This window comes from Flavobacterium ginsengiterrae, assembly GCF_039539785.1.
GTDB classification, from domain to species: Bacteria; Bacteroidota; Bacteroidia; order Flavobacteriales; family Flavobacteriaceae; genus Flavobacterium; species Flavobacterium ginsengiterrae.
This window is the reverse complement of the sequence record NZ_BAABDU010000002.1, coordinates 287193-344863: the sequence shown is the minus strand read 5'-3', so window position 1 is coordinate 344863 and position 57671 is coordinate 287193. Positions and strand designations below refer to the sequence as shown.

The 57671-nt window shown below is 34.6% G+C and carries 52 protein-coding genes and 1 pseudogene (2 of these 53 cut by a window edge); 25 read left to right on the top strand and 28 right to left on the bottom strand.

What is annotated here, in order from left to right; genetic code table 11:
* The 9 genes from ABD859_RS02320 to msrA form a co-directional block, all read left to right on the top strand.
* Nucleotides 1–424, top strand: the final stretch of a protein-coding gene (locus ABD859_RS02320) for an amidohydrolase (RefSeq protein ID WP_345139695.1). The gene continues 1346 nt to the left of window position 1, outside the view; only the last 424 of its 1770 coding nucleotides appear in the window; its start codon lies off the left edge, out of view; it ends in the stop codon at nucleotides 422–424.
* Nucleotides 425–458: 34 nt separating this feature from the next.
* Nucleotides 459–1475 carry an MBL fold metallo-hydrolase gene (locus ABD859_RS02315; protein WP_345139692.1) on the top strand — a complete coding sequence of 339 codons (1017 nt, stop codon included), beginning with the start codon at nucleotides 459–461 and terminating at the stop codon, nucleotides 1473–1475.
* A 231-nt stretch (nucleotides 1476–1706) separates the two neighbouring features.
* Nucleotides 1707–3080, top strand: a complete 1374-nt coding sequence (locus ABD859_RS02310; protein WP_345139689.1) for an alginate export family protein — start codon at nucleotides 1707–1709, stop codon at nucleotides 3078–3080.
* A 22-nt stretch (nucleotides 3081–3102) separates the two neighbouring features.
* Nucleotides 3103–3603 carry a nuclear transport factor 2 family protein gene (locus ABD859_RS02305; protein WP_345139686.1) on the top strand — a complete coding sequence of 167 codons (501 nt, stop codon included), beginning with the start codon at nucleotides 3103–3105 and terminating at the stop codon, nucleotides 3601–3603.
* A gap of 12 nt (nucleotides 3604–3615) precedes the next feature.
* A complete protein-coding gene (locus ABD859_RS02300) occupies nucleotides 3616–4572 on the top strand; it encodes a polysaccharide deacetylase family protein (RefSeq protein WP_345139683.1) in 957 nt (318 codons plus the stop codon).
* Nucleotides 4573–4616: 44 nt separating this feature from the next.
* Nucleotides 4617–5726, top strand: a complete 1110-nt coding sequence (locus ABD859_RS02295; RefSeq protein WP_345139680.1) for an alkene reductase — start codon at nucleotides 4617–4619, stop codon at nucleotides 5724–5726.
* A gap of 104 nt (nucleotides 5727–5830) precedes the next feature.
* The gene (locus ABD859_RS02290; protein WP_345139677.1) at nucleotides 5831–6529 is read left to right on the top strand and encodes a DUF1826 domain-containing protein; all 699 of its coding nucleotides are present in this window, start codon (nucleotides 5831–5833) and stop codon (nucleotides 6527–6529) included.
* Between the two features lie 178 nt (nucleotides 6530–6707).
* Nucleotides 6708–7403 carry a ribose-5-phosphate isomerase RpiA gene (gene rpiA, locus ABD859_RS02285; protein WP_345139675.1) on the top strand — a complete coding sequence of 232 codons (696 nt, stop codon included), beginning with the start codon at nucleotides 6708–6710 and terminating at the stop codon, nucleotides 7401–7403.
* Nucleotides 7404–7547: 144 nt separating this feature from the next.
* Nucleotides 7548–8039, top strand: a complete 492-nt coding sequence (gene msrA / locus ABD859_RS02280; protein WP_345139673.1) for a peptide-methionine (S)-S-oxide reductase MsrA — start codon at nucleotides 7548–7550, stop codon at nucleotides 8037–8039.
* A 110-nt stretch (nucleotides 8040–8149) separates the two neighbouring features.
* On the opposite strand, the gene ABD859_RS02275 is transcribed toward msrA, so the two are convergent.
* Together ABD859_RS02275 and ABD859_RS02270 are read right to left on the bottom strand one after the other, a co-directional pair.
* Entirely contained in the window at nucleotides 8150–8413 is a 264-nt protein-coding gene (locus tag ABD859_RS02275; protein ID WP_345139671.1) for a hypothetical protein, read from the bottom strand.
* Between the two features lie 69 nt (nucleotides 8414–8482).
* On the bottom strand, nucleotides 8483–8752 hold the full coding sequence (locus ABD859_RS02270; RefSeq protein WP_345139669.1) for a hypothetical protein: 270 nt from the start codon (nucleotides 8750–8752) through the stop codon (nucleotides 8483–8485).
* A gap of 126 nt (nucleotides 8753–8878) precedes the next feature.
* Here ABD859_RS02270 and ABD859_RS02265 point away from each other — a divergent pair, with 126 nt between their 5' ends.
* The 4 genes from ABD859_RS02265 (at nucleotide 8879) to ABD859_RS02250 (ending at nucleotide 12858) form a co-directional block, all read left to right on the top strand.
* Entirely contained in the window at nucleotides 8879–9037 is a 159-nt protein-coding gene (locus tag ABD859_RS02265) for a hypothetical protein (RefSeq protein ID WP_345139666.1), read from the top strand.
* A 90-nt stretch (nucleotides 9038–9127) separates the two neighbouring features.
* A complete protein-coding gene (gene egtD / locus ABD859_RS02260) occupies nucleotides 9128–10201 on the top strand; it encodes an L-histidine N(alpha)-methyltransferase (protein WP_345139663.1) in 1074 nt (357 codons plus the stop codon).
* Nucleotides 10202–10211: 10 nt separating this feature from the next.
* Nucleotides 10212–11396, top strand: a complete 1185-nt coding sequence (gene egtB / locus ABD859_RS02255; RefSeq protein ID WP_425554218.1) for an ergothioneine biosynthesis protein EgtB — start codon at nucleotides 10212–10214, stop codon at nucleotides 11394–11396.
* A 103-nt stretch (nucleotides 11397–11499) separates the two neighbouring features.
* Complete coding sequence (locus ABD859_RS02250; RefSeq protein ID WP_345139657.1) at nucleotides 11500–12858, top strand: NAD-dependent succinate-semialdehyde dehydrogenase; 1359 nt, start codon at nucleotides 11500–11502, stop codon at nucleotides 12856–12858.
* Nucleotides 12859–12948: 90 nt separating this feature from the next.
* On the opposite strand, the gene ABD859_RS02245 is transcribed toward ABD859_RS02250, so the two are convergent.
* Nucleotides 12949–13932 carry a zinc-dependent alcohol dehydrogenase family protein gene (locus tag ABD859_RS02245; RefSeq protein WP_345139655.1) on the bottom strand — a complete coding sequence of 328 codons (984 nt, stop codon included), beginning with the start codon at nucleotides 13930–13932 and terminating at the stop codon, nucleotides 12949–12951.
* A gap of 97 nt (nucleotides 13933–14029) precedes the next feature.
* On the opposite strand from ABD859_RS02245, the gene ABD859_RS02240 reads away from it, so the two are divergent.
* Both ABD859_RS02240 and ABD859_RS02235 read left to right on the top strand, forming a co-directional pair.
* On the top strand, nucleotides 14030–14866 hold the full coding sequence (locus ABD859_RS02240) for an AraC family transcriptional regulator (RefSeq protein WP_345139652.1): 837 nt from the start codon (nucleotides 14030–14032) through the stop codon (nucleotides 14864–14866).
* Nucleotides 14867–15056: 190 nt separating this feature from the next.
* Nucleotides 15057–18311 (top strand): AsmA family protein, encoded by a 3255-nt coding sequence (locus tag ABD859_RS02235; protein WP_345139649.1) that lies wholly within the window; start codon nucleotides 15057–15059, stop codon nucleotides 18309–18311.
* An 83-nt stretch (nucleotides 18312–18394) separates the two neighbouring features.
* On the opposite strand, the gene ABD859_RS02230 is transcribed toward ABD859_RS02235, so the two are convergent.
* From ABD859_RS02230 to ABD859_RS02125, 22 genes are all read right to left on the bottom strand, one after another.
* A complete protein-coding gene (locus ABD859_RS02230; RefSeq protein ID WP_345139646.1) occupies nucleotides 18395–18916 on the bottom strand; it encodes a hypothetical protein in 522 nt (173 codons plus the stop codon).
* 163 nt (nucleotides 18917–19079) lie between these two features.
* Nucleotides 19080–20384: an ATP-binding protein gene (locus ABD859_RS02225; protein ID WP_345139643.1), complete on the bottom strand. Its 1305-nt coding sequence runs from the start codon at nucleotides 20382–20384 to the stop codon at nucleotides 19080–19082.
* A 3-nt stretch (nucleotides 20385–20387) separates the two neighbouring features.
* Nucleotides 20388–21206 carry a peptidoglycan-binding protein gene (locus ABD859_RS02220; RefSeq protein ID WP_345139640.1) on the bottom strand — a complete coding sequence of 273 codons (819 nt, stop codon included), beginning with the start codon at nucleotides 21204–21206 and terminating at the stop codon, nucleotides 20388–20390.
* Between the two features lie 31 nt (nucleotides 21207–21237).
* Nucleotides 21238–25371: a phage tail protein gene (locus tag ABD859_RS02215; protein ID WP_345139637.1), complete on the bottom strand. Its 4134-nt coding sequence runs from the start codon at nucleotides 25369–25371 to the stop codon at nucleotides 21238–21240.
* Nucleotides 25372–25406: 35 nt separating this feature from the next.
* Nucleotides 25407–26606 (bottom strand): eCIS core domain-containing protein, encoded by a 1200-nt coding sequence (locus tag ABD859_RS02210; RefSeq protein WP_345139634.1) that lies wholly within the window; start codon nucleotides 26604–26606, stop codon nucleotides 25407–25409.
* A 35-nt stretch (nucleotides 26607–26641) separates the two neighbouring features.
* The gene (locus ABD859_RS02205; RefSeq protein WP_345139631.1) at nucleotides 26642–27502 is read right to left on the bottom strand and encodes a DUF6734 family protein; all 861 of its coding nucleotides are present in this window, start codon (nucleotides 27500–27502) and stop codon (nucleotides 26642–26644) included.
* 18 nt (nucleotides 27503–27520) lie between these two features.
* Nucleotides 27521–28348 (bottom strand): DUF6734 family protein, encoded by an 828-nt coding sequence (locus ABD859_RS02200; protein ID WP_345139628.1) that lies wholly within the window; start codon nucleotides 28346–28348, stop codon nucleotides 27521–27523.
* Nucleotides 28345–28923, bottom strand: coding sequence for a hypothetical protein (locus ABD859_RS02195; RefSeq protein WP_345139626.1), 579 nt, complete (start codon nucleotides 28921–28923; stop codon nucleotides 28345–28347). The genes ABD859_RS02200 and ABD859_RS02195 overlap by 4 nt, the downstream gene beginning before the upstream one ends.
* An 11-nt stretch (nucleotides 28924–28934) precedes the next feature.
* Nucleotides 28935–30653, bottom strand: a complete 1719-nt coding sequence (locus tag ABD859_RS02190) for a contractile injection system tape measure protein (RefSeq protein WP_345139623.1) — start codon at nucleotides 30651–30653, stop codon at nucleotides 28935–28937.
* Nucleotides 30640–34062 carry a hypothetical protein gene (locus tag ABD859_RS02185; RefSeq protein WP_345139621.1) on the bottom strand — a complete coding sequence of 1141 codons (3423 nt, stop codon included), beginning with the start codon at nucleotides 34060–34062 and terminating at the stop codon, nucleotides 30640–30642. The genes ABD859_RS02190 and ABD859_RS02185 overlap by 14 nt, the downstream gene beginning before the upstream one ends.
* Before the next feature lie 11 nt (nucleotides 34063–34073).
* Complete coding sequence (locus tag ABD859_RS02180; protein ID WP_345139618.1) at nucleotides 34074–36782, bottom strand: hypothetical protein; 2709 nt, start codon at nucleotides 36780–36782, stop codon at nucleotides 34074–34076.
* The gene (locus ABD859_RS02175; RefSeq protein WP_345139617.1) at nucleotides 36770–40156 is read right to left on the bottom strand and encodes a baseplate J/gp47 family protein; all 3387 of its coding nucleotides are present in this window, start codon (nucleotides 40154–40156) and stop codon (nucleotides 36770–36772) included. Before ABD859_RS02175 ends, ABD859_RS02180 begins: the two co-directional genes overlap by 13 nt.
* A gap of 13 nt (nucleotides 40157–40169) precedes the next feature.
* Complete coding sequence (locus tag ABD859_RS02170; protein WP_345139614.1) at nucleotides 40170–40580, bottom strand: GPW/gp25 family protein; 411 nt, start codon at nucleotides 40578–40580, stop codon at nucleotides 40170–40172.
* A gap of 2 nt (nucleotides 40581–40582) precedes the next feature.
* On the bottom strand, nucleotides 40583–40873 hold the full coding sequence (locus ABD859_RS02165; protein WP_345139612.1) for a PAAR domain-containing protein: 291 nt from the start codon (nucleotides 40871–40873) through the stop codon (nucleotides 40583–40585).
* 26 nt (nucleotides 40874–40899) lie between these two features.
* On the bottom strand, nucleotides 40900–42645 hold the full coding sequence (gene vgrG, locus ABD859_RS02160) for a type VI secretion system tip protein VgrG (RefSeq protein WP_345139610.1): 1746 nt from the start codon (nucleotides 42643–42645) through the stop codon (nucleotides 40900–40902).
* Complete coding sequence (locus ABD859_RS02155; RefSeq protein ID WP_345139608.1) at nucleotides 42646–43338, bottom strand: CIS tube protein; 693 nt, start codon at nucleotides 43336–43338, stop codon at nucleotides 42646–42648.
* 1 nt (nucleotide 43339) lies between these two features.
* Nucleotides 43340–43504, bottom strand: coding sequence for a DUF5908 family protein (locus tag ABD859_RS02150; RefSeq protein ID WP_345139605.1), 165 nt, complete (start codon nucleotides 43502–43504; stop codon nucleotides 43340–43342).
* A gap of 6 nt (nucleotides 43505–43510) precedes the next feature.
* Nucleotides 43511–43957 (bottom strand): phage tail protein, encoded by a 447-nt coding sequence (locus tag ABD859_RS02145; RefSeq protein ID WP_345139603.1) that lies wholly within the window; start codon nucleotides 43955–43957, stop codon nucleotides 43511–43513.
* A 2-nt stretch (nucleotides 43958–43959) separates the two neighbouring features.
* Nucleotides 43960–44388, bottom strand: a complete 429-nt coding sequence (locus ABD859_RS02140; RefSeq protein WP_294924179.1) for a phage tail protein — start codon at nucleotides 44386–44388, stop codon at nucleotides 43960–43962.
* 27 nt (nucleotides 44389–44415) lie between these two features.
* Complete coding sequence (locus ABD859_RS02135; protein ID WP_345139595.1) at nucleotides 44416–46518, bottom strand: phage tail sheath C-terminal domain-containing protein; 2103 nt, start codon at nucleotides 46516–46518, stop codon at nucleotides 44416–44418.
* A gap of 21 nt (nucleotides 46519–46539) precedes the next feature.
* Complete coding sequence (locus tag ABD859_RS02130) at nucleotides 46540–47376, bottom strand: hypothetical protein (protein ID WP_345139592.1); 837 nt, start codon at nucleotides 47374–47376, stop codon at nucleotides 46540–46542.
* On the bottom strand, nucleotides 47373–47975 hold the full coding sequence (locus ABD859_RS02125) for a Pvc16 family protein (RefSeq protein ID WP_345139590.1): 603 nt from the start codon (nucleotides 47973–47975) through the stop codon (nucleotides 47373–47375). The genes ABD859_RS02130 and ABD859_RS02125 overlap by 4 nt, the downstream gene beginning before the upstream one ends.
* A 289-nt stretch (nucleotides 47976–48264) precedes the next feature.
* Between ABD859_RS02125 and ABD859_RS02120 the strand changes: the two genes are divergently transcribed.
* The 8 genes and pseudogenes from ABD859_RS02120 to ABD859_RS02085 all read left to right on the top strand — a co-directional run bounded on the left by ABD859_RS02120 (nucleotide 48265) and on the right by ABD859_RS02085 (nucleotide 55157).
* Entirely contained in the window at nucleotides 48265–49692 is a 1428-nt protein-coding gene (locus ABD859_RS02120) for an amino acid permease (protein WP_345139587.1), read from the top strand.
* A gap of 50 nt (nucleotides 49693–49742) precedes the next feature.
* Entirely contained in the window at nucleotides 49743–50420 is a 678-nt protein-coding gene (locus tag ABD859_RS02115) for a hypothetical protein (protein ID WP_345139585.1), read from the top strand.
* Between the two features lie 141 nt (nucleotides 50421–50561).
* Nucleotides 50562–51998 carry a gluconokinase gene (locus ABD859_RS02110; RefSeq protein WP_345139582.1) on the top strand — a complete coding sequence of 479 codons (1437 nt, stop codon included), beginning with the start codon at nucleotides 50562–50564 and terminating at the stop codon, nucleotides 51996–51998.
* Between the two features lie 134 nt (nucleotides 51999–52132).
* A complete protein-coding gene (locus tag ABD859_RS02105) occupies nucleotides 52133–52771 on the top strand; it encodes an MEDS domain-containing protein (protein ID WP_345139581.1) in 639 nt (212 codons plus the stop codon).
* A gap of 295 nt (nucleotides 52772–53066) precedes the next feature.
* Nucleotides 53067–53354 (top strand): hypothetical protein, encoded by a 288-nt coding sequence (locus tag ABD859_RS02100; RefSeq protein ID WP_345139580.1) that lies wholly within the window; start codon nucleotides 53067–53069, stop codon nucleotides 53352–53354.
* A 159-nt stretch (nucleotides 53355–53513) separates the two neighbouring features.
* The gene (locus tag ABD859_RS02095) at nucleotides 53514–54062 is read left to right on the top strand and encodes an REP-associated tyrosine transposase (RefSeq protein ID WP_345139578.1); all 549 of its coding nucleotides are present in this window, start codon (nucleotides 53514–53516) and stop codon (nucleotides 54060–54062) included.
* A 41-nt stretch (nucleotides 54063–54103) separates the two neighbouring features.
* Nucleotides 54104–54565 (top strand): annotated as a pseudogene (locus tag ABD859_RS02090) (transposase); the annotation flags it as partial.
* 166 nt (nucleotides 54566–54731) lie between these two features.
* Nucleotides 54732–55157: a hypothetical protein gene (locus ABD859_RS02085; RefSeq protein ID WP_345139576.1), complete on the top strand. Its 426-nt coding sequence runs from the start codon at nucleotides 54732–54734 to the stop codon at nucleotides 55155–55157.
* A 282-nt stretch (nucleotides 55158–55439) separates the two neighbouring features.
* Here ABD859_RS02085 and ABD859_RS02080 read toward each other — a convergent pair whose 3' ends face one another.
* Nucleotides 55440–55847, bottom strand: coding sequence for an XRE family transcriptional regulator (locus ABD859_RS02080; RefSeq protein WP_345139573.1), 408 nt, complete (start codon nucleotides 55845–55847; stop codon nucleotides 55440–55442).
* A gap of 183 nt (nucleotides 55848–56030) precedes the next feature.
* Between ABD859_RS02080 and ABD859_RS02075 the strand changes: the two genes are divergently transcribed.
* Nucleotides 56031–56591: a hypothetical protein gene (locus ABD859_RS02075; protein ID WP_345139570.1), complete on the top strand. Its 561-nt coding sequence runs from the start codon at nucleotides 56031–56033 to the stop codon at nucleotides 56589–56591.
* 91 nt (nucleotides 56592–56682) lie between these two features.
* Here ABD859_RS02075 and ABD859_RS02070 read toward each other — a convergent pair whose 3' ends face one another.
* Complete coding sequence (locus ABD859_RS02070; protein WP_345139568.1) at nucleotides 56683–56877, bottom strand: hypothetical protein; 195 nt, start codon at nucleotides 56875–56877, stop codon at nucleotides 56683–56685.
* 23 nt (nucleotides 56878–56900) lie between these two features.
* A complete protein-coding gene (locus ABD859_RS02065; protein WP_345139565.1) occupies nucleotides 56901–57059 on the bottom strand; it encodes a hypothetical protein in 159 nt (52 codons plus the stop codon).
* A gap of 275 nt (nucleotides 57060–57334) precedes the next feature.
* Between ABD859_RS02065 and ABD859_RS02060 the strand changes: the two genes are divergently transcribed.
* Nucleotides 57335–57671: the 5' portion of a hypothetical protein gene (locus tag ABD859_RS02060; RefSeq protein WP_345139562.1), read on the top strand. It continues 113 nt past the right edge of the window; 337 of the gene's 450 nt are visible here — the first part of the coding sequence; it begins with the start codon at nucleotides 57335–57337; the stop codon falls past the right edge of the window.

Genomic DNA, 57671 nt, shown 5'->3' with positions numbered 1-57671 from the left:
GGGAATTCCCGTAGGAATGGGAACTGATGCTACCAGAATTTCAACATATAATCCTTGGATGGCACTGCATTGGCTTATTACAGGAAAAACGTTGGGTGGAATGCAGTTCTGGCCAAAAGATCAGGTTTTGGATAAATTCACTGCATTGCAATTATATACTTCAGGAAGTGCGTGGTTTTCCGGAGAAGAAAAAGACAAAGGAAAATTGATAAAAGGAATGTATGCTGATTTTACCATTTTATCAGAAGATTATTTTACAGTTTCGGCAGATAAAGTGCGAAATATAGAATCAGACCTTACAATTGTAAATGGTAAAGTAGTCTATGGCGCACGCGAATTTAAATCTATTGATCCTGCAATAGCGCCGGTAGTTCCGGATTGGTCGCCGGTTAAATACTTTGGCGGTTATGCAAAAAAACTTTAAAAACGAATGGAAGACCATTCAAAAAAAATAAATCATGAAAATTAAAAGAATAATTACGGGTTTAGCCTTCTTATTATGTTTACTTGCAACTACAGAAGGTTATGCGCAATTTGCAATGCCCGATCACGTGCCCATTTGGGATGCTAATAAAGTCACTTTAGAACTGCATAAAATTGCAGATAATGTGTATGCCGTTTCACCAACTACAACCGGAACCGAAACTACAAAGGGAATTCCACAGGCAACTTCTGCGGGATTTATTGTGGGAGAAAAAGGTGTTTTGCTAATAGAAACGATGTTGAGCAAAGGTCTTTACGATCAATTATATAAATTGATTCGTTCTGTTACTCCAAAACCTATTGTATATGCGATAAATACCAGCGATCATGGCGATCATTGTTTCGGCAATTATCTGCTTCCAAAAGAAACTATTGTCATTCAGAACGAATTCTGCAAAGAAAACCTTTCTAAGAATTACGAAAATATCAAACAGTTTATGATTATGCTTTTTGGTAAAGGACGCGGAATTGAAGAAAGTGTTTACCGTCCAGCTGACATTACAATTGCAATTAACCAAACCATGAAAATTGATATGGGAAAAGGCAATAGTGTAGAAGTAATCAATGTTGGAACGGCACAGTCTCCTGCCGATCTTTTTGTGTATTTGAAATCGGCTTCAGGAAATGTACTTTGGGCAGGAAACCCTTTTATTGCAGAAAGTCCAACAATTCCGTGGCTGTTTGACGGCTATTTTTTAGAGCCAGTAAATAACCTGAACAAAATCTATAATATGATTTCAGACAAAGATGTAGTAGTTCCCGGTCACGGCCGAATTACCAACAAAGCGGGAATAAAATATACAATCGATTATGTAACAGCTTTAAAAGCAAATGTGGAAGACGCCGTACAAAAAGGACTCACTTTAGAACAGACCAAAACGGCTGTAACCATGAAAGAGTTTAATAAAGGATATGAACTTTTTAATTGGCTTCATTTCAATTTTAATGTTCCAAATGCGTATAAGGATATTAAACAGAATGCTGGGAAATAAGCTGCCACAAATAAAATTAAATTGTTGGGTATAATTCAAAAAGAATGTATTTAAACACATAGAAACATAGTTTTTCTTATCTACAAAAAAGATAATTGAAAGAAACTAGTTTCTCACACATAGCTATGTGTGTTGAAGTAAGTGAAACGCCTTTTGTTAAGGTGAAAAGATCTATGTTTCTATGTGTTAAATGATTATACTCAACATGTTAGAATTATTAAAAATTCAATTATGAAAAATAAACTGTTAGTACTGATTTTATTGATTTCGCTATCAGGATTCTCACAGGAATATCCAGCCTTTAAACCGCTTCGATTTGATGAAAATTATAGTTTTCTGAAAAATGATACTATACATGATAATTGGTATAAAACAATGAAGTTTATGCCAATTTCAACTTCAAAAGACACCTATATCAGTTTTGGAGGCGATGTAAGGTTTCAGTATTTCTATGCCAAAAATGAAAATTGGGGCGATGGACCGCAGGACAGTGACGGTTACATCTTATCGCGTTATTTATTTCATGCCGATTTTCATGTGGGAAAGTTTTTTAGGCTATTTGCTCAGACACAAAGCAGCCTTGCCGACGGAAGAATTGATCCGAGTCCGGTAGATCAGAATCCGTTGGAAGTGCATCAGGCTTTCGCCGATTTTAATTTTATAAATGAAAAAGGGAAAAAGCTGATTCTAAGAGCAGGAAGACAAGAACTTTCGTATGGATCACAGCGTTTAGTAGCTGTTAGAGACGGCCCAAATAACAGGCAGTCTTTTGACGGAATAAAAATGATGGCCGGAAAAAACAATATGACTGCCGATTTATTTTACAGTCATTTTGTAGTCGCACACGACGGAATTTTCGATGACGAATCCAATCAGGATCGCCAATTATGGGGCAGTTATTTGGTATTCAATAAAGTACCCTTTATAAATAATATCGATGTTTATTATTTAGGTTATAAAAGAGCAAAAGCAAACTTTAATGATGCAGCGGGAAGAGAAGAACGTCATTCAGTAGGAACCCGGATTTGGGGAAAATCGGAGAATTGGCGTTACGATGGAGAAGCCGTTTTTCAGTTTGGAGATGTTGGCGATAAAAGCATCAATGCCTGGACTGCTTCAATCAACGCAGGATATCGTTTTAATACGGTAAAATTTCATCCCGAAATTGGCTTTAAAACCGAAGTCATCAGCGGAGATAAAAAAGAAGGCGATACAAGTCTGCAGACATTTAATCCGCTTTTTCCAAGAGGCGCTTATTTTGGTTTGGCTTCTGTAATTGGCCCTTCAAACCTTATTGATTTTCATCCTTCCTTAAGTTTTGAAATCACCAAAAATATCGAATGGGTGATTGATTATGATATGTTTTGGCGCTACAGCGGTTACGATGGAATTTATGCGCCCAATACGATTCTGATTTATCCCGGCGATACGACAACGGAAAAGAAAATTGGTAATCAATTAGAAAGCGAAATCATTTGGCAGCCCAATTCTTATCTCTATTTCAGACTGGAAGCCACTTGGTTTAATGCCGGAGAATATATAAAAGCTTCAGGAACTGGAAAGGATATTTTCTTTACAGGAATTACCATGCAGCTGAAATTTTAAGTTTAAACTAAAAAAGATAATTATGATACAAACCATTTTTAAATCGAATTTAAAAACTTTGAAAATAGCGGTAATGCTGCTATTGATAAGTTTTTCAATGCAGGCACAAGTCTACACCGACGAAGAAATAAAAACAAAAGAAACGGTAGAAAAATTCTTTGAATATTTTGGAACCAAAAATCCGGACAAAATCGCTTCAATGGTTTCAGAAAATGTGGATTGGTACATTTTTGAATCTAAATATATGCCTTGGACAGGACACCGTTCGAAACGGGAAGAAATCGTTCCGTTATTTAAAACCCTTTTCAGTTATTTTGTTGACGGCTCAGAAAAAGTAGAGACAAATTCCTTTTTAATACGAGGAAATCAAGCCGCAATTTTTGGAACTGTTGAAAGAACGGTAAAGAAAACAGGAAAGCATTTTAAAATGCCTTTAGCAATACATATTACAGTTGAAAACAATTTAATCAGCAAATTTTCAATCTATGAAGAAACGCTGATTATTGAAAAAGCATTTCAATAAAATCAATTGATTATGAAAGACAGAAGAACATTTTTGAAACAAGCAGGTTTGGTTGGACTTGCGGGAATGTTGCCGGTAAATTCTTTACTGGCAGATGATTTAAAAGAAAATACTTTTATCAATACTGAAAAATCAGATAGTAAATGGGCTGACGGATCTCGTTTGGTTGTTTCCGTTTCCATGCAGTTTGAAGCGGGCGGTCAGCCGGTAAATGCAGAAAGTCCGTTTCCGCAAAACATGCAAAAAGGTTTTGTGGATCTTCCGGGTGAAACCTGGTATCAATACGGTTATAAAGAAGGGATTCCGCGAATGCTCGATAATTGGGACAAACTCGGTATCAAAGTTACTTCACACATGGTGGGATCGGCTGTTTTAAAAAATCCGGAACTTGCCAAAGAAATTGTAGCAAGAGGACACGAAGCCGCCGCGCACGGAATGAACTGGGCAACAGAATATTCTATGCCGTATGAAACGGAGAAAAAATTCATTAAAGACGGAGTAGACGCCATTAAAAAAATAACGGGTTTTCAAGCTGTGGGTTACAACGCAAACTGGCTCAGACGCGGTCCAAATACGCTGGATATTTTACAGGAACTTGGGTTTAAATATCATATTGATGACTTAAGCCGCGACGAACCGTTTTTAATCAAAGTAAAAGGAAAAGATTTTGCTGTGGTTCCTTATACGATTCGCTGTAATGATATTGTTTTGATAGAAGGAAAAAACTTTAGTGCCGATCAGTTTGTAAGTCAGGTCAAATTAGAATTTGATCAGCTTTATAAAGAGTCTGAAACAAAGAGAAGACAAATGTCTATAAGTTTTCATGATCGTATTGGAGGAACGCCGCAAATGGTTGCTGCAACTAATGAAATAATTACTTATATTCAACAGCACAAAGGAGTTAGCTTTAAACGAAAAGATGAAATTGCTCAAATGGCTTATGAAGATAAGAGTGTTATTCGAGAATGATTCGGCACAAAAACTGAAAAATTTAATTTTAAAAAAGAATTAAAATGAAGTATGAAAAGTTATTTCAACCGTACAATTTAAACGGAATTCCATTAGAAAACCGCTTTTTAATGGCTCCAATGACGCGATCAAGAGCTTCACAGCCCGGAGATATTCCGAATGCTTTAATGGCGGAATATTATGCACAGCGCAGTACAGCCGGACTCATCATTACAGAAGCGACTCAGGTTTCTTTGCAAGGAATGGGTTATGCTAAAACACCCGGAATTTACAGCAAGGATCAAATAGAAGGCTGGAAATTAATAACAGATGCGGTACATAGAAAAGGAAGCAAAATATTTTTGCAGTTGTGGCATGTGGGCAGAGTAAGCAGTGCAAAAGTTAACGGATTACAGCCTCTCGCGCCATCGGCATTAATGGCTCAAAATACCAGTGTTTATATTTTTGACGGCGCAGCAAATGGCGACGCCACTTTTGTTCCCGTAGACGAACCAAAAGAAATGACGAAAGCCGATATCAATAAAGTTATTGCAGAATTTGTACAAGGCGCCAAAAATGCCATTGAAGCTGGTTTTGACGGTGTCGAAATTCACGGTGCAAACGGTTATTTGGTTGATCAGTTTTTAAGAAGCAACAGCAATAAAAGAACCGATGAATACGGAGGAACAAAAGAAAATAGAATTCGTTTTTTAATAGAAATTTCAAAAGCTGTTGTTGCAGCAGTTGGAAAAGAAAAAACAGGAATACGTCTTTCTCCTTTCATCAGTTTTAAAGACATGAATGATCCCGAAATTCTGGAAACCATAATGCTGGCTGCAGCAGAACTGAATAAACTGCAAGTAGCATACATTCATCTTTGCGAAGCCGATTGGGACGATGCTCCTCAAATTCCAAACGATTTTAGAAAGGAACTTCGACAAACATTTAAAAATACTATAATCGCTACAGGAAACAAAACTCCCGACGAAGCCGAGTCTCTGCTTCAGGAAAATTTAGTTGATTTAGTTGGCTTTGGCAGAAAATTTTTGACAAATCCAGATTATCCTCAAAAAGTAAAACACAATGCGGTATTAAATGAAATTTCAGATAATCATACTTTATTTGGCGGCGGTACGGCGAGAGGTTATACCGATTATCCTTTTATGCAAATATAATTACAGATTTAAAGCCCAAAATTTGAGGCTCTAAAAATGCGTAATTGAATACTGATGCATATTTTTGTAATGAAATGAACAAATTAATTTCTTAATACATAATTATGCATCATATATTTTCTGCCAGCAGTCAAATTGGTATGGTATCTACTTTCTCTGAGCTTGTACAGACTGATTTAAAAGGAGAAGTAAACGCGCTTTGCTGGTACAGAAATTTGGAAGGCGATTTTAATGAGATTGTAACCAAGTTATCTTTAAAAGAAAATATAACAGAAGTTTTTCCTGAAGATTTAATTGCACTCCAGCTGTCAGAAAAAGGAAATACAGCACGGGAAATAATTTTAAATGATTTGCAATTATTAACTGATTTTGGAGCTTCTCCCGCTCTTAATCTGCTCAAGTGTTATGAGCGTGATGATGAATTCGATTTCATCTCAACAGATGTTTATTCATTTCACGTTGATCGTTCGCCTATTGCAACAGATACTTTTTTGTGTACTTATCATGGAGCGGCCAGTGATATTATTTCTAATTCAGAGGCTGAACAGAAAATTTTAATTCCTGAAATCCGTACAAAACTAAAAGAACTTCATACCGGAACCGACGAAGAATTCGAAGACTTTTTAAAGGAGAATTACTTTGATTTACATTATCAGGCACTTCAGGATGCGAAACCTGTTAATTTAGGATTAATGCATCTTTGGCGTTTGGCTGTAGATCATCCAAAACAACAAGTGCCGCCGTGCATTCACAGAGCTCCAAAAGAAAATGAAGGCGAATACAGACTGTTATTGATTTGCTAAATCAAATTCCCAAATAATCAATGATTTAAAGAATTGGACTTATTTACGGCCTATTTTCAATTTAATCTTTAATTGAAAAGTTTAAGTTTTTGATTATATTTAATGATGATTGCTGCGAGATAGAAATGCAGTAATTTGTTTTTGGTTAAGTAGTTTAGTCTGCTGTTATTTGTTTGTTATGAAAAAAAGAGTTGATTTAGAGAAAGAAAAACTGCTTGCCGCAAGAGAAGCGGTAAAATTAATCGAAAATAATATGATAGTTGGACTTGGAACCGGTTCAACAGCTTATTATACAATTTTAGAAATCGGGCAAAGGGTTAAAGAGGGGCTTAAGATTAAAGCAATTGCCACTTCCAGACAAACTGAAGAACTTGCCGCTTCTTTAAAAATCGACTTAATTGATATAAACAGCATGGATGCAATAGATGTAACAATTGATGGTGCCGATGAATTTACATCTGATTTACTGATGATTAAAGGAGGCGGCGGCGCTTTGTTTCGCGAAAAAATTGTATTGTCTCTTACCACAAAAAAAATCATCATTGCTGATTCTTCCAAAAAAGTAGAAAAACTGGGAAAATTTAAAGTACCTGTTGAAACGGTTCCATTTAGTTCCCGTTATGTTTTAAGTCAGATTGCATCAATTGGCGGGAATGGCGAGATAAGAAAGAAAGAAGGTAAAGTATTCGTAACTGATCAGGGTAATTGTATTGTTGATGCTGATTTCGGTTTGATCCATGATCCTGAGTCTTTAGCTAAAAATTTAAATCAAATTGAAGGCGTGCTGGCACATGGACTTTTTATAGGACTGGCAGATAAAATAATAATGGGTAATGGTGATGATACAGCAGTTTTTGAAATGCAAAAATCGTAGTCTGAACATTAGAAAATATCTGTAATTTTTATCTATATTGTAATAAGAATTTAGAATTACTGATGCTTAATATTTATAGATTAATGCACTAATTTTATATTGAAAAAGAAAGTTATAAATTAATATACTTTAGAAAATAGAAACATGGAATATTTAAAAAAAGCATATATAGCCGGAGGCTGTTTCTGGGGAATGGAAGATTTATTCAGGGTGCGTCCCGGAGTGGTCGATACAGAAGCCGGATATATAGGAGGAGAAAATGAAAACCCAACCTACGAAAACCATCCCGGACATGCAGAAGGGCTGGAGATTACTTATGATACACGTCAGACTTCCTTTAAGGAACTATTGGATTACTTTTTCCGTATGCATGATCCTACAACAGTAGACAGGCAGGGAAATGACAGAGGATCAAGCTACAGATCTGCTATTTTTATTCAGGATGAAACCGAGAAAGAAACGGCAAAAGAAGTAATTAAGATTGTAGATGATTCTGGCAGATGGAACGGTGCTGTCGTAACAGAGCTGGAGCCTTTTACTAAATTCTGGCCGGCCGAACAGTATCATCAGGATTACCTTGTGAAAAATCCAAATGGATACACCTGTCATTTCGAAAGGTTCGGCACTTTTCTGTAAAGTATGAACACATATAGAAATTAAATTAAAAGCTGTATAGATTCTATGAATTTGTGCAGCTTTTTCATTATATAACTACATGCTGACTGAATTACAAAAAGCAGGCAGAATTAATTCAGACCGGCAAAATTAAGACAGCTTTCGTCTGTAGACTGGTCTAATGTTATCAGATTAATATCAGACAGGAACAGCAATAAATCCATAACATGCGACTGATATGTTTTTTCTGCAGAAAAAACTTCATATGAAAACGCGTTTTCGTTTTCATAAGTGTAAATAAAAAGGCACAGTTCTTCAAACGGTACTAGACGGCCTTCGTTTATAGAAAGATAACGATATATCTTTGCTGGCAGATGAAAAGAATTGATAGTCATGATTCGTCGTTTTATATTATATACGAAATCAGACCGGAATTAGTTTTAATCTGGTTTAATCTTTTCTGCTTAATAATATGTTTGCTCTACATATGGATTGAAGACATCAGCATTCCATCTGCTGTCATTATAACCATTTTTAATATAATCGTCAGGATCAGGATCCAGTATGTTTTCGTTTCCGCGGCTTTCGATTCCGTCGCCATATAAAAATTCGCAGTCAAAATCAGGTTCGTCTTCATGTCGACTGTATAGAGAAGTAATATTGTTTATTGCCGGTTTTTTATGATAAAAGGCGTCGCCGATAAATTTCATACCAGATGATTGTGATAGTTTCATAATTTAATAAGTTACAAGTAGTTGTTTAACATTTATTCAAAAATAGACAGAACGAGAACCTTTTAAATTATAGAATTTCGGCGAGGGTTTATATAATTTCAGAATGATAACCGAGTACAGCTCAACATGTTTAAAAATCTGTTTTCATTTATTCCGAATTCTGAATGGAATTTTGATCTTGAAGACTGCGATACTATTTTAAGATTAGTAAGTAACGAAGTGACTGCACAACAAATTATTGATTTTATTAATGAGCTTGAATATGAATGTCTGGAATTGGAGTAAAACTGGATTTGTAATGACAGCAGATTGATTTTTTTGAGTTAAGATTCATTTTGATAAGAAACCTGTTTCAGAAACATAAAGCGTATCTTTATGGGAAAGAAGCTTTTAGTTCCCTTTATAAATATCATAAATGGAATTGGTTTTCATAAAAATATCAAAATAGAAAAGACCATGAATTTATCAAATACATTTACTGCCGGCATTATTGAAACAGCAGAAGAAAATACCAGTCATTTTTTGGAAGATGTGCTGGACGGACTTAGTCAGCATCCTAAACATTTACAATCAAAATACTTTTACGATCAGCGCGGAGACAGGCTTTTTCAGGAAATCATGACCCTGCCTGAATATTATCTCACCCGCTGTGAGATGGATATCTTTAAACATAAAACTACAGATATAGCAGATGGAATCAGGGCAGATCAGACGCCTTTTGATTTAATTGAACTGGGAGCAGGCGATGCTTCAAAATCAATGTATCTGCTGAGGTATTTAAACGAACAGAATGTTGATTTTACGTATATGCCAATTGATATCTCCGGAAATATTCTTTCAATTTTAGATAAAAAACTTAAAGAAAATATTCCTGATTTAGATATACAGTGTCTTGAAGGTGAATATTTTGAAATGCTGCACAAAGCGGCCCAGCTGTCGTCGCGCAGAAAAGTGATTCTTTTTTTAGGAAGCAATATAGGCAATATGGAACTCGACGAAGCTTATCAATTTTGTTTAGAGCTACGTAAAAATCTCAATAAAGGAGATGTAGTTATGATTGGTTTTGATTTGAAAAAAGAACCCAACACGATTTTAAATGCCTATAATGATTCTAAGGGAGTAACAGCTTCCTTTAATCTGAATTTGCTGGAACGTATTAATAAAGAGCTGAATGCAGATTTTATTGTAGATCAGTTTGAGCATTATGAAACGTATGATCCTCTTACTGGTGCCTGTAGAAGTTATCTGATTAGTCTTCAGGAGCAAAAGGTGACTGTGAGAGACAAAACATTTCATTTTGATGCGAATGAGCCTATTTATATGGAGGTTTCCCAGAAATTTTCCGACGAAGATATCGAGAATATGGCCGCTAAATCCGGATTCCAGTTTGTACACAATATTAAGGACAACAAAGAATGGTTTATGGACGCTTTCTGGACTGCAGTTTAATACAATCCAAATGAATATGGAAACAATAGTTAAAAATGATACGCAATTATTACTGGCGCAGTATAATAAAGTACGCAGACATTCAGAACAAATATGCAGTCCGCTGGAAACAGAAGATTATGTAGTTCAGCCCATAGTTGATGTAAGTCCGCCTAAATGGCATTTGGGACATACCACTTGGTTTTTTGAAACTTTTATTTTAATACCTCATTTTTCAGGATATAAAGTCTTTAATTCTCAATATAATTATGTGTTTAACAGCTATTATGAAACTGTAGGAGCGCGAGTTGTTCGTACGGATCGTGGTAATTTGAGCCGTCCTTCCGTAGCCGATATTTACACATACAGAGCTTATGTAGATGAGCAAATGGAAGCCTATTTACAAGAAGCTGTGCTTACAGATGAGATTTATTCAATTTTCGAACTCGGTTTAAACCATGAGCAGCAGCATCAGGAACTGCTGCTAACGGATATTAAATATATTTTAGGACATAATCCGTTGTTTCCTCCATATAATGAAAATTATTCAGGTAATGAAAAACCAGATGTAGATTCAGGATTTATTTCAATGCCTGAAGGCATGTATGAAATTGGTTTTAAAGGTACAGGCTTTAGTTTTGACAACGAATCTGCACGTCATAGTAAATATCTGGAAGCTTTTGAAATTTCATCTTCACTGGTTACAAATTCAGAATATCTGAAATTTATGCAGCAAGGTGGCTATGAGAATTTTATTTACTGGCATTCTGAAGGCTGGGACTGGGTTAAAGAACATCAGGCAAAAGCCCCTTTATATTGGCATTTTATTGACGGCAGCTGGAAATATTATACTCTTAAAGGATTACAGGAAATTGATCCTGACGAAGCGGTTTGTCATATAAATTTTTATGAAGCATCTGCTTTTGCTGCCTGGAAAGGTATGCGTTTGCCGCTTGAAGAAGAATGGGAAGCCGCCAGTAGTTTTTTCAATTGGGGAAATAGGTGGGAATGGACGGGAAGCGCCTACCTGCCGTACCCAAGGTATAAAAAGGAAGCGGGAGCCATTGGGGAATATAATGGTAAATTTATGGTAAACCAAATGGTTTTGCGCGGAGCTTCTATTGCCACGCCCGAAGGGCATAGCCGAAGTTCTTACCGTAACTTTTTTCACCCCAGACATCAGTGGCAGTTTTCAGGAATTCGTTTAGTGAAATAAAGGGATCTCAGGAAAATAATTTATTCGAAAAAGTATTAAAAATTCAAATAAGTTGTAACTTTTACGATCTAATTTAATAATCTAGTGTGATAAAAAAAGAAAGATGATACAATCTATAAATCCTTATAATCAGGAATTGGTATACGAAACTGCAGAGTTTGATGTCAGCGATGTTGAAAATGCTGTAAACAAGGCAGATGAACAATATAAAAAATGGAGGGAAGTTTCCTTTGCAGAACGTTCAAAATTAATGCAAGCTGCGGGTCGTGAACTAAGAGCAAACTCTCAGGAATATGCCAAAATTATTACTCAGGAAATGGGAAAGCCTATCAAACAGGCAGAAGCAGAAATAGAAAAATGTGCAAAGTTGTGTGATTATTATGCAGAACACGCTTCTAAACATTTGGCTGATAAGATAATTGAAACAGATGCACAAAAAAGTTATGTAACTTATGAACCAATTGGAGTTGTTCTTGCAATAATGCCGTGGAATTATCCTTTCTGGCAGGTAATGCGATTTGCGGTTCCAGCGTTGATGGCGGGAAATGTCGGGATTTTAAAACATGCCAGCAACGTGATGAAAAGTGCCGCAAGTATCGAAAAAGTATTTAAGAAAGCAGGTTTTCCCGACGGATGTTTTACAAATCTTCCTGTTAACAGTAAGATGGTGGAAGGCATTATAAGAAATCCAAAAGTTAAAGCGGTTACTTTGACCGGAAGCGAAGCAGCAGGAAAATCTGTAGCTGCCATTGCGGGAAGCGAAATTAAGAAATCGGTGCTTGAACTGGGAGGAAGCAACGCTCTTATAGTTTTTGCAGATTGTGATCTGCAGAAAACGGTGAGTACCTGTGTTGAAGCTCGTTTTCAAAATGCCGGACAAAGCTGCATTGCAGGAAAACGTCTGCTTGTAGAGTCTTCAATTGCTGAAGAATTTACAAAAGCCTTTCTGGACTCGGTTAAAAAACTTAAACCGGGAGATCCTATGAGCGAAGACACTACAATAGGCACTATGGCTCGTATTGATCTTGCCGAAGAACTTGAAAAACAGCTTAAGACTGCATTAGATCAAGGAGCAGAAATTCTGTTAGGAGGTAATAGAGATAAAGCGTATTTCGAACCAACAGTTTTAGGAAATGTTACAGAAGAAATGGAGGTTTTTACAGAAGAAATTTTTGGTCCTGTTATAGGCATTACAACTTTTGAGAACGAACAAGAAGCTGTCCAGCTTTCAAATGCAAGCCCTTTTGGACTTGGTGTCACAATATTTACGAACGATCTCGACAAAGCAGCCAGATTGATACCCAGATTTGATGATGGAGCAGTATTTGTAAATGAACTTGTAAAAAGTGATCAGAGGCTTCCTTTTGGCGGAACAAAGAAATCAGGATATGGCCGTGAACTTTCTCAGGACGGTATTCAGGAATTTGTAAATAAGAAGACCGTTTATATTAAGAAGTATTAAGTGTCTTGTAATTTCGGATCTAAAAAAACTGATAAGATAAATTTCTCTGCCAAATCTTGCAAATCATATTTGGCAGAGAAATTTAGTTTTTTATTCAATATTAATCACAACTTTTCCTTTTGCTGTTCCATTTAGTATAGAGGCGTAAGCTTCCTCAATGGTTTCAAGCGAGTAATTTTGAGGATCTACAATTGGAATCACTTTTCCTGTTTCTACTAATTGTGCCGCTTCTTTTAAAATCAGACCATGCTCTTTTCTGTTTTTTCCTGAAATAAGCGGATATAAGGTAAAAACTCCTGAATATGTTGCACCGTGAAAAGAAAGAGGAGCAAGACTATGATTTCCCCATCCAAGAATGCTTATTACATGACCTTTATATTGTTTTGCCGCCTTGAATGAGTTATCAAGAGTTGTACCTCCAACAGTTTCATAAATAATATCAAAGCCTTCTCCGTTAGTGTGTTTCGCAATATAATCTTCAGGAGAAGAAGTTGTATAATCAATTGGAATTGCACCATATTCTTTGATTAAATCGATGTGAGCAGTAGAAACTGCTGCGAAAACATTTGCGCCTTTTGCAATCGCAATTTGTGTGGCAATATGTCCAACTCCGCCGGCACCGCCCTGTATTAATACATTATGACCAGCTCCAACCTTTGCTCTGTCAATAAGTCCTTCCCAAGCAGTAATAAAGATAAGGGGGAGAGCAGCGGCTTCTTTAAAACTAAGATTTTTTGGTTTTAAAGCCAGTAAATCTGCATCAACTGAAGCATATTCTGCTAATGAACCCTGAACGCCTCCAACACCGCCTGTCATTCCGTAAACTTCATCGCCGGCTTTAAAATTTTTAACACCTTCGCCAACCGCTTCTACAATTCCGGCCATATCGATACCCGGAATTGCAGGAAGATTGACCTGCGCATGTGCCGCCTGACCTTCTTTTATTTTTAAATCGAGCGGATTAATACCGCTGGCTTTAATTTTAACCAAAACCTGTCCTTTTCCTGCAGCAGGTTTTTTTATATCACTTAATGTATAGACTTCACCAAAATTTTCTAATACTAATGCTTTCATTTTGTTGTTTTTTATTGTTGATTATTACATCGCAAAGTTCCGTCAGACTGTTTTTTGTGAGTTGTATAAATCCATGTTTTTTGTGTAATTTTAGGCTATGGTAAAAGATCATTTATGGATGCCGTTTGAGTTGGTTTTAAAAGAAATGCTGGATGTTTGTCCAAGAGGACTTCATGCTCATACCTTTTTTGAACTGGTGTATATTGTTGAGGGAACAGGAAAACAACATATAAATGAACTGGCACTGAATTACAAACCCGGAGATCTTTTTTTGGTCGCGCCAAATGATCAGCATATTTTTCATATTGAAAAACCAACTCAGTTTTTCTTTATTCGATTTAATAACATTTTTGTGAAATCAAATGAAAAAGAGCTTGAGTTGTTTGATCGTCTTGAAATGATACTAAAAAATGTGGGACACGAACCAGGTTGTATCATTAAAAATGATAAAGATGCACAATCAATAAATAGTTTAATGAATATCCTGATTCAAGAGCAGTTAAACCACGGATTTTACGAGAAAGAATTATCAATTCAGCTGGTTAACAGTATTTTGATTATTATAGCGCGAAATGTTCATCAAGATTATCCGGAACAAATTACTGAAACTACAGATCAGAAAACCATTCATATTCTTCAATATATTCAATCTAATATTTATGCTCCCGAAAAACTAAGGGCAGAGTCTATTGGGCAGGAATTTGGCATATCTTCCACATATCTTGGAAGTTATTTTAAAAAACATACTAATGTAAGCCTGCAGCAATATATTTTAAATTATAAATTAAAATTAATCGAAGACCGTCTTTTACACAGCGATATGCGTATTTCTGAAATAGCCGATGTTTTTGGATTTACAGATAAAAGTCATCTAAATCATATTTTTAAAAAATATAAAGGCATAACACCTTCTGAATTTAGAAATGATAAATAATTTTTCATTATCATAAAACATTTTTCGGTTTAAAATTTTACTGCTTTTTTTTAAGTAATCTGTATTATTCTTGAACATAAAATCCGAATAAAATTTATAATTGTTATTTTTGAGTTAATATATCATTCAAGATTTTTTCTTGGCAGGTAAATCTATATTTTTAAAATCTTAAAACGATATCTTTTAAAAAATGACCAGGAAGTTCTTAAAGAAAACTGCAATTACAATTACAATCTTATTTTTACTTTTAATAATCATCCTGACAATTGTTCCCTATATATTTAAGGATGAAATAAGAGATAAACTCCAAAGCATAGCTAATGAAAAACTGGACGCGCAAGTACGTTTTGATGAAATTGGACTTTCTGTTTTTAAACATTTTCCGGCTTTAACTGTTTATGCAAAAAATGTCAGCGTAGTTAATAAAAAGACTCAATTTACATCAGCAAATGTTGTTAAAGCAGAAAGAGTATCTGCCGGAGTAAACTTTTACAGTTTATTAAAAGGTAAAATTGTTTTAGATGCTGTCTATCTGGATGAAGCTAATTTAAACCTTGAAATAGACGCTAAAGGAAATGCCAATTTTAATATTGTTAAGCCTTCAAATTCTGCAGATACTACCGAAACTGAATTTAATATCAAACGAATTGTTATAAAGCAGACAAATATTTCATACAATGATAAAAGCGCACTTTTAAAATTTAAGGTTCAGGATCTTAATTATAAAGGAACCGGAGATTTGAGCGCAGCATTATTTGATCTTGATTCAAACGTCAAAATAAAGTCATTTGATTTTAGCTTAAACGGTGTTGATTATGTACGTAATAAACCGGTCAATGCTGAAATTATTACCTACATTGATGCTAAAGCATTAAAATTTAAGTTTGAACGAAACGTTATTCGTATTAAAAATTTTCCATTTTCATTTAATGGTCATTTTGCGTTTATAAAAGGCGGATATGATTTTGATCTGCGTATGCAGTCTAAAAATTCTACATTAGAAGAAATGCTTTCTCTTGTGCCTCCTGTTTACGACAAGTGGCGCGAACAAATGACAATTACCGGTAACATTGACTTTAGAATATTTGCAAAAGGAAAATATATGCAGGATCAGTCAGAAAAGCCAATTGTTTCTGCTGATTTACAAATTAATAATGGTGCGATAGCTTATAAAAAAATTAAAGAACCAGTAAAAGATATCAATATATCGGCCAAAGCGCAGGTTAAAGATTTAGATATTAATAAATTAAAATTTGATTTAGACAACTTGTCTTTTAATCTGGATAAAAAGAAAACAACAGTTAATTTTCATTCAGAAGGTTTCAAAAAACTAAAAATTAAAACCGCTGTAAAAGCTGATTTAGATTTGGCAAAATTAAAAGATGCCTTAAATCTCAATGAACATGATATTAGAGGAGAGGTTGCGTTAGATTTAAAAGCCGACGGTGTATTTTTAAGAGATTTAGGTTTCAGTCAGTATTTTAATAAAACAGATACCATTATAAAAAGTATTCCGAAATTTCAATTAAATGCAAGTTTAAAAAACGGATATGTTAAAAATATCAAGAAACCAGATGCAGTAAAAAACATAAACTTAAATCTAAGTTTAACTGCAAAAGACAGTATATTACGGAATGTTTCGGGTAAAATAACCAATTTAAACGCCGAGGCTCTGGATAATTTTGTCCGCGGGCGTTTTGAACTCCACAAATTATATCCGTTTACTGTAGATACGGAATTAGAATCTAAAATCAACTTAGCGCAAATCCATAAATTTTATCCTTTAGACAGTTTAGAAGTTAAGGGAGATTTAAATTTAAAAGTCAGCTTGCACGGGATTTTAAATCGTAAACAGAAAAAATATCCATCATCAAGAACAGTAATAAATATTAAAAATGGCTATTTAAAATCGCTTAAATATCCTAAAATACCTGTCGAAAATATAAATATAAATGCTGCGGTTACTAGTGAAAAAGGAACTGGAGAGGATTTAAATGTAAAATTACAGCCTGCCGAATTTGTTTTAGCCGGGTCGCCTTTTAAAGTTCAGGGTGAAGTAAGCAATCTTTATGATTTGGTTTATAACATCAAAACTCAGGGAACTTTAGATGTTGGAAAATTAACGCAGATATTTCCTGTGAAAGACATGAGTATTTCGGGAGTTATTCAAACCAATCTTATCGCTAAAGGTTCTAAAAAAGATATTGATGCCAAAAATTATGACAATATTAAAAATGGAGGAAAACTGGAAGCCAGAAATTTAGTAATTAAAAGCGCCATGTTTCCAGAGCCGTTTGAGGTTTCAAAAGGAACATTTAAATTCTTTAAAGACAAGATGCGTTTTGAAGAATTTAATCTTACTTATGGAAAATCCGATGTTGTTTTAAATGGATACATTCATAATGTATTGCGATATCTGTTTAATCGAAAGTATTTACGCCAGTCCAACGAAAAGCTTAAAGCCGATATTAACCTGTCCAGCAATCAAATTAATGCGAACGAGTTTTTTGAGATGATTGCCAAATATACAGACCAGAAAGCGGAAGAAGAAGCCATGTTGAAAACAGATTCTACTTCTGTAAATACGATTGCTAAAAACACTGCAGATAAAAACAAAAACTATGTAATTAGAATTCCAAGTACTGCCGATCTTAAGATTTCAGCAAAAGTCAATAATCTTCAATTTGATACTTATAAGATTCAAGATTTTATTGGAACACTTGTCGTTAATGAGCGAAAAGTTCAGGTAACCGAAGCTGCTTTTAATATGGCGGGTACCAAAATAGCAATGACAGGTGATTATAAAGCACAGCATCGTCGTTTAGCTAAATACAATGCGAATTTTAAAGCCAGCAATTTTGATATTCAGCGTGCTTATGCAGAGATTCCTATTTTTGCTGAGTTAGTAAGTATGGCTAAAGATGCTTACGGATTAGTTTCTGTTGATTACCAGCTTGGCGGCAGTATAGATGAGAATATGAATATTGATTTTAAATCTATTGATGGCGAAGGAACTTTAACTCTGGAGGATATTAAATTTAAAAACTTTAAACTTCTAAACCATGTAGCGAAGAAAGCTGATGCTGCCGATTTAGAAAAAGCTTCATTTAATAAAATTGCAATTCATTCTGCGATAAAGAATAATGTAATGACTATTACGCCAACAACCATGAAAATGGCTGGATTTAGAGGTAAACTGGAAGGTCAGGTTACAATGGATGGTAAAATAAATGTAGGTTTTCGTTTAGGACTGCCGCCAATGGGACTTATTAATATTCCGATGAAAATTACCGGAACGGCTGACAATTTTGAAATTTCAACTGGTAAATTTAAAGAAGATACAACTTTTGCAGAAGAAAGTGAACTTAAAAACCTTCGTCCGGAACGCCGCAGATCCAGAGAAAGAGATTCTTTGAATATAGCAGGTTCAAATGCAGAAAAATAAAAATATTTCAAACAAGAATTTCTATATAGGAAAGGAGTAGAAGCGAGGAAAAGGAAGTAAGGTTTATTAAGAAGAAAACTTAATTAAATACCATTTGCAGCATTAAAATTTTCTGCAGCTGTATGAAGCAGAGCTTCCTTTTTATACACCGCAGTGTATAGCAATTTTTTCTGGTGCGCAAGTGCAATAAGATTATTTTGGGCGATATTAAGTTCATTATTCTTCAGCTCTGAAAGAAGTGCCTGCTGTTCTATTTCTTTTCGGTCGAATACGTGAAGTGCTTTTAAAGCTTTGTAATACTCGAGAGTGGCAATTTTAAGGGGTTCTCCCTCTGTAACATCATTAGTAGAAAGTTTGTTAATATCATCTATTAGTTTATCAAACTCTATGGCTTGTTGATCTACAGCTGCTAAAGCACCTTTATAATCATCATTTACCAGATAGTTCAGCTTTTTTTCACCTGAACCATTTTTTCCAAGAATAATGTCAAATGCCCTGCGTTCTGATTTTGCAAGTGATTCCTTAAAATCAACCGCTTTTGATGATTTACAAGAACTCAGAGTTATAAATAGAAATGCTGTTACAAAAAGACTAAACCTCATCATTATTATAGTTTTATTGGTTTTAAATACAATAGCAAAATCCTTAAAATATTGCTTGTTAATTCATTAACCTTTTTAAAGTCAATTTCTAAGATAGTGATTTTAAATTTTATTTCAAGGCTGTTTGTACATTTTGTTGAGATTTAAAAAGTCGGTAATTATTCAACTACATCATTTTTCCCTCTTTTGCATACTCTTTTTTAATTCCCTGAAGTAAATGATTAAGGTTGATGCTTTTGTTTTGGTCTTCTAAAGTTCGCAGACAGGCATATTGAATAATGTTAACAATATTTGCGCCTGTAATATCGTATTTTTTTGAAAGTTCATTAAGATTTACATCTTCATCAATTTTAATTCCTTTTGGCAGATTATTTTGCCACAATTTTAAACGTTCGCCGTAAGAAGGTACTTCAAACTCAATTATAGATTGAAATCTGCGGGTAAAAGCAGCATCAATATTGGTTTTAAAATTAGAAGCCAGAATAACCAATCCGGGATGATTTTCGATGCGCTGCAGTAAATACGAAACTTCCTGATTGGCATATTTATCATGCGCATCTTTAACACTTGTTCTTTTTCCGAAAACAGCATCGGCTTCATCAAAAAACAAAATCCAGTCTTTATCGGCCGCTTTATCAAAAAGAGAAGAGAGGTTTTTTTCGGTTTCGCCAATGTATTTTGAAATCACCATCGACAAATCAATTCGGTAAACATCTCTCTGCGTATATTTTCCTAAAAGTGAAGCTGTCAGCGTTTTTCCAGTTCCGGGAGTTCCGTAAAACATGACTCTGAAACCAGGTTTTATCTTCGCTTTCATATTCCATTCGTGAAGCAGAATATCGTTGAATTTAAGCCAGGTTTCTATTTCTTTTATCTGATTTAAAGTATTGGAATTTAAAACCAAATCGTCCCAGTCTAATTGTGTTTCTATTAATTGGGCTGGGAAAATACTGCTTAGCTGCGGTTTCAGGATTTTTCCGGTTATGAATTTTTCAATGTATTCATCTTCTAAAATTAATAAACCGCTTAGTTTAGGTTCGCCTTTTGGAACTGATTCTATTTTTATAATTCCTTTTTTATAAAGATAAGATTGATTGTGGAGGTAATTATAAAATGAAATTCTATTTTCGAGATCGTTTCCGGCAATTAAAAACTGAGCCGTTTCGCCAGTTGGCAAAATACCACGATGATTTTTTGTTTTTATTCCGCCAAACTCTGGCAGTTCGCCGCCATTTGGCAGATATTCGGCAATAACCGAACTCAAAAAATCAGGTTTCATGTGCGGAACCAGAGATAATCCTAAAATAAGAATATCAAATTCGGTTAGATTATTTTCTATGATAAATTCGTTTATAAAACCATTTGCATCGATTTGATTCAAAACAGGTTTTTCCGTCGGATTTTCGACCTGAAAAAGAATATCAAGCTGAAATACGAATTGGTTTTTTAGATATGTAAATACATTTTCCATTTTCTATACTAATGATTCGATTGAAAAGAAATCAAGTTTTGATTGTTTGTAATTTCTGATTTTGTTCATGACTGCATTTCCATTATTAGAACCGCCGGCATTGGTATTGCCTTCGATAGTTTCAATAGTATCGGCATGAACAGCAGTTACAATTCCGGTATGAATCCAGTCGTTTGGTGTTTTTTGAAGAAGAAATATATCGCCTGGTTTTATTAAAGCCGAATTAGTTCTGGCAGTTTGATATCGGGTTAATATCTTTTTTTGAAGACCTGTTGTACCAACTGTATCGCAGCTGTACGTTAAAGGCATCAGAGTTTTAAAGTTTTTCCCCTGAATTGAAGCTGCCTGATCGATAATGGCTTCAACAAAACCCATACACCAAAACCAATCCGTTCCTTCATGTCCGTCCATATAACTTCGAACCCAAGGTCCTGTATTGCTTTGATGATTTATAACAAGTTCAAAAGGATGATTTTCAAGATGATTTTGAGCTGTATTTAGAATTAATTCTCTTAAATTACTTCCTGATATATTGGTTTCAAAAGCATTTTTTAGCGGAGATACAAGTTCATCAAATACATTTTGATCTACAATTCCGTTTTGAGGCAGACCATTCGCTTTTTGAAAATTCAATACTGCTTTTTCTGTTGCAGGACCAAAATCGCCATCGATATCGGTCGCTGTTCCTGAACTTGGATTTTGCATTGCAAATAAACTAAGCCAGGACTGAATTTTTTCAACGTCTTTTTTGTTATTATCAGCTCCTTTTCTTTTTTGCGGTGCTTTGATAAGAAGTTCTTTTTGGTAGAATATTTTTTGCATGATTATTTTTTTTATGTTATTACATTATCACTTAATTCTTTAAATCTTCAGGTTCTTTACTGCAATTAATTGTTGAAGTATTGGTATCGTTTTTATTTGATGTAACCTGATCCGCAACCTTATCTGCTTCAACTTCGTATTTATCTTGCGATTTGCCAATGTTAAGTTTTGCCAAAAGTCTTCTGCTGTCAAGTCTTCTTCTTCTATCTTCAATGCTCAGCAATTCGTCCGCTACTAATCTAAGAACATCATTAAATTGTTGCGTTGCAGCATCTTCTATCTGACTTAAGGTTGGTTTTGGAGTTCCTGTTTCACCTCTTCTCTCACCATTTGTTTTTGTACAGCCAGGCATTGTTTTATTATTCTCATTAATTACCGCTGTGTTAGTTCTTGAAACAGCATTATCTTTAGCATCTTCTAATGGTTCGAGAATTCTAGCAAGAATATCACGAGCATTTGATAAGGCATTTCTATCTCCTGATTCATATCTTGCTCTTTCTCTATTAAACATTGCAGAAATATTAACATTAGAAACTGCTCTTGTAAAATTGGCACTTACAATATTATCTTGAACGGTCTTCTCACGAGCGGAGTCATGATAGATCATTATTGTAGTTTGTTGATTATCTTCACTCCAACCTCTTTCAGGGAGATATAACGCCAGAGCTTGCCACAAAGATCTTCCTGTTGCAAAAGGTAAAATATGCTCTGATTCAAGCCAGAAAATTTCTGGTCCGGATCTTAAGCTTGAGCCTTGAGATCCATGCTTTGCAATATTACCAATATTTGGTGCACTTGTACCTGGCTCATTACAGTTTGATTTTTTCTTGGTTTTTTTAGTTGCCATCTGAACAATGGGTGCATATTCAAATTCCCAATCTTCACCTGAATCTTTAACAGAAGAAATATTTATAACAGATGAATGATCCCTATTAACCTTATTTTTAATTGCCTGAGCTTCATCAGCAGTAACTTCTCCTTCATCGGCTTCTTTTACACTTTCTGAATCAATTTCTGCTAAAGCTCCTGCAATTGCACCAGAAGGTGTTGGCTCAGGTTGACTTCTTCCCATAACTCTGTCCAACAAAGCCATTCCTCGATCTACAGCCTGATTCACCAGCCAAGTAAGCGCTTCATCGACCATTTGCTGAACAGAAATAATCATTTCGCCAATTCTGGCGCCAATACCGGTTAAACCAACCTGATTTGCAAGGAAACCAATTACGACCGGCATGGCTTGTCCCATGGTTCTTTCTAGATAATCTGCAGCTGTGGCGACATTACCTCGGGCAAGATCGGCTACACCGTTTACAAACGAATTGACAACTTCGAGCATTTCTCGCAGGTATTTAATAAAACTTTGTATCGCATTAAAGAAAGCCATAGCGCCGTTTATAACAGCCATGATTCCCGTTGGATCTAACATACTTAAAAGTCTGGCCGTAATTCTGTTTACAATACGTTCCATGACAAAATTTTTGACGGCATCGAGAACTGTATTCCATAAGTTACTAAGCTGTTCTTGTATTTTATCCCAAATAGCTGCCATACCACGTTCCTGAACATCTTTAATAAATGTCCAGATACCTTCGAGGGTATTAATCATACTTCGGATTCTGGCAACTCTTGCTGGTCCAATTCGTGGATGCGCCGCTAGTTTTTCCCAGATTTTTTCCATCGAGATATTCAGCACTTCCATAACCCAGGTAATTACGCCTTTTAATGAAAAATCTGTAAGCACCGGAATATTGGCATCTTTTAACTCGCTCATCAGCCAGCCTGTTACACCATTTATTAAATGGGTTACGATATTGTCAAAAAACTGAACAAATCCCTGTTTAAGCGCTCTGAGTATATTTTTTAAGAAACCAATAGGATCTTTCTTAATATCATCTATAGCTTCTAAAGCTCTGGTAATAATGTTTCCTATAAGATCGAATGGGAAATTCATTATTTCTAGAATAGCCATTATTACAATTCGAACAATTTCTGCTACAAAAGCAATTAATCTGCCTATAGGTTCTCCAAATTTGTCAATGATTCTCATGAAAGCATCTATAGGATGAACCAGGTCATCAATAGTCATAGAATCCCAAATGTCGGTAAACAATTGTATGATAGATTGCGGCGTCATGTTGAGCGTTGCTACAGCAGCTTCAATTTCGCCTGTAATTCTCGCTATTGCACCAGTTTCAACCATTTGTGCATATTGTTCTTCTCCGCCATCCATAAGGCTCATAAAGCCTTTTATCATATTTGGAATTGTGCGAGGTACGACTTCTTGTGTAAAAGGATCTTTTCCTATAATAACTTTTACTAATGAATAACCTCTTACAGTTTTGGCCTGATCTGAAAGCCATCCTAATAATGATTCTTTAACGAGTTCTAATACTTTTAGTGCTACGCCAGAGGCAAAATCCCAAACTCTTTGCAGAAATCCGCCGGCCTGACTGGCAAGTGCTGCAAGATTATCACCAATATTTGCCAGATTTGAAGGCTGAATAGCATCCCAGGCTGCGGTTATAAGTCCGCGGAGTTCACCTAATAGCGAATTGAAAGTTCCAACCTGAGTATCAAGCCAGTCAGCAGTTTTTTGCAGTGTGCCTTTTTCGCGCATTTGTTCAAGCTCTGTCTGCTTATCTATCAGCATTAAGAAATCTTCTAATATTTCTACAGTTGTAGCAGTAACTTCCTGATCGCGTAACGGATCGTATTTGATTATTTTTTTAAGGAGTGAATACGCTTTGTTTTCGGCTAATAATGGTTCTGCAACATCAATCAATGCTTCTTTTATCCAGGTAATAATCTGGTCAACAAGTGATGATGCAAAATTACTTACACGACTTACTAAGTCATTAAATTTAGTTCTGACAACATCTATAAAAGTTGAAAATGTAGATTCGTCCCAAGCATCTTTAACGAGGTCGAGTAATGCATCCATACTAAGACCCACTTCGCTCAAACGACTATTAACCCAGTCAAAAACACGATCTATAATACCATATTCCTGCAGTTTATCAAATATGGCTGTGCCAAAAGGAACAAGTCCCATAAATCCTTCAATAAGATTAATGGCGTTTCTTTCGACATTTACATCATTCAAAGGATCATAGCCTGCTACAACTGTAAGCAGTGTGTAACCGGGAATATGTCTGACGTTGTTTTTTATAAAATCAGGAATAGCAATAGACAATAATGAACCCTGAATCATTTCTGGAGCAGGGGAGACAGGTTCTGCTTTTTTTCTAATTGCGGCGCCTTGTTGTATGGTGTGTGTTAATTCGTGAGCAAGTAAATGTTTACCATCTTTTGAATTTGGATTGTATTTTCCTTCGTTAAAATAAATATTGTTTCCGGTTGCAAAAGCCTGAGCTCCTAACTGCTTATTCATTTGAACAGCATTAGAGTCATTGTGTATGCGGACATTACTAAAATCAGCTCCAATACCGGACTCCATTTCGGATTTTACTTTTCCGGATAGAGGAGAACCGCCGCCTTTACTGCTGTTTAATTTAGATTCTAAATTAGAATTATCGCTTGGGTTAGTACCACCAGAGGCACTTTTTTGTATTTGTTTTTCGTCGTCTTTAGCCTGTTTATCTTCTTCTTTTTTCTGCTGCAGGTTTTCTTCTTCTCCTTTATTTTGGATTAAAGGTTTAATTGAAGATGTTTTTACAGGAACAGTTTCTGGTTTTTTAACTTCTGCCTTATTCTGAATTGTCTCTTCTTTTTTCTGTACTTTATCTTCGAGTTTATTCTGAATTAAGGTTTTTGGCGCAGAAAAAGCTGAATTGATTTCTCGTTTTTCCGGTATTCTGGTATCGAGTTTATTTTGTATTAAATCCTCTTTTAGCTGTACAAGTGGTGTTATGGCTGTGGGTGCAGTTTTTTTCTGCAGTACTTTATTTTGTTCGTCTTGTTTTTGAACATTTCCCGCCAGTTTTTTTTGTGCTGCCGGCGATGGCGAAAAGAAAGTTTCTGCATTTGCGTTTTGTCTATTGGCAACTACATGATCTGCGACTCTGTCAGCTTCTGCTTCATATTTATCATTTGATTTTCCTATGTTGAGTTTTGCCTGAACACCAAAAAAAGATTCCTTCCCTTTGTCATGATTTGACGAAGAGTGCGAAGGATTCGTATTTGTTTTTTTGGTTAAGACTGGCATATTTAATTATTGTATTCTATAGAAAATCATTTTTGTTATGTTGCATTTATGCTAATGTTTCCTGTTAAGCTGCAATGGGTTGGATCGCCATTATAGCCGCCCAGATAAATTTCGACATAATACGTACCGCTGCTTAAATCAGATACTGAAGCGTTTCCTCCGCTTAATGAAATGGTTTCGCTGAGTACATTGCTGTCAAACCAATAATCGACACTGCGATATATTTTAACTTCTATTGTATTGGCAATATCACTGCATCTGGGAGGTCCAACCCAAGCCAGATTTGAAGTTACTGATATAGAACCGCCGCTTCCAACGCTAAAGTTGCTGGATGTGCGTTTATGCGTTGTCCATTGTGTTATATTCCAAGGTATTGTTGACAATTGAACAATATCTTTTTTCTGAACATTATTTGATGTTTTGCCTCCTGTTTGCTGTATGGTATGTGTGAGTTCATGCGCAAGTAAATGTTTACCTTCTTTGGATTCTGGATTGTATTTTCCTTTATTGAAATAAACATCGTTTCCGTGTGTAAAAGCTTGTGCGCCCAGTTGTTCGCTCATTTGAACTGCTTTGCTGTCCGTATGGATGTTTACATTGCTGAAATCGGCTCCAAAACCAGATTCCATTTCCTGTTTTGTGTTTTTGTCCATACTGCTGCCACCGCCTTTTGAACTGTTGAGATTGCTTTCGACTCCTTCATTTACAGAATTTGATTCATTGAATTTGGCCTGAACTTCTTCTTTTTTCTGAGCTTTTTTGTCTTCGGCTTCACAGTCGGCACATTTTTTCTGCACTTTCTTGTCTTCCTCTTTTTCTCCCTTTTTCTGTACTTTTTTATCTTCTTCCTTATCCGATTTTTTTTGAACCTTTTTGTCTTCCTCTTTTTCTCCTTTTTTCTGAACTTTTTTATCTTCTTCCTTATCGGATTTCTTTTGTACTTTTTTGTCTTCCTCTTTTTCTCCCTTTTTCTGCAGAGGCTGTTCTTGTGCGAGATCTTGTTTTTGAACCGTCGAAATGGTTTCAGAAATAGGTTTTTGCTGTACAGCTTCTTCACTTTTTGATTGTAAAAGCCCGCCCGTTTTACGCTGGTTAACCACTTTGTCAGCAACATTATCGGCTTCTGTTTCGTATTTGTCTCCAACAGTGCCCGTAGTTAGTTTTTTTTGAACTTTTGGTCCAAAAAAAGCAGAAGGGGAGTTGTTCGTTATTTTTTTTTGTTCAAATTCTCTCATGATTATTTACCATTTTGGATTGATAATTTCCTTAACTAAACCAACTGCGGATTTTCCGCGATTACACCTTCTTTCTCTAATGCATTTTTTATCTGCTTGTACCAATACGGAAATATTTTAGAGAGCCGAAGTTCAATTTCGTCAACAACATATTTTTCATATTTTTTCATTCCAAAAAAATGAGAATACCCAATAGTATCGGCATATTTTCCATTCTCTGTCAGGGTTTCTCCTTTCAATAATATTGTTGGATTATTGTTTTTATAATTCAACAGTGATGCAAGCGTATATTGTTCTATTAAAATGCAGGTTTCATAACCTTCTTGTTTTAATACATCAAAGTTCTTTTGGTTTTCTATGTATATTTTCTCTAAATCATAATAGCTTTTTATGAACTCATCGCGGAGTTTAAGATCGTTAAAACCAAATATCCCGCAATTGTATGAATAACCTAAATTGGTGTTCCAATATGGCAGATTCTGAGTGTATTTGCTAAATAATTCTACCTGTTTCCTGTAATGAATTTCATAAGTGTCTTCTTTGCGTTCTACGATTACATCCTTAAAACTAAAATCTATTTTTTTCTTAATAAATATGTCTGTGTCTATATGTACAAATGGTTCTGTCTGCAGTTCCATGGCATTGATTTTCGATTTCATCCAAAGTTCAATTCTGTTCTCATTTTGCATTTTGGTAACCGCACAAGGAAGCATATTCAGGAATTTAAAACCTATTTCGTCTACGTAAAGCTCAATTTCTTCATACCACATATGACTATATAATACACTTAGAGCAGTCATATAGATGGTTTCCTTTAGTTTGTCTCCCATATTCCATCTGTTGTTCATTATAGGAAGCACATCAAGGCTGTAAATCATCTTGTGTCTTTGTTTCATATAGAGATGTTTATTGTTTTAAACGATGCCTTCTTTTGCTAAAGCACTTTTTACTTCTTTGTACCAATACGGAAACAGTTTTGAAAGCCTGTTTTCTATTTCCTGTACAATATCGATCCTGTATTTTTTTTGACCTGCAATGTGTGTATAACCAATTTTATCTGCCAGCTGACTGTTTTCGTATAAGTTTTTTTTCCAGAGCAATAATGTGGGTTTGATATTTTTATGATGTAATAGCGAAGCGAGATTATACTGCTCCAAAACAATGCAGGGCTCTATTCTGGTTATTCCCGGATTGTTGTTTTTTATAAAAATATCTTCCAAAGTATAATATGCCTCCAGAAACTCATCCCGAAGTTTTAAGTCTCTAAAACCCAATACACCGCAGTTAAAAGCATATCCTAAATCGGGTTTCCAATACTCTAAATCCTGTGTATATTGATTAAAAAAATCCAAACGATACTGGTACATTCCATATAATTCGTAATCGTTTTGTTCGACAATTACTTTATCAAAATCAAAATTTATTTTCTTCTTTATAAAAGCGTCATTGTCAAGATGTATGAAAGGTTTGGTTTGTTTTTCCATAACATCAATTTTCGATTTCATCCAAATGACAGTGTCTTCATTACTGGTAATTTTAGTAACCCGGCAGGGAAGCATATACAGAAACTTATAAGCAGTTTCATCAGCATAAAGTTCGATGTCCTGATACCACAAATGGCTGTATAGAATACTTAAAGCAGTCGAATAAATCGTTTCTTTAAATCTATTGCCTTCGTTCCATCGGTTATTGCTGATAGGAAATGCATCTAAACTGTAAATTATCCTAGGCTCTCCCTTCATAAAATATTTTTTTTAATGGTATGAATTAAGTTTTTCTCTTCAAGGAAAGTTATATTGTTGTACAAAGAAGCTTTTCGGCTGTGTTTGTACAATCGTCTCCATTGATAATCGATTCCTTTTACCTGAGAAGTATTGAGATGTATTTCGCTGTTATGATTTTTTTTGCTCTCTTCAAAAGAAGTATGCCAGACCATTTTACCCAGCAAAGGCGACTGTATATGTTCTGCATTAGAAAAATCCCTTGGAAAGCTGTCTATATTAATGGAAGTTTCACCAACTCTGAATATATGCACCAATGCTTCTCCGCTTTTAGTTTTATAGTATTTAGAGAAATATCGTTTGGTTTCCAGTTTGCTCATCATGGGTTGTAAATCCATTTCGTTTTCAAAAATCAGATCGATATCATTAATGGTAATGTCGTAATATTCACGAAGGTTCAAATAGTCTGCAATGCCTCCGCAAAAGACTACTTTAGATAGGTTTACATTATTGAATAAAAATTCTAAAGCCATTTGCTGAAAGCCGCGGATATTTTTTTTATCATGTTCTAAAAAAGAGGTGTTTTCAACATTCATATTCTTAATTTTTACCAGTTGACATAAATGATTCGTTTTTTCCAGGCCAGTTTTATAATGCTCAGATTCCAGTTTAATTTTTCTAATAAAATGTCCTGTGTTTTTCGTTCTATAACTATTGTTGGACTTTCGTCTCCGATGTTCAGTTTTCCGGGACGCTGCAAAAATTCATTCTGAAGCAATTCTGCCGATGATGTTTTCATTACATGCCAATTGCTTAATACCGCCTGAAGCATTGCCGAAGCTTCTTTTTTCATTATTTCAGAAAGCACAATATTTCTTTCAATAGGCTGTGCTATAGGAATATTGCATAAGAATTTCTCAAAAGCCATCGCGTTCTCATAATCCTGTTCTTTTCCTGTAGCGGCATAATGCAGAAGGTGCGCGGCAACTTCCGGATTATTGATCGTATTATCTTTATTGAGCAGTTTACAATTCTCAAAAAGAGATTTCATAAAAGGATGAATCAATACTAAACCTGCATTGTCAAGATATAAATCGCTGCTATCAGCATTTAATGTATATTCTTGTTTTTCAAAAGAAAGTTCGTTTTTATCGATTACTTCTTCTTGATTATTTTCGGTTTTTTGTTTTGATTTATTGGATATAGATTCGGTGTTTTCATCATTTTTTTGAACAACTTCATCTTTGGTTTTTGAAAATGTCAAATCCAAATCACGAATTGTTGTTTCCTTATTTTCCTGAATTTTTCCTGTTTCTGGTTCTTTCTTATTTTCTATTTCAAAGTCTGTGTTTTTCTCCGTCTTTACTGATTGATTTTTTAAAAAAGTTTCGATTCCTTTTTCTTTTAAAATAACTTGGTTTAGTTTTTTTTCAATAATCAAAACAACAGCATCCAGATCAGCGAGTAATTCCAGTTCGTTTTGGTTTTCAATCTGATTTTTAATTTCTTTTAGAAAAAGTTCTTTGTGTTTTAAAAAGCTTTTCTTTTTCTGAAATTCAAAAACATTGTAAATCAATTTAAAAAGCTTTTGTTTTACAATAAAATTGCTTGTTTCAAAAAAACTTAAAACAACTATTTCCCACATTAAAAATCGTTGATTCGGAATTAATTGTTTTTTTGAAATACTGGTTTTAATGTATTTTTTTACGGCTTCAATTCGGATAATTTTTAAACTGTTTTCAGCGTTGTTTTTTTTCAATAATATTCCTTTTTTGATAATGGTTACAATTTGGCTGTCACTAAATTGTTTGATAAATCTTGTTCTTGCAATTGGTTTTTGGATTGTTTTATTCCATTTAAAAGAAAAACTTTCATCGTTTAATACTTCATCAAATGTCTTTTCATCTACAGCATTAAAATCATGATTTGAGGTTGTCCACCAGGTATTTGTGCCAGTTTCCAGAAAGTGAAAAAAGCTTTCTGTTTCTTTTTCCTGTTTTTTGATGACTTTATAGCCTTCTGTATTTCCGTCTTTTTTTTCAAAAACTTCTTCAACTTGCTTGGTAATCTTTTTTAGAATCTGTTCTTTGAAATCTTCAAAATCCAAATTTTGATTTATGGCAATATCAATGTTGAGGTTTTCTAGTTGTACACTAAGTGAAGGATTTTTCGAATCCAGTTCATCAAAATAATTTTCTAAAAACGAGAATATTTCCTTTTGTAAAAACGTATCAATATGGTCCTTGAGATAATACCCTTTTTCTTTAGAATTGGTATTTATCTCAAGGAAAACTTTATTGATAATATGTTTACTAGAACTGAGCACCGGCTGTAAGATTTTCTATTTGTGTATTTAGATTAGATATTATAAAATCGATTTTTCCGAATACGGACAGCATAGATGATAAAAATTCTTTTAGTGATCCATTCTTATCAGCATTGAATCTTATTTCTACGAAACTTTTAAATAAATTGGTAAATAGAGATGCTGTACGCAAAATTGGTTCTACTGAAGCTTTAAGCATTTTTGTGCTCTGGCATCTTAAAATGGTGTAGAACAAAGCCGTATTTAGTGAAATAAGAGTTTCAACTGCAGTAATCTGGTTAAGGTTCTGTGTTCCGGAGACAGAAGTGACAACTGCATATATAAAATCGAAATATTCCTGCTTAAATAATTCATATAATTTATCATTTAACTCACCGTTAATGTAACTTTCAAGATTACTCTGAACTTCTATAAATCTGGTTTCGGTTTCAGAAATGAATTTGACAGTATCTTTATTGAATTTATTTGAATTTGAAATTTCTTTTAAATAAGAAAGGGTTGACATTGAATTTTTTACCAATACTCCTGCATTATCAAGACATGGATTGGTTTCAGCCGGTTTCTTAATTTCAATAGATTTTGGGCCGTCGGTTACAGATCCGCATTTGCCTTCAGCAGTTAATGAAACGGAAATTGAAGATTCACTAAATGAAGAAATAGTTCTTGATATTGTGTCTTTTTTATCTGTTTTTACTATTTCCTTATTAATCTCCCAAGTATACGATGCTGCATTTATCGAGTTGTTGATTAAATTCAGCATTCCTGTTGGATCAATATTATAAGTAAAACTGGCGGTAGGCAAGTCTAAAAGTGTAATGGTAAGATTCGATGGTTTGCCATCTATTAGAATCGTGACGCTTGTAACGCCTTCGCCAACACTGTATGGAATAAACTGAAATTGTCCTCCTTTTAAAGGTTTAACTCCTTCTCCGGAAAGAACTGCACCTTTTACAGCGGGTTCAAGAGTAAGCGGATAACGTGTTTGGTCATTTTTGCAATAAGAAACGGTATCTGTCAATTTGTTTTCGATAAGTACTTTTGGATCTGAAATTTCAAAACTCACCGGATGTGTGACTTGGAAACCGCAGTTACCGTTATCGGCACTAAGTGTTACCTCAAAGGTGAATTTTTTCTGAGATTCGCTGTTGTATTTGTAGACGTGTTTAATCTCTGTTTTATCGTCTGTAACAGGATCGGATTTGTCTCCAAAATTCCAGGTATATTTATTGCCTGCCAGATTTTCTCCTGTAACGGTAAAAGTAACTTCAGTTTCGCTGATTCCTGAAGGTTTTACAGGAACTGCTTCAAAATCGAATTTTGGTTTTTCAAAAATGGTTATGACACAATCCGTATCAAAATTATTGACAGTAAATGTTATAGGCTGGCCAATTAACTCTTTGCTGACAAAATTTGGATCAAAAACAAGCGCTCCAAATTCATTTACCGAAATTCCTCCATTTTGATCTGGTCTGACGTTGGCTTTTACAAAACCTCCCGCAGGAGATATTTTGAAAGGCAGAGGAGGCGTTTTACTGTCAAAACAGATTTTATCTACAGGTAGAGAAAGACCAATATTATTTTCGTCACAGCATAAATAAGGCAGTGAAAAATCAGCAACAACCGGATTTAAAATCGGAATGCCTTCGGCAAATTTTTCAAAGTCACCGGTTAATGATGGTTTTCTGGTGTTGTAATAGTAATAATAAGGCACTTTTTCTTCAAGATAAATCATTATAAAGGTGCCTCCAGGAACTACACCTGCTTTGTGTTCGTAACCGTGGTTTTTGTTGAGGTAATATTTAGTGAAATTCTGAATCGTTTTATCCAGTTCGTTAGCGTTTACGGCGAGAATCATGATATTAAATCCAAGTCCGTTATCTAATCGAATCTGCTGAATATCTTTTAAAGCTTCTTTGTAATTACGTCCCTGATGCCCTTCAATTCTATAAAAATCGCTGTCTAAATGTATTTCAAGCGGTTTTTTAGTATTCAATAAATCATCATGATAGCTCACGTTGTTTTTTTGTAATCCTAAAATGGTTTTATCAAAATCCCAGGCTTTAATAAGCGAATCGTTTACCGTATTGTAAAACGGAATAGCTTTTTTGCCCAATTTACCCAATTCTAAAGAAGGTGTAATTTTTATAACATCGTGTGATGAATTGTAATTTTCTAATAATTGTACACTTCGCAGAATAAGACTGTACATTTTTTGTCTGGCTGTGTCTTCGCCGTAGCAGATTTTTATTTCATCTTTTGTTACCTCTTTTTCATCTGTACGGCATTCATGGCAAGTGCTTAAGCTTTCTTCTGCAAGTAAAGGCGATTTGTAAAAACCATGGCGGAATTCATAACAAGGTCCTGTTTTTATTAGTTCCCCCAGTATTAAATGTTTTGAAAAAGCATTAATATCGGGTGTACAATAACCATCGTCTATAGTAAGCAGTAATGGTTTTGTCTCGTTGTAAGTATCTACAAGATCGTTAAGCAGATCATATAAATATTGAAAATCTGAAGGAAGTATAGGATCTCCTTCAAAATTAAAAAGTTTAGCTATATTTTGCTGAACAGAATCTGAAACAAGCGGCATATTTAAGCCTGTCAGCAGCTTATTGTAACCTTCCTGCAAATTCTTAACGACATTGTTTTTGAAAATTCCTTTGGTAAAAGTTTGTTTTATAGATTCAAGATGAACAAAATCGTCTGCTTTTAATACAATTCGGTTTGATTTTACGTCCGGTAAACTCTGATATAAATTAGCATAATTGATTTTGCCAATCATACTGTCGTGATTCATTATTTGTGCGGCAACACTTTTGCTGACAATTAAAACTTTAAAATTGCCTACAATTTCCAATCCCTGATTGTCGCACGAAAGACTTACGCAAAGGTCAGATTCTTTTTCATAAGACTCCAGATACATTAGAATAACGGCATCTTTAAAATCAAATCCGGTATTGGCTTTAAATTGTGTTAAAGCAAAATTCGGGTCTTTTTCTTTTTTCTGCTGATCTTCTGTCAGGAGTTCAAAAAGAGGTAACTGTTTGTTTGAACCATCATAAAAGAACGGTTTATAAGCCGCTTTTGTATTATCATAAGTTTTGCAGTGCGTATAGGTTTTCGAATCAAAATCGATTTTTTTGTTTCCCAATACATCTGCCTGATATAATTTAAAAAGATCGCCATCTGTCGTGATACCAGTTCCCTGCGTTATTGAAATCGTTTTTTGAGCGTCATTATAAGCCGAATAAAATCCGCAAACTATACCAACGCCGCTCAGGAAAACGCGCGATAAGCGGTCCTGATCGTCAAAAAAATCTACAACCTCATTAAGGTTTCCTTCTGTAAGTACCTGATTCTTTGTGAATCGTCGGTATTGTGTTGTTATTGTTGAAAGTTTAGCTGACATTGGAATAATTTTTATAGTGATCCTAAATTCGTTTTTCCTAGTATAATTTTATCTGACAAGCGTTCGTTTTCGTCACTGCAGTCAAATAATCGCCCTGTTGGGTAAACATTGTCCATAACGGTTAATGCCTTGATAAAGCTGATTAATTGGGGTTCCGGCTGTTCCTGATTCAAGTTAGTTTTGGCTGTTAAGTAATCTTTATAGGCTTTTTCAAATTGAACAAGCTGATTTTCTGCGGGGTCTTTTACATCTTTTTCCCGGTATCCAATCCAGCATATTTTTGCCAAAACGTGAGCAGGCAATTCTTCTTTGATTATTTTTTCTATATAATTTCTAAAATCGGTATTGGCAAATCGCAGCGTATATCCTGGCAGTACCACACTCACACGGTAGGAGTAAGGGTCTATGGGTTCGCAGTTATCACATTCATCGGCGCAGATTGGCATGAAGGTGTCTGGATTAACTGTGGTCTGATTTACATCGGGACGGAGCATCATATGTTCGACCAAAAACATTCCTTCTTCGGTAAAATCTTCTTTCATGAACCGAATCAATTCCAGAATCGATTTTTCTAAATCCGGCAGATTCGTATAATATTCAAATCTGCGGGCAATAATGCGGTCTGGATTTTTCTTGTCTTTAATAGCTGGATTTATAATATCATAAGAATATTTTCCGGCATCTGACTGCTGAATTAAAATATTGTCGATAATGGATAGATCTTTAACGGTGCCGTTTTTAAAAGCCTCTTTTATTTTATATTCCCGAGTCTGAATAATCTGCAATACGGCAAAATAAAGTTCTTTATTTGCTGCAGAAGTATCGAAGTATTCTACTGTTGAAGAAAGTACAATTTCATTATGAGTATCTAAAATACGCCATCTGTAAACGGATTGATTGTCTGAATCAATAAAATTGTACATTTCGACAAATGAATTAGAAAGGTTTCTGCGATTGTAATTTCTAATACCAATGAGTCTTGAAATCCTTTTTTCGGCTCCAGAAACATTATTTGTATCCCATAAATTGGCAACTGGCTGTTTGTAATAATCAAAAGCATTCCCACGGTCTTTGCTTACTGCTTTGTAATCTTTTAAAAAGTTTTCTTTGTCACGCAGTACGACCTGATCTGTAGTATTGCCATAAATGGTTTTGTTGACGAATACGTATTCTGAAAAATTTTCGGCAAAACGAGACAAAAGATGGTCCAGAATTTTATTTCTTCTTTCAATATTATTGTCCTGCTGGTCAAAAAGCAGTTCTGTAATAGAGTCATCAGTGTAAGTATTATATCCGTTTACAATGTCATCAGCGCCTTCGATGTCTTTAACGACTTGCGTAAAAAGAGTTCGGGTCAAATTCCCGCTTACCGAAAGCAATTCGCTTACCTGACCTAATTGTTTAAAATAACTTCCTAGTATCTGATCAAAAAATAAAAGATACCCTTTTAATTGTTTTGCTTTAGCCTTACGTTCAACCGATGCCTGAGAAGGAAGCCCAACTTCACCAATACCATACGTTTCGGGAAAATCATTTTGTATAGTCGTATAAATATCAGCGTTTAAATATTCGCCGTTTGGAATTTCTAAATCTTTGTCCTGACTGGCATTCGTTGTCGCTTTGTCTTTTTCGGCTTTTATGGCATCCAGATAAATTTTTACCTGTGCCTGATTGATGTTAAGAGGCAGTAATCCTTTGTTGTAATTGAAAACACTTTTAACACAAATAACAGGTTTTTCATATGGCGAAAGACAGATCAACCATTTATTTTCCAAGTCATCGCCGCCGCAGTTTCCTAACGAAATATCTTTAATCAGGATAACATCAGGAACCGACATTATAATTCTCATAATATCTGAAAGACGTACTTCGTTTCTTAAATCGGCAATAAGTAATTCTTTGGTATCAATAAAACCGTTTTCTAAAGATGGACCGTCAAAAATTTCCAAAGTCGAATACCCTTTGTCAATCATTTGTTTCAACGAATAAAAATTGACGGTTGTCGATAAATAACTTTCGAGAGCGTGAATAACATTGGCATGAACCAGTTCTTCATCGGCTTCGGTATCTACTTCAATATCGGCACATATTTTTATAGGATAGTCTACGACTTTTTTAATTTCAACAAGATCTTCACAAAGGTTTCTGTTGGCGTGATACTGTTTTCTTATTTTTTCTTTAACGATCGCTATTTCTGAAGGTTTTGAGCTTTCAAAATCGACATACAAATCATACAAACCGCTGAGCTCAAAAGATTTTCTTAAATTGGGAGTTGCCGAAAGATTATCATAATCCTTTTTATCATAAGAAAGCTGATCTTTTTTGCAATCTACATAAACCGTTTTTTCATGTTTGGCAAGCCAGCAGTTTCTAACGCCTTCGATGTCTATAAATAATTTTCGGTAATCATTTTGTGTGACAGGACTTGATGATAATACTTCTGAAGCTTTAAAAAACTGTTTCGGAATGCCTTTATCACTATCATCAGATGCCAGTATATTTTCTATAGGCTGATTCAGTCTCATGCCAAGATCTGAAATAGCGTAGCAAAGCATTTCCAGCATCGTAATTCCCGGATCATGCTCATTAAAATCCGTCCAAAATTTACTGCCAAAAGACTCGATATATTCGATTCCTTTTTTTCTTAAGTAAAAGAAATCCAAATCGTCCTCTGCAGCGGTTTTTTTAGGAATGGTGATATGTTGGTTTAGTATCGACATTTTTCAGGTTGTTCTGGTATTGGTTCTTTGCAAGTTTTTATATTAGTACTGATAATGTGGTTTTTAACAGAGACTAAAATATTTTTTGGACTTGATGGCGAAAGTGTGGTCAAAAAGTCTAAAAGATGAATATTGTCTTTGTTATTTTCGGTATCTTCTAATGGTTTGGGCTGCTCCTTGTTTGTTTTCTTATCAATGTATATTGCCATTTCCAGTGTAGATAAAAAATCTACATAGTATAAATTTTCGATGTATTCTATAACGATACTGCGCTGGAGCTCAACGCCAAATATGATTTGCTTAGAAGTATCAAAAGCCCAGGGAGATAAAAATTTGATAAGATCTTCGTTGAGCTGTTTTTTATAAAAATTCTCATCGTATTCCGGATAAAACTTTACATCCAGTTTTATTATCACTTTTTCATAATCAGGATTGATCACTTTAGCATGCACCTGCATTGAGTTTTTAGAATTAATAAAACTTTCTATGCTGTTTAATACGGCTGTGCTTACTCTCGGCTCGTAAATATCAAATACATTTTTGTCTACAATGTCCGGAATTACGACCAGCGTTACTTTCCCCGGAGATAAAAACGAAGTTTCTGTACCCGAAATAAAGGTATGATTAAGGCATTTTACTCTAAAAACATTTGGAAATTCCTGTAAAATCAAATGCTCATAATCCCAAAGTGTGATGGCTCTGTTTTTGTGGCGCAGGCGTTCGCTTACGCGGAGATAATAGGAGGGATCTGACTCTAATGGTTTTCCGTCAAATGAATTAAAGGGCTGTTCAATACTTTTAATCTGCGGAACTCTGGTAATTAATTTTGATATTGTTTTGGCTGGCAGCGTACTGTCTAAATGCGCTAAATTGTTGTCGTTATCAAAAAACTGTGCGGTAACAACCTGCGTTTTCACATCGATAACTTTGCAGACAGCGTCATAGTTTTTGTGCATTTTTGCTTTTACCCAAATGGTATCAGCCGGAAACATTGTATTGTCATTAGAAGCCTGTTTCGGAATATTAAATTTTACGATACCCGATTTTAAAAAATTATCGATACCATTTGCCAAAATATCCTTATCCAGATTTTTCCAGTAATTATTGCATAATATGTACCATTGCACTTTTTGTTTTCCTGTAAAAGTGGGTACGCTGGTGTTTTCGCTTCCTTCTAATATTTGAAATAATAATGAAATCTGCTGTGAAACTTCGGCATCCTGAAGACCTATATAAAATTCGCCTCCATTACAATAATCCGAAACCAGATAATTGGTAATTGGCGTGCCGGCATCTAAAATTTCTTGATTAACGGCCTGCTGTTTCAAATACGAATGTTCTTCGCGCTGGCCGAAAGGTGCTTCATGAAATAATTTTATTCGGTTAGAATTATAGCCGGAAACAGTAAAATCAATATTTTCCTCGGCAGAATAATTCAGGCTTATGCTTTCTACAACCGGTGTGTAAGGTTCATTTGGGATTGGTGTTGAAGGATTTGTCGCCACATTCATTATGGCCAGAGTATATACTTTTGGAAATAACGAATGCAAAAACGATTGGTTTAATGTCAATCGGATAGGACCGCTTTTGCCAATCTGATACGTGTTTCCTTTTACATTGATATTCGATTCAAATACTTTATCATTATCCGTATCATCAAATAAATTCACAGCTTTATTTTGCTCATCCCAAACTTCTTTGTTTAAAACAGATAATGTTGCTTTAAAATAGTCTTTTGTAACAATCGGATCTGCTGTGTTTAGTACAGATGAATTATTAGTTTCAGCCGCGGCTTTTAATTCTGATTCAGCCTTTTTTGCAACTCCATCTTCAGGCTGATTGACATTCATTTTGGCTTCGGCTTTTAGCTTCTCGAATATGGCAGAAGTAAAAATATCCTGACTGATGGTTTCAAGAAAACTTTTTTTGTAAGCGGCATAATGAGTTTCAAATGATATTGGCGTGTTTTTCCATTTGATGTTAATATCAGCATCTGTCCATTTTTTGGAAAAGATTTCAGGATAATTAATTATAAACGAGCTGTTTTTTTCAGGCTGTGTTGTAAAAGGGAAAAAAGGTTTTGTTGCATTAAGAAGTCCGGTATCACTTTCTAGTGATAGTGATTTAACATCTTTAACTTCAACTTTAACTTTAATGTCCGTTATGGCTTTTGTGACTAAATGTCTAAAAAGAGTATGTCCTTTTTTATCTTGTGTATTAATTAAAAATCGGATTACAGGCAGTTCTGTCGGAAAAAATTCGCCTAAAACTTTTTGGTCATAACCCACAACTGAAGCATTATCTTTTAGGATTTGAAAAACCAATTTTAATTGATTGCTGCCAATACCCGAAGCTTGATTTCCATTTTTAAATTTAATGGCTGTACTGGGTTTAAAATTTCCAACCCATTCTTTTTTGCCGCTATAGAAAATGCTGATGTTTTCTAAAAGATCATTTACAGTAAATGATGAGGCAGCAAAATCAAAAGGTTTATCAAATGTAATGGTGATATCAATATTTCTGTCGCCTTCTTTAAGATTGAATAATTCTGAAGCTATTGCAAAACCTAATTTGGCATCGTTTAATTCCGGATATTTCTTTTCATTAGAAGTATATGCAAAAGGAAACCAATATGGAGAATCTTCTTTTAAAGGTTCACCTTTTCCATCCAGAGAATTTGCGATTTCGCTGCATTTTATTTCGCCGCGGTCAACGTCATTGTAGACATTTTTTAGGTATGCAATGTGAGCTTTATTGGCAATAAATTCTTCTGTAGTTTTATAGATTAGTTTTTTACCGTCAGGGTCTTTTCCTGCGTCAAGTTCTGTATTTACGGCGATTTTTTCTTCGGCGATTTTTTTCGCCAGTTCAAAAATAATATTGACTTTATCTGCTTTTGCAGGCAGTTTTTCGATTTGCAGAATGTCTTTATAGAAAAAGTCTAAATGCTTTTTGGTAATTAAGTTAAGTTTGTTTTGAGATAATTCTAATAATTTCAGGAAACACACAAACAAGGTCAGGTGAGGAGTAAGATCCTGATTGTTATTAGCAGCCGATAATGTTTTGGTAATGTTTTCTTTTAAAGCAGCATATTCTTTATCTGTTCTTTTCGGAATTCCATCAGGAAGATTATCTTTTGAAAAGCCAAAATAGCTGAAAAATTCCTGCCAGCTGCCATCCGGAGTCTGGTCGTTATTTGTATCGAAAAAGTTGACTTCTTTTGCAAAATTATAAGCAAACAACAGCCAGTCTTCAATAGTAAAATCATGAAGTTTCAGGTTGGCAGGCTCTAATGCATCACTAAAGCGCTCTTCCTGATTTACTCCATTTCTTTTAAAAATAACGTTGTCTATATGGCAGCCGTTGGTACTCATAGCTTATAAACTTTTAAATATTAGTGCCTTCTCCTTTATAAAAAGGATAAACAAGATTGCTTCTTGAGTTTGTACTTCTTATTCTGTAATCGATTATGACCAATAATTCTCCTTCCAAATCATCACTTTGTGTAATGTCGATTTTTTCAACATCAACTCTCGGTTCGTAATATAAAATGGCCGTTTTTATGAGTTCTGAAACATAGGTTTTTAGTGTTCTGTCTAATGTTTCAAAAAGTAATTCGTCCATATTGCATCCGTATCGCGGCAGCATAACGCGTTCGCCGATTTTGGTAGAAAGCAATATCTCAAGACTGCTTTTAATATCTGCCTCATCAGAAGTCATTACGACTGCTTTATTGTTCTTTTTAAACTCTGGCGGAAAACTCCATCCGGTACCTAAAAAAGCTTCTTTACTTTCCATAACTAACCGATTAAAACAGTTGGACATCCCATTACAATTGTGCCGCCATGCGCAGTCGAATCGCCCATTCTTGCGGCAGGTTTTCCTCCAATAAGTACGGTGCCTGAACCTGCTATAATACTATCCGGCGGACCTGAACAAACGATCATATCTCCCAGGCAGGCTGCTGGTTGACCGCCAATCAATACTGTTGGTGTACCCGGCGGTAATATTGGACCGCCTACATGAGGTACAGTTGCTGTTACCATTGGGCAGACATGCATATCGTTAATTCTTGCGGCTGGTGCTCCCATATTGATTTATTTTTAGTGTTAACCTTTTAATTGATCTGAACAATGCTTCCTTTTACGATTGCCACAGCTGCCGACGACATTTCTGCGCCAGCGTTGCCTTCTGCTTTAAATTGGGCAGTTGCTTTTAGATTGACATTGGTACCTTCAATTTTTACATCGCCAGTTGCTTTTATCGAAATATCACCCGCACTTTCCATTTTTATTCCTGCACTGTCAATGGTAATTACGTTGGAATTTTCGTCTTCAACAACTATAGAACCTTTGTCTTCGTCGAGTGTTATTTTCTTTCCTGCCGGAGTTTCAATAGCTATCGATTTTTTTTCGTCATCAAAAAGCACTTTCATTTCACTTCTTGTAAAAATTCCTTTTTGATGATTATCGTCTGATGCTTTTAGCGGAGCAGGTTTTGCACTGCTGTGAAGCATTCCTAAAACAATCGCATCATTTGGATCTTCGTTGATGAAGCCAATAATCACTTCGTCCTCAATTTCGGGTCTGAAAAAAGTTCCTCTGTTATCACCGGCATCAAGCGCAGCAATTCGGCACCAAATACCTTGTTCTTCGTTATTGATAATGGGTATTTTAACCAAAATTCGGTCTTCGCCGTCGGGATCGTCCTGAAGCTGGGTTACAATACCAATATGCAATCCTTTTATGGACGGAATTATTCCTGAAGCCGATGGCGTATTAATATCATAAGTTTCAGAGAACCATTCCGGATTCAGTCCAAACTGAGCGTTTACAGTCCAGTTTCCATTTGCAATTTCATGGAAAACTCCTGTGATGTAAGCTTTGCCGTTAAAACGATCTCCAACACCTTCGAGTGTGATAATCGTATTGGGTTTTACGGCTGGAATTCCTTGAAATTTAACTCTTCCGCGGACTTTTGATAATTGCTGAAATAATAATTTAGCATCGGCCCAATCCTGTAATTCGGTATCGGTGACATGACCGCCGTGACGCAGTTCCAGATTTTCCAGTTTTACGATATCGGATAAATCCGAAGGCGATAAATTTCCGTTTAAACTTACACTTGGATCTTTGGCTTCAATTTCTAATAATTCCTGATTGGATGCATTCCAGCTGTAAGATGAAACTTTGGCAAACTGATTTCGTGCATCAATTTCAGCATCAAAATCAAGCATACTCGATCCAAAAGCAACGGTTTCAACAGCTTCAGAAGACAAATCAGGTTTTTTAATCGAGATTTTGCCATTTTCAACAAAACATATTTTTCCGTTGGCCTGCGCACGGGAGACTATAAAATCCCAATCAGATGTATTGTACTGCACTAACTCTTTGTGACTATAATTAGTGCTTTCCACATCTTTATCTAATCCGTAAGTGCCTATAATGTCTTCAAAAGCATCACTGTCTTTTACATCATAAAAATATTTGCTTTTTCTGCCAATAGTTAGTTTTACGGCTTCGTCTTTGCATTCTACAATCAACAGCGATGAATTGTCTTTTATTTTGATGGAATGTTTTACCACAATTCCTTTATAAATGGTTTCTTCGTCACTGTGATAGCCGGCTTTTATTTCAATTTTTTTTCCCGGAACAAGCAAATCTTCATTACTCAATTTAAAATCCTGTGAAGCTGCATCTCCATCAGTCAAAACAATCTGCGCCATAGGTATTCTGTTCACCTCATTATGAACTACAATGCTCATAACCTGATAAACACCAGACAGCTCAGTTCCTTCAATGAGCAGTTTGTGCGTAACTAAATCTGCACTTTTACTGGTTTGTATGACGCCGCTATTGTTCATTTACTGTTGTTTTTGAAGTGGAGGAAAAAATATGGTCTGACCGATTTTTAATTTTCTGAAATTGATAAGCTTGTTGGCTTTTGCTACTTCAAGATAATATTTAGAATCACCGTAGATTTTAAAAGACATTAGCGGAAGCGTATCGCCGGCTTTTACAATTCTGGTATGCGTTAAATCCGGAGATTGATTGTTTTGCTGTTTAGCTCTTAACTCATCTTCAACAACGCCTTTAAATTTACCTTTTGCAATGGCTCGAATCGGTGTTCCGTCTGGCCTGAAAAGTTTATATTCAATGGTCATTTCGGTGAGAGATCCTTTAAACAGCAGACTTCCCCAAGCAATTTTTAAATAATTTGGCTTATGTTCTGTTCCATTATATTCTAGAATTACTTTTCTAAAATGCTCAATGTCTTCGATAACACCATTTTCGGTAGTTTCCTTTCCGGCAATAACACCAGTTCTGTCAAAAACAAAATCCAACTCTAATTCCTCCGGAGCAATTGCTGTAAATCTTGGCGCTGGACTGCTTGTTCCGGCGGCCTGCGTTGTATCCTGCTCGATCTTATAATGAAACGTATACTTTTCGGGATTCATTAAAGTAACGAACTCTTCAATATCCGAAATGGGATTGTTGAATTGAGGATCGCTGTAAGCAATAATCTTCAGTTTTTTTAATTCGCCTGTTGTTGTCATATCAGCGTTCTTTTTTTCGTTCAATAATCTTCATTACCTGTTCGACGCACTCTGCCACATTATCTTTTTCATTGTTTGATGATGAAGAAGAAGCTGGTTTTGCACCCGAATTCGAATTTTCGCTTACATTTATTTTAATGTGAAGCTCTTTGATTTCAATTGGCATGGTAAATTATTTTTTATGAAGTGTGAAATAATTATAAGCAAGCTCAAAGCTTTCAATAACAATTTTACTTTCTAAAGCACTAAAATCTTCAACGGCCCATTTTACAGGATAGGCGTGTACCACTTTCCAGTGCATTAAAGGTTCGTGATCCTGATTTAAGAGTTTTACAGTTAAATCGACGGGCTTAAATTCGAAATTTTCCAATGCTTTCCGGCACCATTCAATTACGTCAGAATCAATCAGAATTCCCCTTTTTAAAACCAAATTGGGATATTTGGTTTTTACGGGAAGTTTGTGTTTGAATCTGTTTTCTCCACCCTCGACAAATTCTTCCGTTTCAAGATCTACAGAAAGTCCGGATACCGACTGAAACTGGTGGTCCTTTTCTTTTGTACCTAGTGAATCAAATTCAACCAGAAAGTGAAAGCCTACGAGTGGATAATAATTAGCCATAATTAGTCATTTTGAATCGATAGACCTTCGTGAACCAATTCCATTGACTCGATGGCAACTTCATTTCCATCGGCTTTTAAATCAGTTGACTGCACTTTTGTAGGCCACGCGTTTTTTACTTTCCAGGTAATCACCGGTTCGTGTTCTTCGTTTAGCAGTTTGATGGTAATATCCCTTCTTTCGATAGTGTTTAGTTTTACCGTATTCCACCATGCGTAATATTCATTATCGCTTTTAAAAGTTCCTCTTTTCATGGTAATGTTAGAGAACTTCTGCATGCCCGGCATTTTAATTTTGCTGTATTCCGGACTTGCACCCTGACGGTATTCAATAACTTCAGTTTCTACATCTAATCCGGAAACTTCTGTAAAACCTATTTTTGTTCCACCCCAGTCAACTGAGAAATGAAACTTTGGTAACGGATAACTCATGATCTATATTTTTTTAATGATGATTAATTAAGATTCCTGCATTTTGTGAGAGAAACGAAGAATGATGAACTCAGCCGGACGAACTACTGCCATACCGATTTCGATTATCATTTTTCCGTCTAAAATATCCATAGCAGACATGGTTTGTCCCAATCCGATTCTTACGTAAAATGCCTGTTCTGGTTTGGCTCCGGCTAAAGCTCCGGCTCTCCATTGAAGAATTAAGAAATTCTCAATCATAGCTCGTACTCTAATCCAGGTATTGGCATCATTTGGTTCAAAAACAAACTGTTCTGTTGCTTTTTTAATTGATTCTTCGGCCATGTTGAAGAAGCGGCGAACGGGTACATAACGCCATTCACTATCGTTACCGGCTAAGGTTCTTGACCCCCAAACCAATGTTCCTTTGCCGGTAAAAGTTCTGATAGCATTTATTGATTTACCAGCTACAGTGTCAACATTTAAGTTATCCTGAATGGTATTTGTTATTTTAACTGTGGGCTGTATTACATAATTCAGACTTACGTTTGCAGGCGCTTTCCAAACACCTCTGTCTCTGTCGACTCTGGCATAAACTCCGGCAATAGCAGAACTTGGCGGAAGTGTAATAGGCAGGTTGTAAATTTCAGTAAGTATTTTATTGTAAGTGGCATTGTCGATACTTTCTAAAGTGCTTAACTTTCTTCCGTTTAATTCGCCGTTGTTTACATCTTTACCATTAACAGATTTGATAGCATTTAAAAGTGAAAGTAGGTTTGCTTTAATGCCCGAAAAATTGTTTGTAACCAGCGTAATGTCGCTTTGAGTATTTAAATCAGTATAGTCTACAAGTTTTTTTAATTCTTTGTCAAAACTTACAGTATCTGTAGATATAATTTTAAGCAGTTTGGCTGTGGTATTTTCATCCTGTATTTTCTTCTTTAATGTTTTTAAGTTTTTATATACGGAATCAATTTTATTTGCATCAGTAAAATTCAAATTAAATGTATTCAAAGCGCTTTTGATGTTATTGGCAATAACCATATCCTCATCAGAAATTGTGCTGATTGCCGCATTTGCTTCGTCATTCAATGAATTTCTTAAAAGAGATAAACTTTCCAGAGAAGTAAGCAGCGTATTCAGTTTTTCCATAAAAGCTGTTTTTTTAGCAGGATCGCTCACAAAAGTGCCTCCTAAATCAAAACCAGTTGCATCATTACTGTACATCTGCAAAAAAAGATCGCTTACCTGACCGGAAATATTTATGGGCGCTGTAGTGGTAAGATCGATTAATTTAGCTACAGTTGCATCAATTCCTGTGGTTGGATTTTCGACAGCGACCAATCCTGCAGCGATTTGGTCATACGCTTTTGCCGTGTAAGAGTAGTGTTTTAGAATAATTTTACTGCTGTCGAAAGCATAATCCAGAATGGTTTCTAAATGCGGATAATAAACAGATCCGTATTTAATAGTATCTTTTTCAGAACTGATTTTATTTCTTAAATCATCAATGTTAGTATCTGTGGGACTTGATGCATCATAACTTAAAGTATCGATTAAAGTAAATCTGTCCTGAAGATTCTGACACTGCATTAAAGCATTATTATATAATCCGTAGAAATCCGTTGTAGTGATACCGCTTACTTGTGTGGCATCTGGAAAAACAATCAGCGTTGGTTCGTCTACTTTTTCTAATTCTTCTAATCCGTCATTTAAAGCAGTACTGTTATTAATTGCAGAAACAGCAGTATCAGTATCGTCTAAATCATTTCCATAACGTCCTACGGATATAATATAGCATGGACCGCCGCCATTTGCAAAAAACAACTGTAATGAATAATACATCAGGAAAGGCTGTTTTGCAGTTGGCTGATCTACAACAATAGATCTTGTGTCTCCGTTATCTGTCGAAACATCATTAATGGTAACACTAATTGTTGTTTCTGGTTTTGCAAAGCCAAAAAAGCGCTCGTATTCTAAAAGAGATGTTATTCTTGTTGGTTTCAATTTCAAATCTCCATTAATCTTGTTTGTGGCTTTTTCAGTATAGCCAATAAAACAGGGAATCGCAGTCTCTACCTGGGCAACAGAAGGAGGGAACTTTACGATTTCCTCAACATATACTCCAGGCGTTTTGTAAGTTGTTGCCATAATTGAATTGTTTTTTAATTATTAAATAAATATTTCCGAATAGTAATCACTATTGATTTTTGTTATTGATTTTACAGATGGATTAGGATATTGACTTTCTGCCGGCTGTGCAGGCGTAAAATCGGTAAGCGGGTCGATTTCTACAAAGCCGGAACGCGTTAATGGTTTTGCAGAATTGGTTTTAATTTCGGTTCCGGCTTTACGGTTTATGTATTTCCAAAGTGTTTTTCGATTATCAAAATGAATTTTAAAATTGGGACTTATCATTTTGCCAGAACCGTTTATAATATTTCCAGAAGTATTGTCGCCTTTGATGTTTAATGAAATAATTCCAAAAACATTTTGCTGTTCAGCTGGCTCAAGTGCTGCAATTAAACCAATTGTAGTTTCTTTAGATACTAAAAAGGTATTAGAAATAAGTTTGTTGTCGTTTACTTTTGGAATATATTCAAATGAAACCGGTTCAGTCAATGGTTTTACATTACTGAAAAGATATGCTTGAGTAAAAGCAAAATCAAGATTAGTATAATTTTCAAACTGATAATCATTAATTTTAATTAAAAACTTTAGGTTCAAATTGACCGGTACTTTTATAAACGGTTCTGATTCATCTTTTACTTTAATGTATACGCTGAAACCAGTTTTAGTTTTTTTGAATACCATTTTGTAGTTTTTCAATACAGTATTGGTTTCCAGAGTCGGCGTTATTGTTATAAAAGCATCTGTACTAAATTGCTGCAGCATTTTTTCTTTTTTTGCAGCAGACATGCTGGTAAAAGTTTCTTCGCCGTTATTCAGAAAATAATTATGAAGAAGTTTTATTTTAAACAACAAACCATATGTCGCATCAAAACTCATGACTGTTCTTTTCTTTTGGTTATTCCTGCAAAGTCGCCAATAAGCTGTCCTTCAGCCTGTACAATATTGCGTTCAATTTGTATCATACTCACTTTATATAATGCCGACGGAAGCTGTTTGCCGCCCAATGTTCCCCAGATATAATTTAGTTCTTCAAAAGTGGGTGTGTAGAGCTCTACCGTAAACCTGAAATTGTCTACATTACTCATTGCGCTGGTGTTTCTGTCATAAATCGTATTCGCTTGAGTAAAAAGCTTTTTCCCTTGAAAAAACTCAATAATTTTAGAAATATCTCTCAGTGAATTGATGTATTTCTCTCTATTTGCACTAAAAAGTATAAACAGGTTTAAATTGATGACACTGTTTTTATATATAGTTTTAGTATTTTCAATAGTATGGTTTGGGAAATTTTTTAAAGTCGCTTCTTCAGCTAAATTAATAACTGTAAGTGCCACGCCGTCTTTTAAGACTTTCCCGACTTCATCATTTTGAGATTCAAGAAAAGCAATATTTTCAGCCACAACAGATTGTTCTAACTCAATTTCTTTGAGATAGTTATTTACTTGTTCTTCAATTATTTGTATTACTTCAAAAATCATCTTTGATAAAATTTATTATAAATTCTAAATGAATAGGTTTTAAACCGATGATGAAATATGGCTGATAAGATTTGTCGAAATTAGAAAAATGTACAGGTACCAGAAAAGGGGAATTTTCCCCTTTTTTTATTTATTTAAAACATTGGTTGTTAGTTAGTTGTTGTCTGTTTTGTGATTTTTTAAAATCAGAAAGATTATAAGCGGTAAAACGAAGCTTTGTACGGTTCATTTTTTAACTTATCTTCGCTGTTATACAATTCCAAAAACATTTAACCTAAAAAACTAATCTGTGGAAAAAAATCAAAATGCTGCAACAGAGACTCAGCTTAAACGCGGACTAACCAACCGACACATTCAGTTAATCGCATTAGGAGGTTCTATAGGAACAGGACTTTTCCTTGGCATTGGTCCGGCGGCTGTATTAGCAGGACCGTCTGTTATTTTAGGATATGCCATTGCCGGAATTATCGCTTTTTTTATTATGAGACAATTGGGCGAAATGGTGGTAGAAGAACCAGTATCTGGAAGTTTCAGTTATTTTGCTTATAAATATTGCGGTTCGTTTGCAGGTTTTGCTTCAGGCTGGAATTATTGGATTTTGTATATTTTAGTAAGTATGGCCGAACTTACAGCCATTGGGGTTTATGTACAGTTTTGGTGGCCTGAAATTCCGCTTTGGGCATCCAGTTTATTTTTCTTTCTGGTTATTAATGCTTTGAATTTTGCCTCAGTAAAAGTATACGGAGAAACTGAATTTTGGTTTTCAATCATAAAAGTTGTTGCCATTATTGCAATGATTCTTTTTGGAACTTATCTTTTGGTAAGTGGAACAGGAGGAGAGCATGCTTCGATTCATAATTTGTATAACGATGGAGGTTTTTTTCCAAAAGGTTTCTTCGAAAAAAATGCAAATGGAAGTTTCCAGGGCTTATTGTCTGCAATGGCTTTGATTATGTTTTCTTTTGGCGGTTTAGAACTTATTGGAATTACTGCTGCGGAAGCCGAAAATCCGGAAAAAAATATTCCAAAAGCAACGAATCAGGTTATTTACAGAATCCTTATTTTTTATGTAGGAGCATTGGTTATTTTATTTGCTTTATCGCCGTGGCAGCAAATTACGACAGACAGCAGTCCGTTTGTAATGGTTTTTCAAAATTTAAACGGAATGGAATTTTCGCTTTTTGGTCATAAAATATTTTTTACAAGCCTTATTGCCAATGTTTTAAACCTAATTGTATTAACTGCTGCTTTATCTGTTTACAACAGCAGTGTTTACAGTAATTCACGAATGTTATTTGGTTTGGCAGATCAGGGAAGTGCGCCAAAGTTTTTAAAGAAACTAAACAAACATTCAGTACCTGTAAATGCTATTTTGATTTCTTCTTGCTTTGCTGCGATTTGTATTTTAATCAATAAAGTAATGCCGGAAGAGGCTTTTGGTATTTTAATGTCATTAGTGGTTTCTTGTCTGGTTATTAACTGGGTTATGATTTCGTATACGCACCTGCAGTTTAGACGTGCAAAAGACAAAGAAAACACCAAAACCAAGTTTGCTTCTATATTTTATCCCGTAAGCAATTATATTTGTTTCGCTTTTTTACTGGGTATTTTAGCCGTAATGTGGATAACGAACATGAAGATATCCGTAGAATTAATTCCTATTTGGCTTGTTATTCTTTTTGTGTTTTATAAGGTTTTTAAATTAAAAGAAAAATAGGTTTTCATAATTTATTTGTGTACCCGAATTAAAATTTAATTAAATAAAAAATGAAACAAAAGAATATCTTTCTAATTGTATGTATAGCTGTGTTTTTTAATTTTAGTTATTCGCAAAATTTTGAAAAGAAAAAAATGGGATTGATTTTTAATATCAATGGTCCATATAGAATAACCAGACAAGTAATGTCTAATACAGTTGAAGTATCAAACGTAGAGAAAAATGATATGTTTAAAGGTGCTTATAAATTTTTAGAAACAGGAAAAGGAAACCCAACTGAAAGAATAATGAATGCCTATTTAAAAAATTTAGCTTCATTACATGTAGAAATTATTCAAATAAAAGATACGGTTAGTCAAGCAAATGACCCAATTTTCGTTTGGACAAAACGAAAATATGAAAACGATGATTTAAAAAAAACAAAAGAGAAATACAATTTAGATTATTTACTTATTGTTGATGGATATTTTGGAATAGAATTTGAAAAATCGGGAGTCTTTAATGGAGATAAAAGAACAAATATATTTTTGAATAATGACTTTATAAATTTAGAAACCAATCAAACAGTTTCAAGTTTTAATGTTGGAAATATCAGCAATGTAAAAAAGAAAAATATACTTAGCCCTCCAAATTTTCCCAATTTTGATGAAAGTATGAATAATCTTTTAAATGATAAAGTGTTACCTGAAATAGAACGCAAAATTAAAAAAAGAATAATTATACCTTAAAATGAACGGTTAGCCTATGTAACATTTTGGAAATACAGTTTGGTAAAAAACTATTAATAATAATGACCCAAATGTTTTAGAAATTGATATTAATTTATAATCGTTGCGGGCAGGAGCAAGATGCTGGCTGATACTTAACATATGGATCAAGTAAAAAGTAACAAACTATTTTATATCGGAATCGATATTGGAACAACAGCAACAAAGGCGGTATGTTTCGATATAGATGGAAACGTAGTAAAACAGCTTTCGCATTCCTATCCCATGTATCATCCAAAACCGGATTGGAGTGTACAAAAACCTCAGGAAATTTTAGAAACGGTTTTAAAATGTATCAGAGAAATTACAAATGGTATTGCGTTTCAATTTATCAGTTTTAGTTCTGCCATGCAAAGTTTCATCGCAATTGATGAAACAGGAAAACCACTTACAGATGCTGTTTTATGGGCCGATAACAGGGCAAAAGATATAGCTGATAAAATTAAAAATACGGAAGAAGGAAAACGTTTCTATAAAAAAACCGGAATCCCGATTCATCCTTTTTCTCCCATGACCAAAATTGCGTGGTTTAAAGAATTTGATACTGAAATTTTCTCGAAAACAAGCAAATTCATTAGTATTAAGGAATATGTGTGGCATCATTTGACCGGAGAATATACAACAGATACTTCAATGGCTTCCGGCACCGGATTATTGAATATTCATAGCTTAAAATGGGAAGATGAAATTCTGGATTTTTTAAAAATAAAAACGCATCAGCTTTCTGAAATTCGTGAGGTAACACATCAGGCTAAAAGTATTTTGGATGGTTTTCTTTATATAATAGGCGGAGGAGATGGTCCTTTGGCTAATCTTGGTACAGGATCGATGAATGAGGGATTCATGGCTCTGACTATTGGTACAAGCGGAGCAGTACGACTGCCTGTTAATACACCTTTCGTAGATGAACAAATGCGTACACAATGTTATCATTTGCACGGAAATAAATATCTTTCTTTGGGAGCTGTAAATAACGGTGCGATTGTTTTGCAATGGCTAAAAGAAGCCATTTTGAAAACAGATGATTCTTATGAGGAACTTTTTGAAGCAGCAGAAAAAATTCCGGCAGGTTCAGAAGGTTTGCTTTTTGTGCCTTATTTACTGGGAGAAAGAGCGCCAATTTGGGATGCATCAGCACAAGGTTCTCTTTTGGGAATGCAAATTATTCATACACAGGCACATTTAGTAAGAGCAACACTGGAAGGTATTTTATTTGGGCTGTTTCAAATTGCAGAAATTTTATTGCCTGATCCTCAAAAAAGAAAGGAAACAATCATCATGGCGAGCGGCGGATTCGGAAAAAGTGAATTATGGCTCCAAATTGTAGCTGATATTTTTCAAATGAAAGTTCAGACATCACAAACTATTGAAGGCTCTGCCTGGGGCGCTGTTTTAATAGGAATGCAATCAACTGGAATTATTGTAGAAAATCAAAATAAAGCAGTAAAAACCTATTTGCCAAATCTCTCGAACAAAAAAGTATATGAGGATTCTTTTAATAAGTTTAAGAAGGTTTACACTGTATTAAAAGAATTTTAAAACTGAGTAAAGATGTAAGTCGTGAGCATGACCTCTTTGGAGCGAACATTTCTCAAGAATTCTCTTTTTTTCTTCAAACAAAAAATACATTGTAATTAAACTTAAGGAAGAAATTAATTACGTACATTTGAGGTATGAATAAACAAACGTCTTTTTCAGTATGCGGGGAATCTTTACCAGCTCCTATGCACATTTGCGGTTTTTTTGATTCAAGAGAACAGCAATATGAAGTAATTCTTCCGTATATTATGGAAGGTTTGGAAACAAATGAAAAAGTCATTAATATCCTCGAAGGAAACCGCCACGGCGAACATTGCCGATGTTTGGCAGACAATGGAATCTCTATTGCCGAAAAACTGTCAAGCGGTCAATTAGAAGTGCTGGCTTCAGAAAATACATATATTAAAGACGGCGAGTTTGCTGCAGAAAAAATGTACAAAATGCTCGAACAAACTTTATTATCAGCTTCAAGATCCGGTTATGATAGTGTTAGGGCGTGTGGCGATATGGTTTGGGCACTTAAAAATCTGCCTGGAACAGATGAACTGTTGGAATATGAGGCCAGTTTGAATATTCTTACACCACAACATTCCTGTTCTTTAATCTGCATGTACGATATAAGTAGTTTCAGTCAAAAGGCAATTACAGATGCCTTGCTTACTCATCCTTATGTAATCAAGGACGGAAAAATAAGCAAAAATCCGCATTATATCGAACCTTCAAAATTGATTTCAAACTTTTCTGATTTTACATCAGAACCGCTTAAATTTTAATCATTAGTTTTACTTTTCTCTAATTCGTGTTTCTTTTTAAAGAAAATTAGATATTATTTAAACGAAATAAATGCAGCATAGTTTAGAACTCCCAAAGAATTTACATTTTAGTTCTTTTCGTTACATGAACTTGTTATACTCTGTTCCCATAATTTTCTTTTTGATTATAGGTTTTGTAAAGCTTTGTTTTTATCTCGATCCTATATTACAATTACACCAGCCGGTATGGCTTTACACAACTACTGTTATTATTTGTCTTCTGGTTTTTATCGCTCTCGCTGTAAAGTTATTTTTTATGCTGAATCTACGCAGAATCAGTTTGTATATCGATCAAGAAGGATTTGTTATAAACAACAAAACGAACCAAAAAAAGTATTGGAGCGAGGTAAAGTCCTATACTTTTGCAAAAGATAAATATGAATCCGGATCAAATAGTGCTGCTTCTACAATAATTATTTCTTTCGGATTTATGAAAATTTGTGTTATTAACTGTTCTACATGGACTTTGTTTAGTAAATCACGCAGACGAGAAGAAGAAGATGCTTTTTCTCAATTCAAGCAGGCGGTTGTTCATTTTTGCTGATAAAAATAATCGACCATATCTATCTTTTTTTTAATCCCATGCTGAAGTAAGCCAACGCTAGCGCGAGCGTCTCGCTCGTGAATATATAGTATTTTCCACTCCAGTGCGAGCGCCTTGCTTTTTAATGTAAAGTATTTCTTATATTTGTTCAAAATAATAATGAGCAGAAAATATAAGTTTAGAGAAAAAACAGGAGCTTACTTTATAAGCTTCGCTACTGTTTATTGGATAGATGTATTTACAAGAGAAGAATATTTTGGAAATATAATTGAGTCATTAGATTATTGTCGTAAACATAAATCTATGGAACTTTATGGCTATTGCATTATGCCAAGTCATATTCATTTAATTTTCAGATCATCAAATGGAGATCCTTCAGGTTTGATACGCGATTTTAAGGGATTTACTTCCCGAAAAATGCTTAAAACAATTGAAGAGAATCCACAAGAAAGTAGAAAAGAATGGATGCTTTGGATGTTTGAAAGAGCTGGCAGAAAAAACAGTAATGTAAAATTCAGGCAGTTTTGGCAGCAGAATAACCAACCTATTGAAATTTGGTCTTTAAAAGTTTTTGAGCAAAAATTAAATTATATTCATAAAAATCCTTTGGAAACAGGTTTTGTTACAAATCCCGTAGATTGGAAATACAGTTCAGCAAGGAATTATGGAGATAATGATCAAACTGTTTTAGAAATTGATATTAATTGATAATCGTTGTGGGCACGAGCGAGACGCTCGCGCTAGCGGGGGAAGAATATTTTGGAAATATAATTGAGTCATTAGATTATTGTCGTAAACATAAATCTATGGAACTTTATGGCTATTGCATTATGCCAAGTCATATTCATTTAATTTTCAGATCATCAAATGGAGATCCTTCAGGTTTGATACGCGATTTTAAGGGATTTACTTCCCGAAAAATGCTTAAAACAATTGAAGAGAATCCACAAGAAAGTAGAAAAAAATGGATGCTTTGGATGTTTGAAAGAGCTGGCAGAAAAAACAGTAATGTAAAATTCAGGCAGTTTTGGCAGCAGAATAACCAACCTATTGAAATTTGGTCTTTAAAAGTTTTTGAGCAAAAATTAAATTATATACATAACAATCCTTTGGAAACAGGTTTTGTTACAAATCCCGTAGATTGGAAATACAGTTCAGCAAGGAATTATGGAGATAATGATCAAACTGTTTTAGAAATTGATATTAATTGATAATCGTTGTGGGCACGAGCGAGACGCTCGCGCTAGCGGGGTCTGAAAGGAATTATGGCGACAATGATCAAACTGTTTTAGAAATTGATATTAATTGATAATTATTGCGGGCACGAGCGAGACGCTCGCGCTAGCAGACGCATAAATTTTGAATTAAGATAAGGAAGTGAAAAAAAAGATATATATAACCTTAGGAGCTGTAACTCTTCTGTTTTCAGTTTATTATTATTGGCAAAACAGATATGTTGAACTTCGTCCTGTAGTTCAAAGAAAGGATTTACATAGACCCATTCTTTTCTCTGAGACATTTCACAATCAACTGTTTAAAATTGCTAATTCAAATGAAGTTCCACGATATTATTATAAAAACATAAAGTACGTTTTAAATAGAGAATCTCAGGATTATATTGTAAAAAATGGAGTGATTTACATTAAATACAAATATATGAATGATATGGAAATGATATGGAATTATACTACCAAGACAAGTAATTTAGATTGGTTTAAATCGCAAAAAGAAATGGATAGTATTAATGGAGATGCAAAAAGTAAAGAAGAATTATATAGAATTATTAAAGGATTTCGAAAGTAGTTTTGCCAAAAAAGCTACTTTTTGATATGGACTTTTCACATTTTTTTGATTATCACTTCTCCGCTAGCGCGAGCGTACCGCTCGTGCACTCAAAGTAAATTAATTTTGATTATGGAAGACAAATTTCCCTGCTAGCGCGAGCGTCTCGCTCGTGTCCGCAATCCAAATCAATATAAAAAAGTTAAACTTTGCCTTCACAGCTAGACGCTCTCGGCAAAATAGTTAGGAAAACAAAGAGACCCAAAAAAGTCTCTTCTCCCAAAATATATCTTCAATAAACAACTATCTACCAATCAACTTCTCAAGCCGAACCATCATCTCATCTTTCTCCTTCAGCATCCTTTCATACAAAGCAATTTTTTCTTCGTGAAGTTCAATCAATTTTTCAATTGGATTAAAAGTACAATTGATGTATCCAGAATTGTTAGCAACTGATCCTTCATGAAAAGTATTAGAAATAATATTTATCGCCTGTTCTTCATCAAAATTCTGAAAAGCTTCCACAGGAATTTTCAATACGGCTGAGATTTGTTTCAGCAGATTGTCTTCAATTACATCTTTTTGCTCCAGTATAGAAATTTTCTTTTGGTTCCAGTCTTCGCCCAAATCATAAGCCAATGCTTCCTGCTTGATGTTAAGCATTTCTCTAAAACGTTTTACGTTTCTTCCCTGATGTATTTTCTGTTCCATAATAAATATCAATTTTTCTAAAAGCTCAAAGATAAAGCCATTCCGGCTAAAAATCCTGAGTTTCAAAGATAGAAAAATATCCTAAAATACGTTCTCATTTGTCAGATATTATATCCGTTTTACAGAATAGATTATTCTTTTTAAAGAAAGTAATTTCGTACAATATTTAAAAGTGTACTTATTATGAAAAAGAATAAAATATCATTTGAAACCGGATTTTGGGCAGGATATGAGGGAGGAAATCCATTTAAGGCGCTTACTTCCTTTTTTGACTTTGCACATCTTGATTATTATAAACAAAATTTAAGCGAAGTTGTAATCTATTGCTATAAAACAAAAGTCTGCCAGCAGGAAAATCCTTCTGATGTTTTTATCTTGTATACAGCATTTATTTTTTTTCTTAAAGTTTGTTACTGTATAAATCATAAAAGTAAAAAATGGAAAGTTTCAGCGTCTTTGCGCTCTGAAAAGGTTTTTCATTTTTCTTCTTTAACGAAAGAAGAATACGAAAATCCGTTTATAGTATTTCAAAAAGCATTTGAAGAAAAAACGCTCGAAGAATTTGAATTGTTTCTATATCAGATCTTAGAGCTTTCATTGTCTCCGCATGCAGGAGATCCTTTTACTGATATAACGACAGCTTATATTCATGTTATCAAAATGCTCGACGCTGCGGAACTAATTAGAGAAAGGGGAGTTGAGAAAATCAGAAAAAACGTTGCTATTGATTTTATGGCACAATAAATAAAAGTAACTATAAAAAAATCCCATTTCGTTAGAAACAGGATTTTAATTTTTGCGCCCCATATTGAGTTATGGAAAAAACTATGCTTGATTAAAATTGAGCATCTATACTATTATTGTCAGCATCAATATTATGCTGAATGTTGTTTGCGGGTTTTTCATCCCAGTCGCCCCAATCTCCATTGTAGATTTTTAGGCATATTATTTCATTGTTTTCTCCCTGCAGCATTCTTGTATTAGAAAGACTGCAAGTTCCTTTACTTATGGTTGTTTTAGTATTTTCCATAACTTAATTTTTTAGAGTAGATTTTAGTCAATATGTGATGTATTTAGGGTATCTATTTTTTGAAATGAAGCTTCTTTTTGGTCTCTTGGAGAATCTTCGTCACCGCAAAGATGATCACAGCCATAATTTAAAACCGATGTAAGAACTATAATAATGATAAGCAGAACTTTAAATTTTTTCATGTGATTTATTTATGTGAGATTATTCTACAAAGATATACTCAGGAAGAAACACTGCTTACAGAATTATACTTACAATTTACATAATTCCCATTACCGCAATAGTGAAGAAATATCTTTCTGTCCCAATTTTTCTATTACTCAAGGATATTTTAATAAATTTTAAAATTTCAAACATGGGAATTATATAACATTCAATATTGAATTATATAAAACGGCGTTTTAATTCTCGTGATATTTGTAAGATTCTCTATGTATAATCCCAAAAACGAAATGTCATGGATAAAAGAGGGCCAATCATAATTATAGAAGAAAATAAAGAAGACCGCCGTTTATTTGCTCAGATTTTTTTGGAGTTGTCAATAAATAATGAGATACTTTATTTTGATACTTTTCAAGAGGCAGACGAAGAACTAATACTGAATGATATAGAACCTTTTTTATTTTTTGCCAATATTCTTCAGTTTGATGAAGACAGTAAACATAAAGGTCTGGAAAATCATAGTGTTTTTTGTCAAAAATCAAATTGTCCTTGTTTGTTCTTCTCTGTTTTATATCCAAACTATTTTATTATAGATACGTATGCAGTACCCAAGCAGAGTTATTTTATAAATC

What these genes read in the sequence shown, in the direction of transcription:
- ABD859_RS02315 (WP_345139692.1), top strand. Translation starts at nt 459, where the DNA reads ATGAAAATTAAAAGAATAATTACGGGTTTAGCCTTCTTATTATGTTTA.
- ABD859_RS02310 (WP_345139689.1), top strand. Translation starts at nt 1,707, where the DNA reads ATGAAAAATAAACTGTTAGTACTGATTTTATTGATTTCGCTATCAGGA.
- ABD859_RS02305 (WP_345139686.1), top strand. Translation starts at nt 3,103, where the DNA reads ATGATACAAACCATTTTTAAATCGAATTTAAAAACTTTGAAAATAGCG.
- ABD859_RS02300 (WP_345139683.1), top strand. Translation starts at nt 3,616, where the DNA reads ATGAAAGACAGAAGAACATTTTTGAAACAAGCAGGTTTGGTTGGACTT.
- ABD859_RS02295 (WP_345139680.1), top strand. Translation starts at nt 4,617, where the DNA reads ATGAAGTATGAAAAGTTATTTCAACCGTACAATTTAAACGGAATTCCA.
- ABD859_RS02290 (WP_345139677.1), top strand. Translation starts at nt 5,831, where the DNA reads ATGCATCATATATTTTCTGCCAGCAGTCAAATTGGTATGGTATCTACT.
- rpiA (WP_345139675.1), top strand. Translation starts at nt 6,708, where the DNA reads ATGAAAAAAAGAGTTGATTTAGAGAAAGAAAAACTGCTTGCCGCAAGA.
- msrA (WP_345139673.1), top strand. Translation starts at nt 7,548, where the DNA reads ATGGAATATTTAAAAAAAGCATATATAGCCGGAGGCTGTTTCTGGGGA.
- ABD859_RS02275 (WP_345139671.1), bottom strand. Translation starts at nt 8,413, where the DNA reads ATGACTATCAATTCTTTTCATCTGCCAGCAAAGATATATCGTTATCTT.
- ABD859_RS02270 (WP_345139669.1), bottom strand. Translation starts at nt 8,752, where the DNA reads ATGAAACTATCACAATCATCTGGTATGAAATTTATCGGCGACGCCTTT.
- ABD859_RS02265 (WP_345139666.1), top strand. Translation starts at nt 8,879, where the DNA reads ATGTTTAAAAATCTGTTTTCATTTATTCCGAATTCTGAATGGAATTTT.
- egtD (WP_345139663.1), top strand. Translation starts at nt 9,128, where the DNA reads ATGGGAAAGAAGCTTTTAGTTCCCTTTATAAATATCATAAATGGAATT.
- egtB (WP_425554218.1), top strand. Translation starts at nt 10,212, where the DNA reads ATGAATATGGAAACAATAGTTAAAAATGATACGCAATTATTACTGGCG.
- ABD859_RS02250 (WP_345139657.1), top strand. Translation starts at nt 11,500, where the DNA reads ATGATACAATCTATAAATCCTTATAATCAGGAATTGGTATACGAAACT.
- ABD859_RS02245 (WP_345139655.1), bottom strand. Translation starts at nt 13,932, where the DNA reads ATGAAAGCATTAGTATTAGAAAATTTTGGTGAAGTCTATACATTAAGT.
- ABD859_RS02240 (WP_345139652.1), top strand. Translation starts at nt 14,030, where the DNA reads ATGGTAAAAGATCATTTATGGATGCCGTTTGAGTTGGTTTTAAAAGAA.
- ABD859_RS02235 (WP_345139649.1), top strand. Translation starts at nt 15,057, where the DNA reads ATGACCAGGAAGTTCTTAAAGAAAACTGCAATTACAATTACAATCTTA.
- ABD859_RS02230 (WP_345139646.1), bottom strand. Translation starts at nt 18,916, where the DNA reads ATGATGAGGTTTAGTCTTTTTGTAACAGCATTTCTATTTATAACTCTG.
- ABD859_RS02225 (WP_345139643.1), bottom strand. Translation starts at nt 20,384, where the DNA reads ATGGAAAATGTATTTACATATCTAAAAAACCAATTCGTATTTCAGCTT.
- ABD859_RS02220 (WP_345139640.1), bottom strand. Translation starts at nt 21,206, where the DNA reads ATGCAAAAAATATTCTACCAAAAAGAACTTCTTATCAAAGCACCGCAA.
- ABD859_RS02215 (WP_345139637.1), bottom strand. Translation starts at nt 25,371, where the DNA reads ATGCCAGTCTTAACCAAAAAAACAAATACGAATCCTTCGCACTCTTCG.
- ABD859_RS02210 (WP_345139634.1), bottom strand. Translation starts at nt 26,606, where the DNA reads ATGAGAGAATTTGAACAAAAAAAAATAACGAACAACTCCCCTTCTGCT.
- ABD859_RS02205 (WP_345139631.1), bottom strand. Translation starts at nt 27,502, where the DNA reads ATGAAACAAAGACACAAGATGATTTACAGCCTTGATGTGCTTCCTATA.
- ABD859_RS02200 (WP_345139628.1), bottom strand. Translation starts at nt 28,348, where the DNA reads ATGAAGGGAGAGCCTAGGATAATTTACAGTTTAGATGCATTTCCTATC.
- ABD859_RS02195 (WP_345139626.1), bottom strand. Translation starts at nt 28,923, where the DNA reads ATGAATGTTGAAAACACCTCTTTTTTAGAACATGATAAAAAAAATATC.
- ABD859_RS02185 (WP_345139621.1), bottom strand. Translation starts at nt 34,062, where the DNA reads ATGTCAGCTAAACTTTCAACAATAACAACACAATACCGACGATTCACA.
- ABD859_RS02180 (WP_345139618.1), bottom strand. Translation starts at nt 36,782, where the DNA reads ATGTCGATACTAAACCAACATATCACCATTCCTAAAAAAACCGCTGCA.
- ABD859_RS02175 (WP_345139617.1), bottom strand. Translation starts at nt 40,156, where the DNA reads ATGAGTACCAACGGCTGCCATATAGACAACGTTATTTTTAAAAGAAAT.
- ABD859_RS02170 (WP_345139614.1), bottom strand. Translation starts at nt 40,580, where the DNA reads ATGGAAAGTAAAGAAGCTTTTTTAGGTACCGGATGGAGTTTTCCGCCA.
- ABD859_RS02165 (WP_345139612.1), bottom strand. Translation starts at nt 40,873, where the DNA reads ATGGGAGCACCAGCCGCAAGAATTAACGATATGCATGTCTGCCCAATG.
- vgrG (WP_345139610.1), bottom strand. Translation starts at nt 42,645, where the DNA reads ATGAACAATAGCGGCGTCATACAAACCAGTAAAAGTGCAGATTTAGTT.
- ABD859_RS02155 (WP_345139608.1), bottom strand. Translation starts at nt 43,338, where the DNA reads ATGACAACAACAGGCGAATTAAAAAAACTGAAGATTATTGCTTACAGC.
- ABD859_RS02150 (WP_345139605.1), bottom strand. Translation starts at nt 43,504, where the DNA reads ATGCCAATTGAAATCAAAGAGCTTCACATTAAAATAAATGTAAGCGAA.
- ABD859_RS02145 (WP_345139603.1), bottom strand. Translation starts at nt 43,957, where the DNA reads ATGGCTAATTATTATCCACTCGTAGGCTTTCACTTTCTGGTTGAATTT.
- ABD859_RS02140 (WP_294924179.1), bottom strand. Translation starts at nt 44,388, where the DNA reads ATGAGTTATCCGTTACCAAAGTTTCATTTCTCAGTTGACTGGGGTGGA.
- ABD859_RS02135 (WP_345139595.1), bottom strand. Translation starts at nt 46,518, where the DNA reads ATGGCAACAACTTACAAAACGCCTGGAGTATATGTTGAGGAAATCGTA.
- ABD859_RS02130 (WP_345139592.1), bottom strand. Translation starts at nt 47,376, where the DNA reads ATGAGTTTTGATGCGACATATGGTTTGTTGTTTAAAATAAAACTTCTT.
- ABD859_RS02125 (WP_345139590.1), bottom strand. Translation starts at nt 47,975, where the DNA reads ATGATTTTTGAAGTAATACAAATAATTGAAGAACAAGTAAATAACTAT.
- ABD859_RS02115 (WP_345139585.1), top strand. Translation starts at nt 49,743, where the DNA reads ATGAAACAAAAGAATATCTTTCTAATTGTATGTATAGCTGTGTTTTTT.
- ABD859_RS02110 (WP_345139582.1), top strand. Translation starts at nt 50,562, where the DNA reads ATGGATCAAGTAAAAAGTAACAAACTATTTTATATCGGAATCGATATT.
- ABD859_RS02105 (WP_345139581.1), top strand. Translation starts at nt 52,133, where the DNA reads ATGAATAAACAAACGTCTTTTTCAGTATGCGGGGAATCTTTACCAGCT.
- ABD859_RS02100 (WP_345139580.1), top strand. Translation starts at nt 53,067, where the DNA reads ATGCTGAATCTACGCAGAATCAGTTTGTATATCGATCAAGAAGGATTT.
- ABD859_RS02095 (WP_345139578.1), top strand. Translation starts at nt 53,514, where the DNA reads ATGAGCAGAAAATATAAGTTTAGAGAAAAAACAGGAGCTTACTTTATA.
- ABD859_RS02080 (WP_345139573.1), bottom strand. Translation starts at nt 55,847, where the DNA reads ATGGAACAGAAAATACATCAGGGAAGAAACGTAAAACGTTTTAGAGAA.
- ABD859_RS02075 (WP_345139570.1), top strand. Translation starts at nt 56,031, where the DNA reads ATGAAAAAGAATAAAATATCATTTGAAACCGGATTTTGGGCAGGATAT.
- ABD859_RS02070 (WP_345139568.1), bottom strand. Translation starts at nt 56,877, where the DNA reads ATGGAAAATACTAAAACAACCATAAGTAAAGGAACTTGCAGTCTTTCT.
- ABD859_RS02065 (WP_345139565.1), bottom strand. Translation starts at nt 57,059, where the DNA reads ATGAAAAAATTTAAAGTTCTGCTTATCATTATTATAGTTCTTACATCG.